At 71.6% G+C, this 55,334-nt stretch carries 58 protein-coding genes (2 of these 58 running past the window's edge); 25 read left to right on the top strand and 33 right to left on the bottom strand.

Translation table 11 applies throughout. The annotated features are described in order from the left end of the window. Both ACQPXB_RS13685 and ACQPXB_RS13680 read left to right on the top strand, forming a co-directional pair. A protein-coding gene (locus ACQPXB_RS13685) for a sigma-70 family RNA polymerase sigma factor (RefSeq protein WP_386956230.1) crosses the window boundary here: on the top strand, positions 1-6 show its 3' portion. The gene continues 1,026 nt to the left of window position 1, outside the view; only the last 6 of its 1,032 coding nucleotides appear in the window; the start codon falls outside the window, past its left edge; its stop codon occupies positions 4-6. A gap of 406 nt (positions 7-412) precedes the next feature. After that, a complete protein-coding gene (locus ACQPXB_RS13680) occupies positions 413-2,071 on the top strand; it encodes a fumarate hydratase (RefSeq protein ID WP_366583374.1) in 1,659 nt (552 codons plus the stop codon). 102 nt (positions 2,072-2,173) lie between these two features. On the opposite strand, the gene ACQPXB_RS13675 is transcribed toward ACQPXB_RS13680, so the two are convergent. From ACQPXB_RS13675 to ACQPXB_RS13640, 8 genes are all read right to left on the bottom strand, one after another. Next, entirely contained in the window at positions 2,174-2,599 is a 426-nt protein-coding gene (locus tag ACQPXB_RS13675; protein ID WP_366583375.1) for a MarR family winged helix-turn-helix transcriptional regulator, read from the bottom strand. A 1-nt stretch (position 2,600) separates the two neighbouring features. Next, positions 2,601-4,037 (bottom strand): MFS transporter, encoded by a 1,437-nt coding sequence (locus ACQPXB_RS13670; protein ID WP_432851932.1) that lies wholly within the window; start codon positions 4,035-4,037, stop codon positions 2,601-2,603. A 105-nt stretch (positions 4,038-4,142) separates the two neighbouring features. Further along, entirely contained in the window at positions 4,143-4,580 is a 438-nt protein-coding gene (locus ACQPXB_RS13665; RefSeq protein ID WP_386956228.1) for an SRPBCC family protein, read from the bottom strand. Positions 4,581-4,758: 178 nt separating this feature from the next. Next, positions 4,759-5,265, bottom strand: coding sequence for a hypothetical protein (locus ACQPXB_RS13660; RefSeq protein ID WP_366583378.1), 507 nt, complete (start codon positions 5,263-5,265; stop codon positions 4,759-4,761). A gap of 41 nt (positions 5,266-5,306) precedes the next feature. Beyond that, positions 5,307-5,720: a hypothetical protein gene (locus ACQPXB_RS13655; RefSeq protein WP_386956227.1), complete on the bottom strand. Its 414-nt coding sequence runs from the start codon at positions 5,718-5,720 to the stop codon at positions 5,307-5,309. A 187-nt stretch (positions 5,721-5,907) separates the two neighbouring features. Continuing rightward, on the bottom strand, positions 5,908-6,576 hold the full coding sequence (locus tag ACQPXB_RS13650) for a phosphonatase-like hydrolase (RefSeq protein WP_366583380.1): 669 nt from the start codon (positions 6,574-6,576) through the stop codon (positions 5,908-5,910). Continuing rightward, positions 6,573-7,691 (bottom strand): TIGR03364 family FAD-dependent oxidoreductase, encoded by a 1,119-nt coding sequence (locus ACQPXB_RS13645; protein ID WP_432851931.1) that lies wholly within the window; start codon positions 7,689-7,691, stop codon positions 6,573-6,575. Before ACQPXB_RS13645 ends, ACQPXB_RS13650 begins: the two co-directional genes overlap by 4 nt. A gap of 124 nt (positions 7,692-7,815) precedes the next feature. Continuing rightward, a complete protein-coding gene (locus tag ACQPXB_RS13640) occupies positions 7,816-8,196 on the bottom strand; it encodes a DoxX family protein (RefSeq protein WP_432851930.1) in 381 nt (126 codons plus the stop codon). Between the two features lie 123 nt (positions 8,197-8,319). On the opposite strand from ACQPXB_RS13640, the gene ACQPXB_RS13635 reads away from it, so the two are divergent. Then, entirely contained in the window at positions 8,320-9,543 is a 1,224-nt protein-coding gene (locus ACQPXB_RS13635; protein ID WP_432851929.1) for an APC family permease, read from the top strand. Between the two features lie 142 nt (positions 9,544-9,685). Then, positions 9,686-10,492, top strand: a complete 807-nt coding sequence (locus tag ACQPXB_RS13630) for a S1 family peptidase (RefSeq protein WP_432851928.1) — start codon at positions 9,686-9,688, stop codon at positions 10,490-10,492. A gap of 68 nt (positions 10,493-10,560) precedes the next feature. Here ACQPXB_RS13630 and ACQPXB_RS13625 read toward each other — a convergent pair whose 3' ends face one another. Both ACQPXB_RS13625 and ACQPXB_RS13620 read right to left on the bottom strand, forming a co-directional pair. Then, positions 10,561-11,667, bottom strand: coding sequence for an NAD(P)H-dependent flavin oxidoreductase (locus ACQPXB_RS13625; protein ID WP_432851926.1), 1,107 nt, complete (start codon positions 11,665-11,667; stop codon positions 10,561-10,563). 8 nt (positions 11,668-11,675) lie between these two features. Beyond that, positions 11,676-13,268, bottom strand: coding sequence for an acyl-CoA synthetase (locus ACQPXB_RS13620; protein WP_432851924.1), 1,593 nt, complete (start codon positions 13,266-13,268; stop codon positions 11,676-11,678). 62 nt (positions 13,269-13,330) lie between these two features. Here ACQPXB_RS13620 and ACQPXB_RS13615 point away from each other — a divergent pair, with 62 nt between their 5' ends. Further along, the gene (locus ACQPXB_RS13615; protein WP_432856604.1) at positions 13,331-14,119 is read left to right on the top strand and encodes a crotonase/enoyl-CoA hydratase family protein; all 789 of its coding nucleotides are present in this window, start codon (positions 13,331-13,333) and stop codon (positions 14,117-14,119) included. 26 nt (positions 14,120-14,145) lie between these two features. Here ACQPXB_RS13615 and ACQPXB_RS13610 read toward each other — a convergent pair whose 3' ends face one another. Beyond that, entirely contained in the window at positions 14,146-15,669 is a 1,524-nt protein-coding gene (locus ACQPXB_RS13610; protein ID WP_432851922.1) for an acyl-CoA synthetase, read from the bottom strand. 80 nt (positions 15,670-15,749) lie between these two features. Between ACQPXB_RS13610 and ACQPXB_RS13605 the strand changes: the two genes are divergently transcribed. The 3 genes from ACQPXB_RS13605 to ACQPXB_RS13595 are packed head-to-tail and all read left to right on the top strand — an operon-like array spanning position 15,750 to position 18,952. Beyond that, positions 15,750-16,727: a Zn-ribbon domain-containing OB-fold protein gene (locus ACQPXB_RS13605; protein ID WP_432851920.1), complete on the top strand. Its 978-nt coding sequence runs from the start codon at positions 15,750-15,752 to the stop codon at positions 16,725-16,727. A 9-nt stretch (positions 16,728-16,736) separates the two neighbouring features. Next, positions 16,737-17,789 (top strand): thiolase domain-containing protein, encoded by a 1,053-nt coding sequence (locus ACQPXB_RS13600; protein WP_432851918.1) that lies wholly within the window; start codon positions 16,737-16,739, stop codon positions 17,787-17,789. Further along, positions 17,786-18,952 carry a thiolase domain-containing protein gene (locus ACQPXB_RS13595; protein WP_432851916.1) on the top strand — a complete coding sequence of 389 codons (1,167 nt, stop codon included), beginning with the start codon at positions 17,786-17,788 and terminating at the stop codon, positions 18,950-18,952. The genes ACQPXB_RS13600 and ACQPXB_RS13595 overlap by 4 nt, the downstream gene beginning before the upstream one ends. Here ACQPXB_RS13595 and ACQPXB_RS13590 read toward each other — a convergent pair. Genes ACQPXB_RS13590 through ACQPXB_RS13580 form a run of 3 tightly spaced genes read right to left on the bottom strand, consistent with a single transcriptional unit; the run spans position 18,947 to position 22,054 of the window. Further along, positions 18,947-19,963 carry a YhjD/YihY/BrkB family envelope integrity protein gene (locus tag ACQPXB_RS13590; RefSeq protein WP_386956294.1) on the bottom strand — a complete coding sequence of 339 codons (1,017 nt, stop codon included), beginning with the start codon at positions 19,961-19,963 and terminating at the stop codon, positions 18,947-18,949. The two genes, ACQPXB_RS13595 and ACQPXB_RS13590, sit on opposite strands and share 6 nt — an antisense overlap. Positions 19,964-20,013: 50 nt before the next feature. Then, positions 20,014-20,790 carry a transglutaminase-like domain-containing protein gene (locus ACQPXB_RS13585; RefSeq protein WP_366583392.1) on the bottom strand — a complete coding sequence of 259 codons (777 nt, stop codon included), beginning with the start codon at positions 20,788-20,790 and terminating at the stop codon, positions 20,014-20,016. 37 nt (positions 20,791-20,827) lie between these two features. Next, the gene (locus ACQPXB_RS13580; RefSeq protein ID WP_432851913.1) at positions 20,828-22,054 is read right to left on the bottom strand and encodes a cytochrome P450; all 1,227 of its coding nucleotides are present in this window, start codon (positions 22,052-22,054) and stop codon (positions 20,828-20,830) included. A gap of 218 nt (positions 22,055-22,272) precedes the next feature. Between ACQPXB_RS13580 and ACQPXB_RS13575 the strand changes: the two genes are divergently transcribed. Together ACQPXB_RS13575 and ACQPXB_RS13570 are read left to right on the top strand one after the other, a co-directional pair. Further along, positions 22,273-23,448, top strand: a complete 1,176-nt coding sequence (locus tag ACQPXB_RS13575; RefSeq protein WP_432851911.1) for a steroid 3-ketoacyl-CoA thiolase — start codon at positions 22,273-22,275, stop codon at positions 23,446-23,448. An 18-nt stretch (positions 23,449-23,466) separates the two neighbouring features. Then, positions 23,467-23,829 (top strand): VOC family protein, encoded by a 363-nt coding sequence (locus ACQPXB_RS13570; RefSeq protein ID WP_432851909.1) that lies wholly within the window; start codon positions 23,467-23,469, stop codon positions 23,827-23,829. A gap of 6 nt (positions 23,830-23,835) precedes the next feature. On the opposite strand, the gene ACQPXB_RS13565 is transcribed toward ACQPXB_RS13570, so the two are convergent. From ACQPXB_RS13565 to ACQPXB_RS13550, 4 genes are all read right to left on the bottom strand, one after another. After that, positions 23,836-24,450 carry a hypothetical protein gene (locus ACQPXB_RS13565; RefSeq protein ID WP_432851907.1) on the bottom strand — a complete coding sequence of 205 codons (615 nt, stop codon included), beginning with the start codon at positions 24,448-24,450 and terminating at the stop codon, positions 23,836-23,838. A gap of 999 nt (positions 24,451-25,449) precedes the next feature. Continuing rightward, a complete protein-coding gene (locus ACQPXB_RS13560) occupies positions 25,450-25,920 on the bottom strand; it encodes a pyridoxamine 5'-phosphate oxidase family protein (protein WP_432851905.1) in 471 nt (156 codons plus the stop codon). Between the two features lie 37 nt (positions 25,921-25,957). Further along, positions 25,958-26,854: an SDR family oxidoreductase gene (locus ACQPXB_RS13555; protein WP_432851903.1), complete on the bottom strand. Its 897-nt coding sequence runs from the start codon at positions 26,852-26,854 to the stop codon at positions 25,958-25,960. Position 26,855: 1 nt separating this feature from the next. Beyond that, positions 26,856-27,584, bottom strand: a complete 729-nt coding sequence (locus tag ACQPXB_RS13550; RefSeq protein WP_432851901.1) for an SDR family oxidoreductase — start codon at positions 27,582-27,584, stop codon at positions 26,856-26,858. 79 nt (positions 27,585-27,663) lie between these two features. Here ACQPXB_RS13550 and ACQPXB_RS13545 point away from each other — a divergent pair, with 79 nt between their 5' ends. From ACQPXB_RS13545 to ACQPXB_RS13525, 5 genes are all read left to right on the top strand, one after another. Next, positions 27,664-28,416 carry an enoyl-CoA hydratase family protein gene (locus ACQPXB_RS13545; protein ID WP_432851899.1) on the top strand — a complete coding sequence of 251 codons (753 nt, stop codon included), beginning with the start codon at positions 27,664-27,666 and terminating at the stop codon, positions 28,414-28,416. Beyond that, complete coding sequence (locus tag ACQPXB_RS13540) at positions 28,413-29,273, top strand: CoA transferase subunit A (protein WP_432851897.1); 861 nt, start codon at positions 28,413-28,415, stop codon at positions 29,271-29,273. The genes ACQPXB_RS13545 and ACQPXB_RS13540 overlap by 4 nt, the downstream gene beginning before the upstream one ends. A 70-nt stretch (positions 29,274-29,343) precedes the next feature. After that, positions 29,344-30,063, top strand: coding sequence for a CoA-transferase (locus tag ACQPXB_RS13535; RefSeq protein WP_432851895.1), 720 nt, complete (start codon positions 29,344-29,346; stop codon positions 30,061-30,063). Beyond that, positions 30,060-31,112: an NAD(P)H-dependent flavin oxidoreductase gene (locus ACQPXB_RS13530; protein ID WP_432851893.1), complete on the top strand. Its 1,053-nt coding sequence runs from the start codon at positions 30,060-30,062 to the stop codon at positions 31,110-31,112. Before ACQPXB_RS13535 ends, ACQPXB_RS13530 begins: the two co-directional genes overlap by 4 nt. 9 nt (positions 31,113-31,121) lie before the next feature. Further along, complete coding sequence (locus ACQPXB_RS13525; protein ID WP_366583404.1) at positions 31,122-31,922, top strand: alpha/beta fold hydrolase; 801 nt, start codon at positions 31,122-31,124, stop codon at positions 31,920-31,922. 4 nt (positions 31,923-31,926) lie between these two features. Here the strand turns inward: ACQPXB_RS13525 and ACQPXB_RS13520 are convergent, their stop codons facing one another. The 3 genes from ACQPXB_RS13520 to ACQPXB_RS13510 form a co-directional block, all read right to left on the bottom strand. Further along, positions 31,927-32,829: a cytochrome P450 gene (locus ACQPXB_RS13520; protein ID WP_432851890.1), complete on the bottom strand. Its 903-nt coding sequence runs from the start codon at positions 32,827-32,829 to the stop codon at positions 31,927-31,929. After that, entirely contained in the window at positions 32,826-33,404 is a 579-nt protein-coding gene (locus tag ACQPXB_RS13515; protein WP_432851888.1) for a VC0807 family protein, read from the bottom strand. Before ACQPXB_RS13515 ends, ACQPXB_RS13520 begins: the two co-directional genes overlap by 4 nt. Before the next feature lie 103 nt (positions 33,405-33,507). After that, on the bottom strand, positions 33,508-34,671 hold the full coding sequence (locus tag ACQPXB_RS13510; RefSeq protein ID WP_432851886.1) for a low temperature requirement protein A: 1,164 nt from the start codon (positions 34,669-34,671) through the stop codon (positions 33,508-33,510). Positions 34,672-34,746: 75 nt separating this feature from the next. Between ACQPXB_RS13510 and ACQPXB_RS13505 the strand changes: the two genes are divergently transcribed. The 4 genes from ACQPXB_RS13505 to ACQPXB_RS13490 all read left to right on the top strand — a co-directional run bounded on the left by ACQPXB_RS13505 (position 34,747) and on the right by ACQPXB_RS13490 (position 38,999). Next, positions 34,747-35,877, top strand: a complete 1,131-nt coding sequence (locus ACQPXB_RS13505) for a sensor histidine kinase (protein ID WP_432851884.1) — start codon at positions 34,747-34,749, stop codon at positions 35,875-35,877. Further along, complete coding sequence (locus ACQPXB_RS13500; protein WP_366583409.1) at positions 35,874-36,521, top strand: response regulator transcription factor; 648 nt, start codon at positions 35,874-35,876, stop codon at positions 36,519-36,521. The genes ACQPXB_RS13505 and ACQPXB_RS13500 overlap by 4 nt, the downstream gene beginning before the upstream one ends. 20 nt (positions 36,522-36,541) lie before the next feature. Then, positions 36,542-37,504: a squalene cyclase gene (locus tag ACQPXB_RS13495; RefSeq protein WP_432851882.1), complete on the top strand. Its 963-nt coding sequence runs from the start codon at positions 36,542-36,544 to the stop codon at positions 37,502-37,504. A gap of 106 nt (positions 37,505-37,610) precedes the next feature. Further along, positions 37,611-38,999, top strand: coding sequence for a hypothetical protein (locus tag ACQPXB_RS13490; protein WP_432851880.1), 1,389 nt, complete (start codon positions 37,611-37,613; stop codon positions 38,997-38,999). Here ACQPXB_RS13490 and ACQPXB_RS13485 read toward each other — a convergent pair. The 5 genes from ACQPXB_RS13485 to ACQPXB_RS13465 form a co-directional block, all read right to left on the bottom strand. After that, the gene (locus ACQPXB_RS13485) at positions 38,996-39,745 is read right to left on the bottom strand and encodes a tyrosine-protein phosphatase (protein ID WP_432851878.1); all 750 of its coding nucleotides are present in this window, start codon (positions 39,743-39,745) and stop codon (positions 38,996-38,998) included. The genes ACQPXB_RS13490 and ACQPXB_RS13485 overlap by 4 nt on opposite strands. 64 nt (positions 39,746-39,809) lie before the next feature. Further along, positions 39,810-41,012: an amidohydrolase family protein gene (locus ACQPXB_RS13480; RefSeq protein ID WP_432851876.1), complete on the bottom strand. Its 1,203-nt coding sequence runs from the start codon at positions 41,010-41,012 to the stop codon at positions 39,810-39,812. After that, positions 41,009-42,442 carry a sodium:solute symporter family protein gene (locus ACQPXB_RS13475; RefSeq protein ID WP_432851874.1) on the bottom strand — a complete coding sequence of 478 codons (1,434 nt, stop codon included), beginning with the start codon at positions 42,440-42,442 and terminating at the stop codon, positions 41,009-41,011. The genes ACQPXB_RS13480 and ACQPXB_RS13475 overlap by 4 nt, the downstream gene beginning before the upstream one ends. Beyond that, positions 42,442-42,642: a hypothetical protein gene (locus ACQPXB_RS13470; protein WP_220238265.1), complete on the bottom strand. Its 201-nt coding sequence runs from the start codon at positions 42,640-42,642 to the stop codon at positions 42,442-42,444. Before ACQPXB_RS13470 ends, ACQPXB_RS13475 begins: the two co-directional genes overlap by 1 nt. A 4-nt stretch (positions 42,643-42,646) precedes the next feature. Continuing rightward, positions 42,647-43,846 (bottom strand): M20 metallopeptidase family protein, encoded by a 1,200-nt coding sequence (locus tag ACQPXB_RS13465; RefSeq protein ID WP_432851872.1) that lies wholly within the window; start codon positions 43,844-43,846, stop codon positions 42,647-42,649. Between the two features lie 121 nt (positions 43,847-43,967). Here ACQPXB_RS13465 and ACQPXB_RS13460 point away from each other — a divergent pair, with 121 nt between their 5' ends. After that, positions 43,968-44,981, top strand: a complete 1,014-nt coding sequence (locus ACQPXB_RS13460; protein ID WP_432851871.1) for an Lrp/AsnC family transcriptional regulator — start codon at positions 43,968-43,970, stop codon at positions 44,979-44,981. A gap of 576 nt (positions 44,982-45,557) precedes the next feature. Here the strand turns inward: ACQPXB_RS13460 and ACQPXB_RS13455 are convergent. The 3 genes from ACQPXB_RS13455 to ACQPXB_RS13445 all read right to left on the bottom strand — a co-directional run bounded on the left by ACQPXB_RS13455 (position 45,558) and on the right by ACQPXB_RS13445 (position 48,480). Beyond that, complete coding sequence (locus tag ACQPXB_RS13455) at positions 45,558-47,039, bottom strand: DUF1996 domain-containing protein (RefSeq protein ID WP_432851869.1); 1,482 nt, start codon at positions 47,037-47,039, stop codon at positions 45,558-45,560. A gap of 240 nt (positions 47,040-47,279) precedes the next feature. Continuing rightward, positions 47,280-48,029, bottom strand: coding sequence for an anti-sigma factor family protein (locus tag ACQPXB_RS13450; protein WP_366583418.1), 750 nt, complete (start codon positions 48,027-48,029; stop codon positions 47,280-47,282). A gap of 7 nt (positions 48,030-48,036) precedes the next feature. Next, a complete protein-coding gene (locus tag ACQPXB_RS13445; RefSeq protein ID WP_285969050.1) occupies positions 48,037-48,480 on the bottom strand; it encodes a sigma-70 family RNA polymerase sigma factor in 444 nt (147 codons plus the stop codon). On the opposite strand from ACQPXB_RS13445, the gene ACQPXB_RS13440 reads away from it, so the two are divergent. Genes ACQPXB_RS13440 through ACQPXB_RS13420 form a run of 5 tightly spaced genes read left to right on the top strand, consistent with a single transcriptional unit; the run spans position 48,451 to position 52,235 of the window. Then, positions 48,451-49,389 carry a hypothetical protein gene (locus ACQPXB_RS13440; protein WP_386956308.1) on the top strand — a complete coding sequence of 313 codons (939 nt, stop codon included), beginning with the start codon at positions 48,451-48,453 and terminating at the stop codon, positions 49,387-49,389. The two genes, ACQPXB_RS13445 and ACQPXB_RS13440, sit on opposite strands and share 30 nt — an antisense overlap. Then, on the top strand, positions 49,373-50,113 hold the full coding sequence (locus tag ACQPXB_RS13435; protein ID WP_432851867.1) for a DUF4142 domain-containing protein: 741 nt from the start codon (positions 49,373-49,375) through the stop codon (positions 50,111-50,113). The genes ACQPXB_RS13440 and ACQPXB_RS13435 overlap by 17 nt, the downstream gene beginning before the upstream one ends. Next, the gene (locus ACQPXB_RS13430; protein ID WP_366583421.1) at positions 50,106-50,714 is read left to right on the top strand and encodes a ferric reductase-like transmembrane domain-containing protein; all 609 of its coding nucleotides are present in this window, start codon (positions 50,106-50,108) and stop codon (positions 50,712-50,714) included. Before ACQPXB_RS13435 ends, ACQPXB_RS13430 begins: the two co-directional genes overlap by 8 nt. Beyond that, positions 50,711-50,935, top strand: a complete 225-nt coding sequence (locus ACQPXB_RS13425) for a ferredoxin (RefSeq protein ID WP_220238256.1) — start codon at positions 50,711-50,713, stop codon at positions 50,933-50,935. The genes ACQPXB_RS13430 and ACQPXB_RS13425 overlap by 4 nt, the downstream gene beginning before the upstream one ends. Beyond that, positions 50,928-52,235 carry an NAD(P)/FAD-dependent oxidoreductase gene (locus tag ACQPXB_RS13420; protein ID WP_366583422.1) on the top strand — a complete coding sequence of 436 codons (1,308 nt, stop codon included), beginning with the start codon at positions 50,928-50,930 and terminating at the stop codon, positions 52,233-52,235. Before ACQPXB_RS13425 ends, ACQPXB_RS13420 begins: the two co-directional genes overlap by 8 nt. Before the next feature lie 87 nt (positions 52,236-52,322). On the opposite strand, the gene ACQPXB_RS13415 is transcribed toward ACQPXB_RS13420, so the two are convergent. The 4 genes in view from ACQPXB_RS13415 to ACQPXB_RS13400 are tightly spaced (at most 10 nt apart) and all read right to left on the bottom strand, a layout consistent with a single transcriptional unit that may run on beyond the window. After that, positions 52,323-53,474: an acetyl-CoA C-acetyltransferase gene (locus tag ACQPXB_RS13415; protein ID WP_432851864.1), complete on the bottom strand. Its 1,152-nt coding sequence runs from the start codon at positions 53,472-53,474 to the stop codon at positions 52,323-52,325. After that, the gene (locus ACQPXB_RS13410) at positions 53,467-54,069 is read right to left on the bottom strand and encodes a TetR/AcrR family transcriptional regulator (protein WP_432851862.1); all 603 of its coding nucleotides are present in this window, start codon (positions 54,067-54,069) and stop codon (positions 53,467-53,469) included. Before ACQPXB_RS13410 ends, ACQPXB_RS13415 begins: the two co-directional genes overlap by 8 nt. Before the next feature lie 10 nt (positions 54,070-54,079). Next, the gene (locus ACQPXB_RS13405) at positions 54,080-54,844 is read right to left on the bottom strand and encodes an SDR family oxidoreductase (RefSeq protein WP_432851860.1); all 765 of its coding nucleotides are present in this window, start codon (positions 54,842-54,844) and stop codon (positions 54,080-54,082) included. Further along, positions 54,841-55,334, bottom strand: partial view of an acyl-CoA dehydrogenase family protein gene (locus tag ACQPXB_RS13400; protein WP_432851858.1) — the end only. The gene runs 622 nt beyond the window's last position; only the last 494 of its 1,116 coding nucleotides appear in the window; its start codon lies off the right edge, out of view; it ends in the stop codon at positions 54,841-54,843. Before ACQPXB_RS13400 ends, ACQPXB_RS13405 begins: the two co-directional genes overlap by 4 nt.

Genomic DNA, 55,334 nt, shown 5'->3' with positions numbered 1-55,334 from the left:
TCCTAAGTCGTTGAAACCCGAAGACCCCGTGGCCCCCGGTCCACGGGGTCTTCGGCGTTCCCGGGCCGTTTTCGGGCCGTTTTCGCAGGCGGGCCGCGGCGAACGATCACGGGCGTTTGAGCCTGTTGGTGAGTGGGTAGCAACCAGTGGGCAACACCCGTTCGGCCGCGTTGACTTATGACCTACGTCACGAGACTGTCGTGCTAGGCGAACGGAACGCCAGGTGTGAGCCACGCGGCGGGTGTACGCATCCGGCCGCTTTCCCCGGGAGGTCGGGTCCGTCGGGGTGGGCCCGGCCTCCCGAACCAAACTCCCGAAGTGCCCTGCAACACAGTCGCCGCGCGGGTGTGCGGGGCGCCGGAGACCGCTGAGTACCGTGGTTGGATCCCGATCAGGGCAAAGGAGCCTGGCTGTGCCGTCCACCACGTTTCAGCACACCGAAGTCCTGCCGCTGGGCAAGGACACCACCACCGAGTACCGGCTGGTCACCGCCGACGGCGTCGAAACCGTCGAAGCGGCCGGCCGGAAGTTCCTCAAGGTCGACCCCGCGGCGCTGACCACGCTCGCGCGCACCGCCATCACGGACATCCAGCACCTGTTGCGTACGTCACACCTGCAGCAGCTGCGGGCGATCGTCGACGACCCCGAGGCGAGCGGCAACGACCGGTTCGTCGCGATGGACCTGCTGCGCAACGCGGCCATCTCGGCCGGCGGCGTGCTGCCGATGTGCCAGGACACCGGCACGGCCATCGTCATCGGCAAGCGGTCCGAGGGCGTGCTGACCGGAGGTGACGACGAGCGGGCCCTGTCGGAGGGCATCTTCGACGCCTACCAGCAGCTGAACCTGCGCTATTCGCAGATGGCGCCCACCAACTTCTGGGAAGAGCGCAACACCGGCACCAACCTGCCGGCGCAGGTCGAGCTGTACCACAAAGACGGTGAAGGCGATCCCTCCTACGAGTTCCTGTTCATGGCCAAGGGCGGCGGGAGCGCGAACAAGACGTTCCTGTACCAGGAGACCAAGGCCGTCCTGAACCCCAAGCGGCTCGCGCGGTTCCTGGACGAGAAGCTGCGCAGCCTCGGCACCGCGGCGTGCCCGCCGTACCACCTGGCGATCGTCGTCGGCGGCATGTCGGCGGAGTTCAACCTGAAGGTCGCGAAGCTGGCTTCGGCGCGCTACCTCGACACCCTCCCGACCGAGGGTTCAGAGCTGGGGCACGCGTTCCGCGACCCGAGCCTCGAGCAGCAGGTGCTGGAGATGACGCGCCAGTTCGGCATCGGCGCGCAGTTCGGCGGCAAGTACTTCTGCCACGACGTGCGCGTGATCCGCCTGCCCCGCCACGGTGCGAGCTGCCCGGTCGGCATCGCGGTCTCGTGCTCGGCCGACCGCCAGGCCAAGGCCAAGATCACCGCCGACGGCGTGTTCATCGAACAGCTCGAGCGCGACCCGGCGCAGTTCCTGCCCGACGTGACCGAGGACGACCTGTCCGACGAGGTCGTGAGCGTGGACCTCAACCGCCCGATGGACGAGATCCGCGCGCAGCTCTCGCAGCTGCCGGTGAAGACGCGGCTGTCGCTGTCCGGGCCGCTGGTCGTCGCGCGCGACATCGCGCACGCGAAGATCGCCGAGCGCCTCGACGCCGGCGAGGAGATGCCGCAGTACCTCAAGGACCACCCGGTGTACTACGCCGGCCCGGCGAAGACGCCCGACGGCTACGCGTCCGGTTCGTTCGGCCCCACCACGGCCGGGCGCATGGACTCCTACGTCGAGCAGTTCCAGGCCGCGGGCGGCTCGATGGTGATGCTCGCGAAGGGCAACCGCTCCAAGCAGGTCACCGCCGCGTGCCAGAACCACGGTGGTTTCTACCTGGGCTCGATCGGCGGCCCGGCCGCGCGGCTGGCCAAGGACTGCATCAAGAAGGTCGACGTGCTCGAGTACGCCGAGCTCGGCATGGAAGCCGTGTGGAAGATCGAGGTCGAGGACTTCCCCGCCTTCATCGTCATCGACGACAAGGGCAACGACTTCTTCGCCGCCACCAGCGAACCGGTGCTGCAGATCAGCTTCCGCTAGCACCGCCCCGATGCACCCCGATGTGGTGTTCGGTGCGCTCAGCGCACCGAACGCCGCATCGGGTGCGCTCAGCGCAACCAACGCCACATGGGGGTGGTCGGGTCAGTCGTCGGTGACCTGGGCGATCAGGCGGTCCAGCTCGGCCAGCTCCGCCGACGACAGCGCGAGCATCGACTTCGGCGGCTCCCCCAGGATGCGCTCGGCCTGGGCCGCGGCCACGGCGCCGGGGGCCGTGACGGTGACGACGCGGCTGCGCCGGTCCTCGGGGTGCGGTTCGCGCAGCACGAGGCCGCGGCGGACGAGCTCGTCCACGACGTGCGTGGTGTAGGGCCGGTCGGTGTTGAGCTGCTCGCTCAGCTCGCTCATCGTCAGCGCCCGGGCCGCGACCCGGCGCAGCGCCTTGATCTTGATGAAGCTCATGCCGAGCGCTTCGCACACTTCACGCTTGCGTTCGTGGCGGTCGAGCACCAGCGCGCGCACGCGGGCCCACACGCGGGTGGCGACCTCGAGGTCGGACTCCGTGCCCATGTCAGGCCCGGACCAGTCCCGAGTCGGCTTCCTCTTCGACGCCCACGCGCCGCGCCGTGGCGTACGCCCAGCGCGTGGTGGTCACCAGCCCCAGCACGAGCACCAGCAACCCGCAGCCGCCGATGATCCACCAGCCGGCGTGGCTGGCTGCCGCGAGGCCGCCGGCGAACGGGCCGTGCACGCGAGCGGTGACGACCGCGCCGATCACCGCCACGCCCAGCGACGTGCCGACCTGGCGGCTCGTCGAGGCGATCGCGGCGGCGACCCCGGCCTGCGAGCGCGGCATGCCGGACACCGCCGCGTAGGTGATCGGGGCGTTGACCAGGCCGAACCCGATGCCGAACACGACGTAGGCGATGATCAGCCGCCACAGCGGTGTGGTCGAGGACAGGTCGAGCATCAGCAGCGCGCCGATCACGGTGCCGATCCCCGCGCCCACCAGCGGCAGCCGCGCGCCGCGGGTGCCCACGAGCCGGCCGGAGATGAGCGCGCAGATCGCGCACATGATGGCCATCGGCAGCGTGAGCAGGCCCGCGTGCAGGGCGCTGAAGCCGCGGGTGTCCTGCAGGTAGAGCGAGTTGAGGAAGAGGAACCCGGCCATCGCCGCGATGCCGGACACCGCCGTGAGCGTGGCGCCGGAGAACGGTGCGCTGCGGAAGAACCGCGGCTCCAGCAGCGGGTCTCGCCGCCTTCGTTCGTACGGCACGAACACGGCCACCGAGACCAGGGCGAGCACGAACGCGACGAGGATCTGCGGCGAGCCGTACCCGGCGTCGCGGCCCTCGATGATGCCGTAGGTCAGCCCGGCGAGGAACACGATCACCAGCAGCTGGCCCACCGGGTCGATCCGGCGCGGCCGCGGCGCGCGCGACTCCGGCACGAACACCGCGGTGAGCACGACCGCCGCGATGACGACCGGCACGTTGATCCAGAAGATCGAGCGCCAGCCGGCCGCGCCCACGAGAAGCCCGCCCAGCACCGGACCCACGGCCATGGACAACCCCATGGTGGCGCCCCACATGCCGATCGCGCGCCCGCGCTCCTTCGGGTCCGTGAACGTGTTGGTGACGATCGACATCGCCACCGGGTTGAGCATCGACCCGCCGATGGCCTGCAGCGCGCGGAACGCGATGAGCAGGCCCACGCTCGGCGCGAGACCGCACAGCAGCGAGCCGACGCCGAAGAGCACGAGGCCCGTCTGGAACGTGCGCCGCCGCCCGAGCCGGTCGGCCGTCGAGCCCGACAGCATGAGCAGGCTCGCGAGCACGAGCGTGTAGGCGTCGATCGTCCACTGCAGGCTCGACACGGACGCGCCGAGATCGTGCTGGATGGAGGGCAGCGCCAGGTTCACGATCGTGTTGTCGAGCCCGACGATGAACAGGCTCATGCAGCAGACCGCCAGCACGATCTGGCGCCGCCGACGGCTGAGCTCCGGCACGGTACCCCTTCACAGAAGGTAGTTGTAGAATCCTAACATTTAGCACACTACAACTAACTGTCCGCGCCTACCGCCGAACGCGGTACAGCTCACGCCGCATTGCGGTCAGCCGGGGAACATCTTCGTAAGCCGGGCGAGGGTCTTCTCGATGCCGTCGGCGTTGCGCTTCGGGAAGCCCATCAGCTCGATCGCCAGCGGCGAGGCCGCGGTGGAGTAGTCGAACGTCTCGGTCACGGTGGTCTTGCCCTCGCCGGCCGGCTCCAGCAGCCAGCGCCAGCGGTGACCCACGAAGTGGCGCCACGCGATGAGCCGGTTCTCCTCGAACTCCACCACGGTGTTGCTGATCCGGTACGGCGCGCCCAGTTTCATGTCCATCCCGAACTTCGCGCCGAGCGAGAGCCGGGAAGGGGCGCCGTCACGGCCGCGGCGGACCGTGCCGGAACCGTCGATCAGCGGGTGGTTGGCGGGATCGGCGAGCAGGTCGAACAGCTGCTCGGGTGACGCGGCGACGACCGCGGTGCGCGAGATCTGGCGGGTGCCCATGCCCGGTGAGCCTAGGGCTCGGCCGGTGCGCCCACGATTCGAACGCGGGGCGGGAAGGTGGAGATCACCCGGGTGCCACGGGTGCGGGTGTGGCACCCGGGTGATCGCCGGTGCCGGTGCCGGTGGCTCGGTCCGGTGCCCCCCGACGAGCCGTGCGGTGCCGACCTCGGCGAAGCCGTCACCGAGGCGGTGACTGCTTCAGAACCACCGTCCGCTCGCCGAGCGGCGCGGCGAGCGCGACGGAGATGTAGGGGTAACGCAGGTCCATCGTGCACATCTGACCGGTCTGCGCCTTGGTCTCGCTCAGGTCCAGCACCACGTGCTGCGCGGTCTGCTCGATCGCCTCGCCGAGGGCGTGGCCGCAGCCGCCCTCTTCGGCGCGGACGTTGATGATCGTGCCGCCGTTGGCGGTGTAGACCTCGTGCGGGAAGCCCGACGGCAGTGCCTTCGCGTCGACCTTGTCCGCGGGCACCGGCGTGCTGCCGGCCGGCACCTCGAGCCGGGACCGGCCCGGCGGGTTGGGCGGCGGCTTCGGCACCGACGACGGCGAGGTCGAGATGCTGCCGCTCGGTGCCGCGGAATCGCCTCCGGACGCGGGGTTCGTGGCCATGGTCGCCTGGGCGCCGCAGGCTGTCACCGTGGCGAGGATCAAGCCCGTGCCGACCAGCTTCGTCAAGTACCTCATGCATCAAGGACGGAACACGGACCGCATCCGGTTGCATCCGCTCACGGACCGGGGCGCAGCACCAGCTTCCGGCCGCCGAGCGGTTCGGCCAGCGGCACGGGCAGCGAGATCTCGCGTACGTGCATGGGGCACATCTGGCCGTGGGGCGCCTTGGTGACCGTGACGATCACGACGGCCTGCTGCGCGGTCTGCTCGCCGGCGGCGGCCGTGATGTGGTCACAGCCGCCCTCTTCGGCGTGGATCACCACGACCTTGCCGCCCTGCGCGAGCGTCACGTCGTGGGGGTAGCCGGCGGGCAGCGCCGACGCGTCGAGCTGGCCGGCGGCGGGTGCCGTGTCACCCGGCGCGGTGCCCTGCGTCGGCCGGCTCTGCGGCGGGCCGGACGGGGACGGCAGCGGCATCGGCGGGGGCAGCGTGGGTGACGACGGCACCGACGGCGTCGTCGGAGACGGCATGGTTGAAGTCGGCGTGGTTGAAGTCGGCGCCGCGCTGGACGGGCCCGGTCCCGCCGGCGCGGCCCCTCCGCCGCCGCACGCCGCGGCCGAAAGCAGCAGAACGCTCACACCCAGGACTTTCACCGTTGTCCGCATACCGTGCGGACGGAATCCGGGCCGGGGTGGTTGCACGGGCGGGGCAGAAACTTCAGTCGAGCACGTCCGGCAGGTCGCGCACGGAGTCCAGCACGTGCGTCGCCCCGGCCTCGGTGAGCTCGGCGCGCGTGCCGGCGCCGGTCAGCACCCCCGCCACCACGCGCGCGCCCGCGGACAACCCGGTGCGCACGTCCGACGGCGTGTCCCCGGCGACGGCGACGTTGCGCACGTCGGTGACGCCCAGGCGCAGCACCGCCGTCAGCACGAGGTCCGGGTACGGGCGCCCGCGCCGGCCCTCGCCCGGGGCGAGGGTGAGGTCGGCGAGGTCGCGCCAGCCCAGCGCCTCGAGGATCGCCTGCTGCGTCACGGCCGCGAAGCCGGTGGTCAGCGCGACTTTCACGCCGCCGTGGCGCAGGCCACGGATCACGTCCTCCGCGCCGGGCACGGGCTTGCACTCCCCCGCCGCGACGAGCTCGGCATAGGCGCGTTCGAACTCCGCATTGGCGCGCTGCGCGAGGTCCTCGGCCGGCAGCAGGGCACGGAAGACGGTGATCTTCGACTGGCCCATGGTGGCGTTCACGTGCGCGAGCATCGCCGGGAACCGATCGTCGGATTCGGGCACTCCGGCGGCACCGATCGCCGCGGTGAAGGCGCGCACCACGAGCCCGTCGTCGACGACGGTGGTGCCGGCGAGGTCGAGCACGACCAGCTCGGTCGTCACAGGCCCAGCTCCCGCGCGGTGTCCTCGGCGATCGCGGACGAGCACGTCATGCCGCGCCCGCCGGGGCCGGTGACGAGGAAAGCGTTGTCCGCCAAGCGTTCCCGGTGCACGATCGCGGCCGGGTCGAGGGCCTGGGCGTACACGCCGGCCCAGCGGCGGCGGATGCGCGGCAGCGGCCGGCCCAGCAGCGCGCCGGCGACCTCGGCGAGGTGCTCGTACGGGTCTTCGGTGACGTCGAAGCCGAAGGGCTGGTCGTACTCGTGCGTGTCGCCGATGGTGAGCGAGCCGTCGAGGCGCTGGACCATGAGCAGCTGCATGGCGTGGGCGGCGGCGACGTCACCCTGGGGCTGGGTGCGGCCGAGCTCGGCCAGCGCGTCGCTGCGGAAGGCCGGGTAGTAGCGGAAGCTGTCGGCGTCGGCGACGCTCGTGGTCAGCGTTTCGCCGAGGGGTTCGGTCTGCGCCATCTGCAGCCGCACGCGGCGCACGGGGATTTCCCCGGCGAGCTCGCGGACGAGTCCGCCGAGCCACGCGCCGGTGCAGAAGATCGTGACGTCGCCTTCGTGGCGGTCACCGTGGTCGTCGGTGACGCCGGTGTCGGTCAGCGTGCGGACTTCGCGGCCGGGCAGCCAGGTGTAGCGGCCGGTCTTCTGCAGCACCGCGCGCAGGGCGGGCTGGGCGGTGCGGGGTTCGACGGCCGCGTCGCGCTCGCACCACAGCGCGGCCGTGAAGTCGCCGCGCAGCGCGGGGTTCAGCCGGCGGGTCTCGGCCGGGGTGAGGAGCTCGAAACCGCGCTCGGCCGCGTCGGCCTTCGTGGTCGCGGCTTCGGCGACGGCGCGCTCGGCTTCGGTGCGCAGGACCGTGAGCGAGCCGTTGGCGCGGAAGCCCAGCGCCGGCGTCTGCTCGGCGATCGTCTGCCACAGCTCGCGGGCGCGCAACGCGGTGGTGAGCTCCGGGCCGTCCGCGCGGCCGCTGACCCAGACGAGACCGAAGTTGCGCACGGACGCGCCGCGCGCTTCGGGCTCGCGTTCGAGGTGGACGACGTCGTGGCCGCGGTGGATCGCCTGCCACGCGTGCATGGTGCCGAGGACGCCGCCACCGACGATGAGGATTCGCACGAGCGCCACGGTCGTTCAGCGGTGGGAATGGGGAGTTTCGCGGTGGGGAACGGAGAGTGAAGACGTGGGGTGGAGTGACTCGGGGTTGTTTGTCCCGGGGTTGTTTGCGTCAGCGTTGTTTCGCTCAGAGGCGTCCGCTGGCGACGAACACCGCGACGGCGAGGATGAGGGCGTTGACGGTGACGTTGCGCCACTCCGCGGCCTTGTGTTGCACGATCGCGAGCCGCGCGTGCATGGCCATCGCCCCGACCATCACCACGACCAGGCCGACGGCGGCCCAGCCCGTGAGGCTCGGCGCGACGCCCGTGAGCTGGGGCAGGATCAATCCGACCACGGCGATGAGCTCGCAGATCGCGGTGAACCGCACCACCGGCAGCGGGTAGGCGGCGGCGCCGGTCTGGCCCGTTTCGAGCATGCGTTCGCGCGACATCGTGGACTTGAGCGAACCGGACAGGGCGAAGAGCAGGGCCAGGACGATCTGCCCGGCCCAGAGTGCGGCGTTCACGGGGTCTCCCTTCGAATGGCGGTCGCGGGGGGAACGGGGGAGAGCCGCGAGGTGTGACACAGGGATTTCGGCGCCACGCTGTGGTTGGCTGTCGCTGCCCGCACCCGGTGAAAGGAACCCACCATGCCGCTCGCCCGCCGGCTGGGGCTGACCGACGCCGTGTTCCTCGGGCTCGGGTCGATGGTCGGCGCGGGGGTGTTCGCGGCGTTCGCGCCGGCGGCCGGCGCCGCGGGGGCCGGGTTGCTGCCCGCGTTGGGGATCGCCGCGGTGGTCGCCTTCTGCAACGCGACGTCGTCGGCGCGGCTGGCGGCGCGGCACCCGGAGTCGGGCGGCACGTACGTGTACGGGCGGGCGCGGCTCGGTGAGTTCTGGGGTTACCTCGCGGGCTGGGGGTTCGTCACCGGCAAGACGGCGAGCTGCGCGGCGATGACGTTGACGGTCGTGGCGTACGCGGCGCCCGGGGTGGGGCAGCCGTGGCGGGCGGTGATCGCGGTCGGGGTCGTGGCGGCCGTGACGGGGGTCAACTGCCTCGGGGTGCACCGGTCGGCGCTGGCGACGCGGGTGATCGTGGTGATCACACTGGTGGTGCTGGCGGTGGCGGTCGGGAGCGCGGCGTCGGGCGGGTTCGTGGCCGAGCCGTTCACGCCGTTCGACGGTGGCGGGGTGCTGACGGCGGCTGGGCTGCTGTTCTTCGCGTTCGCCGGATACGCGCGCCTGGCCACGCTCGGGGAGGAGGTACGGGACCCCGCGCGGACCATTCCGCGGGCCATCCCGCTCGCTCTCGGGCTGACGCTGGTGGTCTACGCCGTGGTCGCCGTCGCGTTGCTGCTCACGCTCGGGCCGCAACGGCTGGCGGCGAGCCCGGACCCGATCGCGGAGGCGGCCGCACCGTGGCTCTCACCGGTCGTGCGGGCCGGCGCGACGCTGGCGTCGCTGGGCTCGTTGCTGGCGCTGGTGCTCGGTGTCTCGCGCACGACGCTGGCGATGGCCCGTGACGGGTACCTGCCGCGCGGGCTCGCCGTGGTACACCCGCGGTTCGAGGTGCCGCAGCGGGCGGAACTGGCGGTCGGCGTGGTGGTGGCCGTGCTCGCGACGACGGTGGATCTCCGTGGGGCGATCGGGTTTTCGTCGTTCGCGGTGCTGGCGTACTACGCGATCGCCAACGCGGCGGCGTTGCGGCTGCGGGCGGACGAGAACCCGGCGCCGCGGTTCGTCGCCGTGCTGGGGCTCGCGGGGTGCGCGGTGCTGGCGTTCAGCCTGCCGTGGCCTTCGGTGGTGGCGGGGTGCGCGGCGCTGGCGCTCGGGGCGCTGGCGTACGCCGTGCGGAGGCGAACTGCCCGGCACTGAACCGGTTCTGTGGCACGAGGGGACCGTTCGCCCGAAAGATCCGAAGAAAGTCGGTTGTCCGGTTGACCGGGGTCTGGTGTAGTCGAGTCATCACTCCCCGTATCCCCGTTCCCTTGTGGACACCGGAAGGACGGATTCCCGCATGACCTTCAAGAGACGGTTCACCCTGCTCGGAAAAGCTCTCGTCGGCGTCACGGCGCTGGCCGCCGCGGTCGGACTCGCGACCCCCGCCGTGGCCGGCCCGCCGCCGTCGGCGAACGGCACCCAGGTGGTGGGCGGCAGCCGGGCAGCGCAAGGCGAGTTCCCTTGGATGGTAAGGCTTTCCATGGGCTGCGGCGGCGCGCTGTACACGCCGCAGATCGTGCTCACCGCCGCCCACTGCGTCACGCGCACCGGCTCGAACTCCTCGATCACGGCGACGCTCGGCGTGGTCGACTTGCAGAGCTCCAGCGCGAAGAAGGTGCGCTCCAGCTATGTCTACCGCTCAACCACGTACGACACGACCGGCGGTGACTGGGCGCTGATCAAGCTCGCGAGCCCCGTCTCCGGCGCCCCGACGCTGCCGCTCGCGTCCAGCGCTTCCCTGAACACCGGCACGTTCACCATCGCGGGATGGGGCGCCGCGACCGAGGGCGGCGCGCAACAGCGTTACCTGCTGAAGGCCCAGGTGCCCTTCGTGAGCGACTCGACGTGCAAAGCCCAGGGCGGCGACTACTCCGGCCTCATCGCCAACGCGGAAATCTGCGCGGGCAACGTCTCCGCCGGCGGCGTCGACACCTGCCAAGGCGACTCCGGCGGCCCCCTGTTCCGCCGCGACACCGCCGGCGACTGGGTCCAGGTCGGCATCACGAGCTGGGGCACCGGCTGCGCCCGCGCCCACGCACCCGGCGTGTACACCGAGGTGACCACCTTCGCCAGCGCAATCTCCTCGGCGGCTTCGAAGATCTGACTCGCCTGACGGAGACGGCGTGCCGCCGAGGCGGTGCGCCGTTCTCCGGCGCTTCGAGACAGACCGCTTCAGCGCGTCTTATCCAGTCGTGCCAACGTTTCCTCGTAGCCGTTCACCAGGTCGGCCATCACGTCGGCCACCGGGCGGACGCGGTCCATGCGGCCGACGATCTGGCCGACCGGCATCGAGACCACGGTCGGGTCGTCCGCGGCGTGGATGCGGTTGTGGGCGTGGGAGACCAGGAGGTTCTGCAGGGGCATCGGCAGGGGCTCGGGCGCGTCGGGGGCGGTCCAGGCGTCCGTCCAGCGGGTTTTGAGCAGGCGGGCGGGTTTGCCGGTGTAGATGCGGGTGCGGACGGTGTCGGCGGACGTCGCGTTGACCAGTGCGGTCTGCATGGCGCCGGAGGCCGGCATGGTGCGGCGGTACTCCTCGGTGGCGAGCCAGACCGAGCCCATCCACACGCCCGACGCGCCGAGCGCCAGCGCGGCCGCGACCTGGCGGCCGGAGCCGATGCCGCCGGCCGCGAGCACGGGCGCCCGCGCGCCGACGGCGTCGACGATCTCCGGCACCAGCACCATCGACGCGATCTCGCCGGTGTGCCCGCCGGCCTCGTATCCTTGCGCCACTACGAGATCCACGCCGCGCGCGACGTGGCGGGCCGCGTGCTCACCCTTGCCCGCGAGCGCCGCCACGGGCACGCCGGCGGCGTGCGCGCGCTCGATCACGTCTTCGGGCGGCGAGCCCAGCGCGTTGGCGATGAGGCTGATGCGGTGCTTGAGCGCAACGTCCACATGGGACCGCGCCACCGAGTGGAGCCAGCCGAGCACGCCGGCGCGTTCGTCGGTGTCGTCGGGCAGCGGGGGCACGGCGAGATCGCGCAGCACTTTGTCGACAAAGGACCGATGCGCGTCGGGGATGAGCTTGGTGAGGTCGACCTGGGTGCCCTCGGCGGGGACCTTCGCGGGCATCACGATGTCGACACCGTACGGCTTTCCGCCGGTGTTCTCGTCCATCCAGGACAACACGGCGTCGAGCTCGGCGGCGTCGTTGAACCGCACGCAGCCGAGCACGCCGAGGCCGCCCGCGCGGCTGATCGCGGCGGCGACGTGCTCCGACGGCGTGAAGCCGACGATCGGCAACTCGATGCCGAACCGGTCGCAGAGGGAAGTCCGCATGCGCACTCCTAGGCGGGTTCGTGTTCGGCGGCGTAGCGCTGGGCCCACGGGTAGTCGGGTTTGCCGCTGGGCGAGCGGCCGATCTCGTCGGCGAGCCAGACCGTGCGCGGCACCTTGTAGCCCGCGATCTCGGTGCGCACGTGCGCCTCGATCGCCGCGAGGTCGGGCGCCACGCCGGGCCGCGGCTGCAGAACCGCGGCCACGCGCTGGCCGAGGCGCTCGTCGGGGACGCCGATCACGAGCGCGTCGAACACGTCGGGGTGGGATTTCAGCGCGCCCTCGACCTCTTCGGGGTACACCTTCTCGCCGCCGGTGTTCACGCACTGCGAGCCGCGGCCCAGGAGAGTCACCGTGCCGTCGTCCTCGTAGCGGGCCCAGTCGCCGGGCACGACGTAACGCACGCCGTCGACGTCGGCGAAGATCGTGCGGCTCTTCTCGGGGTCGTTGTAGTAGCCGAGCGGCACGTGGCCGCGACGGCCGATGAGCCCGACCGCGCCGGGCACGCGCTCGACGACCGCGCCGTCCTCGTCGAGCAGGATCGCGTCCTTGCCGAACATCACGCGCGGTCCGGCGCTGTGGTCGGAGTCCCTGCCCACCATGCCGATCCCGGTGAAACCGCTTTCCGACGAGCCGATCGCGTCGGTGAGCACGACGCCGGGCAGCAGGTCGAGCAGCTCCTGCTTCACCGACTGCGAGAACAGCGCGGCGTGGCTGGACACGGCGACGAGCGAGGAAGCGTCGTAGTCGCCCTCCCGGTAGGCCTCCACCAGCGGGCGCGCCATGGCGTCGCCGACGATGGTCATCACCTGAACCTTGTTCTCCTGCACGGCTTTCCACACGTCGCGCGCGTCGAACTGCGGCACGAACACCACCGGGCTGCCGGTGAACAACGCGCCGAACGCGGCCCACTGCGCGGCGCCGTGGATGAGCGGCGCGGCCGGCAACCGGGTGAGGCTGCCGGCTTTGCCCTGCTCGGCGAGCGTCCACTCGTCGGGCACGTACTCGCCGGTGACGAAGTTGATGCCGCCGCCGAGCGCGCGCCAGATGTCCTCGTGACGCCAGAGCACGCCCTTCGGGTAACCGGTGGTGCCGCCGGTGTAGAGGATGTAGAGGTCGTCGGCGCTGCGCTCGGGGAAGTCGCGGCACGGGTCGTGCCGCGCGAGCGCTTCCTCGTAGGCGACGCCTTCGAAGGCCGCGTCCGACCCGTCTTCGACGACGACAACGTGTTTCAGTTTCGGCGTCTCGGGGAGGACTTTCGCCACCTTGCCGGCGAAGCGGCGCTCGTGCACGAGGGCGACCAGATCGGCGTTGGCGAACAGGTACCTCAGCTCGCCGTGGACGTAGCGGTAGTTCACGTTCACGGCCACCGCGCGGAGCTTGTACGCGGCGAACATCGTTTCCAGGGCCTCGATGGAGTTGCGGGAATAGACACCGACGTGGGACCCGCGTCCCACGCCGTGGGCGGCGAGGTGGTGCGCCAGGCGGTTCGCGCGGGCCTCCAGCTCGGCGAACGTCACCTGCCTCGCTCCGCACACGACCGCGACACGCTCCGGCACGGCGTCGACGGCGTGCTCGAGCAGATCCGCGATGTTGAGTGCCACGCCCTTCAAAGTAGAACATGTTATCGTTCTGGGCAATGCCCCGCGTTCTCCGGGAGGTTTCCTTGGCCGCGCCCCACGCCCTCGTATCTCTGGAAGGCCAGACCCTCGTGGTGACGATGAACCGCCCCGAGGCCCGCAACGCGCTCACCGGCGAGATGCTCGCGATCATGACCTCGGCGTGGGACCGCGCGGACACCGATCCGCAGGTGCGCTCCTGCATCCTCACGGGCGCGGGCGGCGCCTTCTGCGCGGGCGCCGACCTGAAGTCGATGTCCCGCAACGCCCCCTCCGATGCCTTCGACTCCGGCGCCTTCGACCCGAGCCGCATCGACGGCCTCCTGAAAGGCCGCCGCCTTTCGAAACCCCTACTCGCGGCCATCGAGGGCCCCGCCATCGCCGGCGGCACCGAAATCCTCCAGGCGACCGACATCCGCGTCGCCGGCGAATCCGCGCGCTTCGGCGTCTCCGAGGCCCGCTGGGGCCTGTTCCCCCTGGGCGGCTCCGCCGTGCGGCTGGCGCGCCAGATCCCCTACGCCCTCGCCGCCGACCTCCTCCTCACCGGCCGCCACCTCTCGGCCCCCGAGGCCCTCGCCTGCGGCCTCATCGGCCACGTCGTCCCCGACGGCACCGCCCTCTCCCGCGCCCTGGAACTGGCGTCACTCATCAACGCCAACGGCCCCGTCGCGGTCCGCGCCATCCTCCGCACCCTGCGCGACACAGAGGGCCTGCCGGAGAACGAGGCCTTCAAACTGGACGCCAAGTACGGCATGGAGGTCTTCGCGTCGGCCGACGCGAAGGAGGGACCGCGCGCGTTCGCGGAGAAGAGGAAGCCACGGTTCGAGGGTCGTTGAGATCGCGAAGGGGCCGGCCTCTTCACTCAAGACACGTACCGCTCCCTCAGCCTCCTCTTGTACAGCTTCCCGTTCGGGTCCCTCGGCAGCTCGTCCAGATAGTCCACCGACCGGGGCAGCTTGAACCGCGCCAAGCGGGTCGCCGCGAAAGCCAGGAGTTCCGAAGTCAAGGCAGCAGAGGGAGAAACGCCAGGAGCCGGCTGCACCACCGCCTTGATCTCCTCGCCCCAGTCGTCGTGGGGGATGCCGAAGACGGCGATGTCGGCGATTTTCGGGTGCATCACCAGTTCGCCCTCGATTTCGGCCGGGTAGATGTTCACACCGCCCGAGATAATGAGGTCGGCGGCGCGGTCGTGGAGGTAGAGGTAGCCGTCGGTGTCGAGGTGGCCGATGTCGCCCAGGGTGAAGAGCGAGCCGACGCGGGAGCGTTGGGTTTTCAAGCGGTCGCCGTGGTATTCGAAGGACGAGTCGCCCATCTTCAGGTACACCGTGCCGACCTCGCCGGGAGGGACCTCGACGCCGGCGGAGTCCAGGACGCGCACGGTCGAGCCCGGCCAGGGCAGGCCGACGGAGCCCGGCTTGCGCAGCCACTCCTCGCCCGTGATGACGGTGCCGCCGCCTTCCGTGGCGGCGTAGTACTCCGTGACGACCGGGCCCCACCAGCCGAGCATGCGGCGCTTGACCTCGGGCGGGCACGGGGCGGCGCCGTGGATCATCACACGCAGCGAGGACAGGTCGAAGCCCGACCGGACGTCGGCGGGCAGCGCGAGGAGGCGGCGGAACTGCGTGGGCACCATGTGGCTGTGCGTCACGCGATGCCGCTCGATCAGGCGCAGCATGTCGGCCGCGTCCCAGCGGTCCATGAGCACCGCGGTGTGGCCCAGCTGCACGGAAATCGCCACGAAGTTCAGCACGGCCGTGTGGTAGAGCGGCGAGCCGCACAGGTGCACGTGCCCGTCGAAGGGCGCCAGGCCGAAGATCCCGAAGAACCACGTCGACGCCGCCGGCACCTCGTCCGGGTCGGCGCCCGTCAGCGGCCGCCGGACGCCCTTGGGCCGGCCCGTGGTGCCCGACGTGTAGAGCATCGGCGAACCCGCGGTCCTGGAACCGGGCCGCCCCTCCCCCAGACCCGCGCCCAGCTCCTCCATCCGCCGGAAGCCCGGCACCTCCCCCACGGCGAACCGCGCCCTGATCCCGGCCTCGTCCGCGGCCGCCACGGCGACGTCCGCGAACCGTTCGTGCGCCAGGAAAGCCTTCGCCCCGCTGTCGGCCAGGATGTACGCGACCTCCGGCGCGACGAGATGCCAGTTGACCACCACCACGTACAGCCCCGACTGGATCGCGGCGAAGTACGCGGCCAGCAGCTCGTCGCCGTTGGGCTGCAGCAGCACGATCGCGTCGCCGGCCTCGAGGCCGAGCTCGCGCAGGCCCAGCGCGTAGCGGTTGGCTTTCGCCGCCAGCTCGCCGTAGCCGACCTCGCGGCCGTCGGGGTCCACCAGTGCCACGCGGTCCGGCTCGGCCGCGGCGATCGTCCACAGTCCCAGGTCCATGGCTCCAAATCTAGAACGCGTTACACCCACACACAACAGCCATCTTGCCTGTAATTCGAGAACGTGTTTCACTCAGGAACGTGACGGACACCCCGCTCTCGGCGCCGCTCGACGTCGGATTCGACTACACCCGCTCGACCGGGCCGGTGCTCGGCCGGTTCGTGAACGCCCTGCGCGAGCGCCGGATCGAAGGCGTCCGCGGCAGCGACGGGCGCGTCCACGTGCCGCCGCCCGAGTACGACCCCGTGACCGCCGAAGCGCTCGGCGAGTTCGTGCCGGTGCGCGCCGAGGGCACCGTCGTCTCCTGGACGTGGTGTGCGAAGCCGCTGGAAGGCCAGCCGTTGTCGCGCCCGTTCGCGTGGGTCCTGGTCAAGCTCGACGGCGCCGACACCACCCTCCTGCACGCCCTCGACGCCGGCGATCCCGAAGGAGTCCACACCGGACAGCGCGTCAAAGTCCGGTGGGCGACCGAAACCGTCGGTCACATCCGCGACATCGCGTATTTCCTGCCCGCGGACGCACCCGAAACCGAACCCACCGAACCTCCACCCCCGGTGGCGAAACGCGAAGACGGCGCCCCCGTCGAGGTCGTCATCACCCCGGTCCACCTGCACTACCGCCACTCCGCGTCCCCCGAGGAAAGCCGCTACCTGCGCGCGCTCGCCGAAGGCCGGCTGATCGGCCAGCGCTGCCCCGCCTGCGCGAAGGTGTACATCCCGCCGCGCGGCGCCTGCCCCACCGACGGCGTGCCGACCACCGACGAGGTCGAGCTGCCCGACACCGGCATCGTCACCACGTTCTGCATCGTCAACGTCCCCTTCCTCGGCCAGCGCATCAAACCGCCCTACGTCGCGGCCTACGTGCTCCTCGACGGCGCCGACATCGCCTTCCTGCACCTCGTGCTCGGCTGCGCCGCCGAAGAAGTGCGGATGGGCATGCGCGTGCGCGCGGCGTGGCGGCCGCGCGACGAGTGGTGGACGTCGCTGGAGAACATCAGCCACTTCGAACCGACCGGCGAGCCTGACGCGCCGTACGAATCCTTCGCCCACCACCTGTGAGGGGGACGCATGCCCGAAGTCGCCGTCGCCGGGTTCGCGCAGGCACCGAACGTCCGCGAGACCGCCGGCACCACCAACGGCGTCGAGATGCTCGTGCCGATCCTGGCCGAGGTGTTCGCCGCCACCGGATTGTCCAAACAGGACATCGGGTTCTGGTGCTCCGGCTCGTCGGACTACCTGGCCGGCCGGGCGTTCTCCTTCATCGCGGCCGTCGACGCCATCGGTGCCTTCCCGCCGATCCACGAGTCGCACGTGGAGATGGACGCCGCGTGGGCGTTGTACGAGGCCTGGCTGAAGATCCGCATGGGCGAGGTCGACACCGCGCTCGTCTACGGCTTCGGCAAGGCCAGCGCCGGGCAGCTGCGCCGGGTGATCGCGCTGCAGCTCGATCCGTACGTGCTCGCTCCCCTCTGGCCCGATTCCCTCGCCATCGCCGGGCTGCAGGCCAGGCTGGGCCTCGACGCCGGGCTCTGGTCCGAAAAGGACCTCGCCGAGGTCGCCGCCCGCAGCCGCGCCGACGCGGCCGGCAACCCCGCCGCGCAGCTGTCGGGTGAGGTCGACGTCGCCACCCTGCTCGACACTCCGTACGTCGCGGATCCCTTGCGCGCCCACGACATCGCGCCGGTCACCGACGGCGCGGCCGTGCTCGTGCTGGCCGGCGCCGAGCGGGCGAAGGACCTCGTCGACCGGCCCGCCGTCCTCACCGGCGTCGAGCACCGCGTCGACTCCCCCGTCCTCGGCGCCCGCGACCTGACTCGGTCGCCGTCCACCGAAGCCGCCGCCCGCAACCTCGACCTCGACGGAGTCGAGCTGGCCGAGCTGCACACACCGTTCACGCACCAGGAACTCATCGTCCGCACCGCGCTCGGGCTCCGCGACGGCGTGCGGATCACGCCGTCCGGCGGCGCGCTCACCGGCAACCCGATGTTCTCCGCCGGCCTCGCCCGCATCGGCGAGGCGGCCGCACGCATCCACCGCGGCGAGGCGGGCAAAGCCCTCGCCCACGCGACGAGCGGCGCGGCTCTGCAACAGAACCTCCTCGCCGTGCTGGAGGCGCGATGACCAAGCAGCTCGCGGCCGTGCTCGGCACCGGCCAGACCCACCACCGCGCGAAGCGCACCGACGTGTCCATGCCCGGCCTGCTGCGCGAGGCCATCGACCGCGCGATGGCCGACGCCCAGGTCGGCTGGGACGACATCGAGGCCGTGGTGCTCGGCAAGGCCCCCGACCTGTTCGAGGGCGTGATGATGCCCGAGCTGTTCCTGGCCGACTCGCTGGGCGCGACCGGGAAACCGTTGCTGCGCGTGCACACCGCGGGTTCGGTCGGCGGCTCGACGGCGCTGGTCGCCGCGTCGCTCATCCAGGCCGGGGTGCACCGGCGCGTGCTGACGGTGGCGTTCGAGAAGCAGTCGGAGTCCAACGCGATGTGGGGGCTCTCGATCCTGCCGCCGTTCCAGATGCCGGTGGGCGCCGGCGCGGGCGGGTACTTCGCGCCGCACGTGCGCTCCTACATCCGCCGCTCGGGCGCGCCCGCGCACGTCGGGGCGATCGTCGCCGCGAAGGACCGGCGCAACGGCGCGCTCAACCCGTATGCGCACCTCCGGCAGGCCGACATCACCGTGGAATCCGTGCAGGCGTCGCAGATGCTGTGGGACCCGATCCGCTACGACGAGACGTGCCCTTCCTCCGACGGCGCCTGCGCCATGGTGCTCGGCGACGAAGCCGCGGGCGACGCGGTGCCGGGCGGGGCCGCGTGGATCCACGCGACAGCGATGCGCACGGAGCCCACCACGTTCGCCGGCCGCGACCAGGTGAACCCGCGGGCCGGGCGCGATGCGGCGAAAGCGTTGTGGCACGAGGCCGGGATCACCGACCCGCTGTCCGAAGTGGACGTCGCCGAGATCTACGTGCCGTTCTCGTGGTTCGAGCCGATGTGGCTGGAGAATCTGGGGTTCGTGCCGGAGGGCCAGGGCTGGAAAGTCACCGAGGCCGGCGACACGGCGCTGGGCGGCCGGCTGCCGGTGAACCCGTCGGGCGGGGTGCTGTCGTCGAACCCGATCGGCGCGTCGGGGATGCTGCGGTTCTCCGAGGCGGCCAAGCAGGTGATGGGCCGTGCGGGCGACTACCAGGTCGAGGGCGCGCGCGTGGCGCTCGGCCACGCGTACGGCGGCGGCTCGCAGTACTTCAGCATGTGGGTGGTGGGCTCGGCCAAACCCGGCTCATGACCGGCGCCGGCCGCGCAGCGCGAACAGCGTGCCGAGCGCCCCGAGCACCGCGCCGAGGGCGAGCGGACCGGCCGTGTGCTGGCGCGGCGCGATGACCGGCCGCAGCTCCGTGGGCGACGGCGGCGGGACCGGTTTCTGCGGTGCGTCCCGAGCCGTGGCCGTCCAGGCTGTGATGTAGATGAGCATGCGCGCGATCAGGGAGATGAAGAACAGCAGACCGATCACGGACCCGAACGCGACGCCCGAGGGCGACGCGCTGATCAAGTTCAGGTAGATGCCACCCGCCTGCTTGAGCAGCTCGAACCCCAGCGCCGCCGCGACCGCGCCCCGCATCGCGCTGCGCCAGCCGACGCGTTCGCGCGGCAGCCGTGTGAGCACCCAGAGGAACACCAGCCAGTCGGCCAGCAGCGCGAGGGGCACCGACGTCGCCGAGAGCACGGAGTGGCCCCAGCTGGTGTCGTCGACGCCGACGAGTTTCAGCAGGTAACGGCCCATGGCCGTGCCCGACACGGTGATGCCGAACGACACGATCAGCGCGGCGGCGAGCCCCAGCAGCGCGAGCACGTCCATGAGGATCGTGCGCAGCAGCGGCCCGTCGGAGCGGTTCTGCCCGTACATCGCCGTGAGCGCGTCGCGCAGGGAGTTCATCCAGTTCCACCCGGAGTACAGCCCGACGACCAGACCCGCGACGCCGACGCTGGTGCGCTGCTCCACGAACCCGGTGAGCAGGTCCGACGCCTTCTCACCGAGCGCGCCGGGCAGCGTGCCGGAGATGGCGTGCAGCATCTGATCGAGCAGCTGCGGCTGCGTGGCCAGCACGAACCCCGCGGCCGACGACGCCAGCATCAGGATCGGCACCAGCGAGAGCAGGCTGAAGTACGTGATCGAGGCGACGTAGTGGTAGCCCCCGTAGTCGAGGTACCGGTTGGTGGCCAGCGCGAGGTGGTCGAGCCAGCGGTACCGGGCCCGCGCGCGGGCCCACCGGCTCGGCCCCGGCAGTTGAGGGTTCACGGTCACTGTCTACCCAGCCGGGGCCGGGTTTGTCGCACCGGACCCGCCTTTCACCCCAGGACGACGAGTTTGTCGTGATCGTCGGGCGGCGGCGCGCTGTCGGTGGTCGCGAAGACGGTGGCGCCGAGGAACTCGAGCTCGCAGCCGAGCGGGGTGAGGAACCCGGTGTCGGCGGCGTCGCGACCGGTGGCGATGCGGAGCATCACGGAGCGCGGGGCGAGGCGGGTCGCGTCGAACACGAGCCAGCGCCCGCCGACGCCGGCCTCGAACACGGCGTGGAAGTCCATGGGTTTGAGGCCCGGGGCATACACGGTGGTGAAGCGGGCGGGGATGCCCGCGGCCCGGCAGAGGGCGACGCAAGCGTGGGCGAAGTCGCGGCAGGCGCCTTCGCCGGATCTCAGGGCGGTGGCGGCGTCTCGGCCCCAGGGGGTGGCGGCGACGTAGTTCAGCCGGTCGTGGACGTGGTCGGCGATGGCGCGGACGCGGGTGCGGTCGTCGCCCTCGCCGGGTTTCAGGGCGGCCATGCGGTCGGACGGGCAGAAGCGGCTTGGGCGGGTGTAGCGCGCGAGGTCGGCGAGCGTGACGGGCTCGGCGGCGGTGCGGCAGAGCGTGCGTTCGCCGTGGTAGGTCACGCGGTGCTCGCCGGCGGGGAGGTCGTACACCTCGGCGCGCGTGCCGTGGTCGAGCTCGGCGATGCGGGGAGCGCCGGCGGCGGAGACGGTGAGCTCGTCGGTGTCGGCCTGGACGGCGGCGACCGAGATCGCGGCGAGACCGGGCTTCGTCACCCGGACGCCGAACTCGACGTCGACCGTCACGCGTTGCGCCACCAGGCCATCATGCCGGTTTCGGGCGGATCGGGCCTGGTCAGGCGTAGCGGACCGGGTAGTGCTTGATGCCGTTGAGCCAGCTGGAGCGCAGGCGCTGCGGGGGCGCGGCCTCGGTGATGCCCGGCATGACGTCGGCGATCGCGGAGAAGATGAGGTCGATCTCGAGGCGGGCGAGGTTGGCGCCGAGGCAGTAGTGCGAGCCGGTGCCGCCGAAGCCGACGTGGGGGTTGTCCTCGCGGAAGACGTCGAAGCGCTCGGGCTTGTCGAACACGTCGGGGTCGAAGTTGGCGGAGCTGTAGAACATGCCGACGCGGTCGCCGCGGCGGATGTGCGCGCCGCCGAGCTCGGTGTCGCGTGTGGCGGTGCGCTGGAACGCGACCACCGGCGTGGCCCAGCGGACGATCTCGTCGGGCGCGGTCTTGGGTTTTTCCTCGCGGTAGCGCGCCCACTGGCCGGGGTGGTCGAGGAAGGCCTTCATGCCGTGGGTGATGGCGTTGCGCGTGGTCTCGTTGCCGGCGACGGCCAGCAGGATCACGAAGAAGCCGAACTCGTCAGAGCCGAGCGCTTCGCCGTCGACGTCGGCCTGCACGAGCTTGGTGACGATGTCGTCGACCGGGCAGCGGCGGCGTTCCTCGGCCATGTTCCAGGCGTAACCGACGAGCTCGGCGCTCGCGGTGAGGGGTTCGAGCTCGTACTCGGGATCGTCGTAGGCCACCATCTGGTTGGACCAGTCGAAGATCTTCATCCGGTCCTCCTGCGGCACGCCGATGAGCTCGGCGATGGCCTGCAGGGGCAGCTCGCACGCGACGTCGGTGACGAAGTCGCCTTCACCCTTGCTGCGCGCTTCGGCCACGATGCGCTCGGCGCGTTCGCGCAGGGTGTCTTCGAGCTTGGCGATGGACTTCGGCGTGAAGCCCTTCGCGACGATGCGGCGCAGCTTCGTGTGCTGCGGGGCGTCCATGTTGAGCAGCACGAGGCGGTTGGCGTCGAGGTTCTCCGACGTCATCTGGTCGTCGAAGCGGATGATGGCGGTTTTTTCCCACGACGAGTACAGCTCGCTGTCGCGGGAGACCGCCTTGACGTCGGCGTGCCGCGTGACGACCCAGTAGCCGTCGTCCCCGAAACCGGCGGTGTTGCGGCGCTGCGGGTTCCACCACACCGGCGCCGTGCGGCGAAGCTCGGCGAACTCCTCCAGCGGCAGGCGGTTGGCGTAGAGGTCCGGGTCCGTGAAGTCGAAACCGGCGGGCAAAAGCGGAGCGGCCACGGCTGCCTCCTGCACGGGATCGGCGGTGATTCGCGCACTGCAACACGTTCTATGGGTTATTGGAGCATACGGTGTTAACTTACGGAACCCCGTTTGGTGATACCCGTTTACTTGACCGATTCTGTGCAGGTGAACGAGCGCTCAGTTGGTGGAGATCAAAATCAGCGGGCAGCTGGGAGTTCTTGCGTCAAATGGAAACGTGTTCTAGTTTTGGGCGGGTGAACACTGTTAGCTCTCCTCGCGAGCCCGTGCTCGTCGCGGCGGTGCGCGCGCCGATCGGCAAACGCGGCGGCCGGCTCTCGGGCCTGCATCCGGCCGAACTGCTCGGCGCGGCGCACCTCGCGGTCCTCGACCGCAGCGGCATCGATCCCACCCTGGTCGACCAGGTCATCGGCGGCGCCGTCACGCAGGCCGGCGAACAGGCCGGCAACGTCACCCGCACGGCCTGGCTCCACGCCGGCCTGCCCCCCGCCACCGGCGCCACCACCATCGACGCCCAGTGCGGCTCGGCCCAACAGGCGGCCCACCTGATCGCGGGCTTGATCGCGGCGGGCGCGATTTCGGCCGGGGTGGCGTGCGGGGTGGAGTCGATGAGCCGGGTGCCGTTGGCCCGATCGGACAGCCGCTCCGGTGCTGCCACCGGATCGCCGCGGCCGGAGTCGTGGTCGATCGACCTGCCGGACCAGTACCGGGCGGCCGAGCGGATCGCCGTGCGGCGCGGGCTGACGCGCGCGGACGTCGACGAGTTCGGGGCCGCTTCGCAGCACAAGGCCGCGGCCGCGTGGGCGGACGGACGGTTCGACCGGGAGGTCGTCCCGGTGAAGGCGCCCGACCCGGTCTCCGGGGAACCGCGGCTGATCGCCCGGGACCAGGGGCTCCGGGAGACCACTGTGGACGGTCTGGCCGCGTTGAAACCTGTGCTGCCCGACGGCATCCACACGGCCGGCACGTCGTCCCAGATCTCCGACGGCGCCGCCGCGCTGCTGCTGATGGACGCCGCGCTCGCCCGCTCCCTCGGGCTGCGCCCCCGCGCGCGGATCCTCGCCCAGGCCCTGGTGGGCGCCGAGCCGTACTACCACCTCGACGGGCCCGTCCAGGCCACCGACCGCGTGCTGGCGCAGGCCGGCATGACCATCGACGACCCGGACGTGTTCGAAGTCAACGAAGCATTCGCCTCGGTCGTCCTTTCCTGGCAACGCGTGCACTCCCCCGACCCGGCCCGGGTGAACGTCAACGGCGGCGCCATCGCGCTCGGCCACCCCGTCGGCAGCACCGGCGCGCGTCTCCTCACCACGGCGTTGCACGAACTCGAACGCCGCGACGCCGCGACCGCCCTCGTCACCATGTGCGCAGGCGGCGCGATGTCCACGGCGACAATCATCGAACGGCTCTGAGCGGCCTACGCTGGGGCGATGAAACTGACGGCGACCGTCCTCGGCGCGCCCGACCCGCGCGCGCTGGCGAAGTTCTACCAAGCGCTGCTGGGCTGGCCCCTCGGCGCGGACGAGCCGGACTGGGTCACGCTGCGGCCGCCCGAGGGTGGGCCCGGGCTGTCGTTCCAGCTGGAACGAGAGCTGGTTCCCCCGAAGTGGCCGCAGAAGCCCGGCTACCAGCAGATGATGCTGCACCTGGACATCGAAGTCGACGACCTGGCGAAGGCCGGCGCGAAAGCCGTCGCGGCTGGGGCGCGGCTCGCCCCGTTCCAGCCGCAGAAGCACGTCCGCGTGTACCTCGATCCGGCCGGGCACCCGTTCTGCCTGTGGGCCAACCCCTGACCCGGCTCACGACAACGGCACGGCGACAACCCCGGGCGGCATCCGCTCCGGCTCACGCCGCCACGCCGCGGCGAAGGCGTGGGCGAGCCGCTTCGGAACCTCGACCTGCGCGCCGCCCCCGTGGAAGTCGATGGTCACCAACGTCGCCTCGACCTCCCACGGCACGCGGCGCAGCAGCTTCGCGTAGTCCGCGCTCGACGACACGAACCCGAGCACCCGCCGCGCACCGAGCCGATCCACCTCGTACCGGATCGCGTCCTCCAGCGTGCCGGGCGGCCAGTCGCGCAGGCGAAGTTTCCGGTCGTAGTAGGCGATCGGCTCCTCCGCCCTGGCGACGCCGTAGCCACCGCTGAGGATGAGCAACCGCCCGGACGCCGCCGCGTCGGGCAGCGCGTCGCCGACGTTCCGGTAGAAATGCCCGCCGTACCGCTGCCACGCCGGCAGCCACGCCCGCTCGTCGACCGCCGACCGCGGCAGGATCTCCTCACGACCGCGGAGCAACCCCTCGGGCCAATCCGCCCGCCCCACCGGGCGCGAACTGCCACCGACAACCTTGGCCTTCGACGGCCCGATGATCAGCAACGTGCCGGGCTCGTCGACCAGGCCCTCCACCAGACGCATGCCCGCATTCAACCACCCGGCCCAACGCCTCCACGGCACACGTGATCGACCATCCGGGCGGGTCGAAACCGGCGTTGCCCCGAGTCCGCCGGACACTCGGACCGACGCGGCCGCAAGCCGATCACGCCGAGCGCACGCTGACACCGCCACGAACACTCGACCCCGCAGCGGAAACGCCGATCGAACTCGCCCGCCGAACCACCGAGAGCCGCTCGGCCGCGCATTGCCCACGCCCGACAGAGTGGAAAACGCCCCGACCCCGCCCGCCCCGGCTCGCGGCAACTCTCGCACCAACCGACGACACTCAGCCAATCACCGTGCGCACCACCAGTCGTAGGTTCAGCCGAACGAAACGCATCCGCGGCAGGCCGTCCCAGCCCGCAGTAGCGCCGATCCTCATCACCCCAACACTCAACCGCACCGTGCCCCGCCTAGCCGTCGTCCGGCCGAGCGAAACGCCCCCTGGCACGACCCGGCCCGCCGAAGCCCTCGCACAACGCCGCAACACTCAACTGAACACCGAGCCCCACCAGGCCATTGCCTGGCCGTGCGAAAACGCATCCGCCGCAGGCCGTCCCAGCCCGCAGCCGCGCAACACTCAACTGAGCACCGTGCGCCCCGCCGGGGAGTATCCGGCCGGGGGAAACCCCCGGCACCGCCCGGCCCGGCTCGTGGCAGCCCTCGCAACAACTCGACTGAACACTGCACGCCCCGCTAGGCCGTTGCCCGGCCGTGCGAAACGCACCTTGGCACCGCCCGCCTCAGCCCACGGCTACGCCGGTCCCCGAAACCCCGTAGCGCTGAACCGCACCGTGCGCCCCGGCAGACCGTCGTCCAGGCGACCGAAACGCATCCGCCGCAGGCGGTCCCTGCCCGCAGCAGCGCCGATCCTCGGGCCCCAACGCTCAACCGCACCGCGCGCCCGGCAGGGCGTTGTCAGGCCGTGCGAAACCCCCGGCATCGTCCGGCTCGCGGCCGTGCCAGCCGACCCAGCAACCCTCAACCCAGCACCGTGCGCTCCGCCGGTCCGTTGTCCGGCCGGGCGAACCGCACCCAAGCGCCCCCGTCATGCCAGGACTCCACAAAAAGCGTGTTGTCCCCGACCCACGTGTACACCGCCTCGTGGATGTCCAGTTCGAAGAGGTGGCTGTCGGCGTCGGCGCGGGCGTCCGTGATTTCGCGGGCGACGCCGGCGAGTTTGGCGTCGCCGGGGCCGTTTTCTTCGATGCCCGGGTAGGCGTGGAGGGCGAAGCGGCCGTCGTGTTGGAGGTCGCGGGCTTTGCGGGCGGCGAGCATGGAGCCGATGTAGAGGGAGCCGTCGTCGCGGAAGGAGACTTCGGAGCCGCTCACGCGGGGGGAGCCGTCGCGGCGCAGGGTGGCCAGGACGTGGGACTCGCCGCTGAGGAAGCGTTCGTGGATGCGCTCGGCCAGGGAGGGGGCGGCCGCCGCGAAGGTCTGCCAGGTGGTCATGCGAGAGAGTCAAGCACGCGCCACCGACAAAACCGGCTCAAGCGCCGTACACCGGTTCAGGTGAAGGCGCCGAGGCCAGCAACGAAGCCACCACCGGGCCCAGCTCGGCCGGCTCCCAGCGCGCGCCCTTGTCGCGCGACGGGCCGTGGCGCCAGCCGTCCGCCACCGACACGCGGCCACCGTCCACTTCGAACACCCGGCCCGTGACCCCCGAAGACTCGACGGAACCCAGCCACACCACCAAAGGCGACACGTTCTCCGGCGCCATCGCGTCGAACCCCACCGCCGGCGCCGCCATGTCGAACGTCCCCTCCGTCATCCGCGTCCGTGCGGCCGGCGCGATCGCGTTGACGAGCACGCCGTAGCGCGCGAGCTCGGCCGCGGCAACCGACGCCAGCCCCAGGATCCCCGCCTTCGCCGCCGAATAGTTGCCCTGCCCGACACTCCCCAGCAGCCCCGCGCCCGAGCTCGTCAGCACCACCCGCGCCTCCCGCGCGCGCCCCGCCTTCGCCTCCGCGCGCCAGTACGCGGCCGCGTGCCGCAACGGCGCGAAGTGCCCCTTCAGATGCACCCGCACGACGGCGTCCCACTCGTCCTCCGACAGGTTCACCAGCATCCGGTCCCGCAGGAACCCGGCGTTGGCCACGAGCACATCGAGCCCACCGAACGCCTCCACCGCCGCCGACACCAGCCGCGCCGCGCCGGACCACTCGGCGACGTCGTCGGTGTTCGCCACCGCTTCCCCGCCCAGAGCACGAATCTCCGAAACCACCGAACCCGCCGGGCCCGCCGCACCCCCGCTGCCGTCCAGCGAAGCCCCGACGTCGTTCACCACCACCCGCGCCCCCTCGGCCGCGAACGCCAGCGCGTGCGCCCGCCCGATCCCGCGCCCCGCACCGGTGACCACCACGACCCGACCGTCGACCAGCCCCACGTCACACCCCTTCCGAACCGGCCCGCAGGTACGCCGGCGCCTCACCACCGCCGTGCACTGCCAGCCGCGCGCCACTCACGTACGAAGCCAACGGAGAAGCCAGAAACACCGCACACGCCCCCACTTCCGCGGGCGTCGCCAGCCGCCCCAGCGGCACGGTCGCGGCAACCGCGGGGTCGTAAAGCGAAGGCGCGGTCCCCACCATCCCCACGTCGAGCGCGTTCACCCGCACCTTCGGCGCCCACTCCACCGCCAACGTCGCCGTCAGGTTGTCGAGCCCCGCCTTCGCCGCCCCGTACGCCGCTGTCCGCGGCGAAGGCCGCGTCGCGCTGACGCTGCTCACGTTCACGATCACGCCGCCGGTTTCCTGCTGCTGCATCACGGCGTTCGCCGCCTGCGCCACCCCCAGCGGCGCCAGGAGGTTCAGCGCGACCACCTTCTCGTGGAATCGCGCCGACGCCGTCGAAGTGTCCGCGAACGGCGCGCCCCCGGCGTTGTTCACCAGCACGTCGAGCCGCCCGTACTCCGTCACCACGAAGGAAACCAGCCGCGTCACCTCGGCCGGCTCTCGCACGTCGCACCGCACGAAATCCACCCCGCCACCGCTTCTCGCGCACACGACGACCCGCGCGCCCGCCTCGCGGAACACCTCGGCGATCCCGGCGCCGACCCCCCGCGTCCCGCCGGTGACCAGCACGACGGCACCATCGAGGCGAAGATCCAGTGCCACCCGAGACCTCCCGCCGCGTCGTCGTTGCCGTGCTAACCTACCAAGCAAGTGCTAGGTTTGTAACCCGTCAGAGGTGACCATGACCGTGTCCACGCACTCCCCGGAGCCCGGCGTCGCCGTGGTGACGGTGGCGGCCCCGCCGGTCAACGCACTCACCGCGGGCGGCTGGTTCGCCCTCGCCGAAGCCGTCACGAACGCGGGCCGCGATCCCGGAACCCACGTCGTGGTGCTGCGCGCCGAGGGCCGCGGCTTCAACGCCGGCGTCGACATCAAGGAGATCCAGCGCGACCCCGGCCACACGGCGCTCATCGGCGCGAACGAGGGCTGTGCCGCCGCCTTCTCCGCCGTCTACGACTGCGCGGTGCCCGTGATCGCCGCTGTGCAAGGGTTCTGCCTCGGCGGCGGAGTCGGGCTGGCAGGCAATGCCGACGTCGTCGTGGCCAGCGAAGACGCCGAGTTCGGCCTGCCGGAGGTCGACCGTGGCGCGCTCGGCGCCGCCACGCACCTCGCACGGCTCGTCCCGCAGCACCTCATGCGCGCGCTGTACTACACAGCCGAAACGATCTCCGCGAAACAGCTTCACCACCACGGTTCCGTGTACGCCGTCGTACCCCGCGAAGACCTCGACGCAACCGCCCTGGCCCTCGCCCGGCGGATCGCCGCGAAGGACACCCGCGTGATCCGCGCGGCGAAGCAGGCCATCAACGGCATCGACGTGCAGCCGGTGCACCGCAGCTACCGCTTCGAGCAGGGATTCACCTTCCAGCTCAACCTCGCCGGCGTCTCCGGCGCCGCCCGGCAGCAGTTCCTCGACGGAGAGGGAAAGCCTTGAGCGACAAGCGGATGACAGCCGACGAGGTCGTCGCCGAGCTGCGCGACGGCATGACGGTCGGCGTCGGCGGCTGGGGCTCGCGGCGCAAGCCGATGGCGCTCGTGCGCGCGATCCTGCGCTCGCCGCTGAAGGACCTCACCGTAGTCTCCTACGGCGGCCCGGACGTCGGCCTCCTCGCCGCCGCGGGCAAGATCCGCCGGCTGGTCTTCGGGTTCGTCACGCTCGACTCGATCCCGTACGACCCGTGGTTCACCCGCGCCCGCGAAGCCGGCGCGTTCGAGGTCACCGAGTACGACGAGGGGGTGCTCGGCACCGGCCTTTCCGCCGCGGCACAACGCCTTCCGTTCCTCCCCACCCGCGCCGGCCTCGGCTCCGACGTCGTGACGCTGAACCCGCATCTGCGCACGATCCGCTCCCCCTACGCCGACGGCGAAGAGCTCCTGGCCGTCCCCGCGCTCAAGCTCGACGCCGCACTCGTCCACCTCAACCGCGCCGACGCCCGCGGCAACGCCCAGTACCTCGGCCCCGACCCGTACTTCGACGAGCTGTTCGCTCTCGCCGCCGACCGCTGTTACGTCTCCGCCGAACGCGTCGTCCCCACTGCGGAACTGTCCGCCGCGCCGTTGCAGAGCCTGCTGCTGAACCGCGCGAGCGTGCACGGCGTCGTCGAAACCCCGCGCGGCGCGCACTTCACCAGCGCCGCGCCCGACTACGGCCGCGACGAGAACTTCCAACGCCACTACGCGAGCGCAGCCAAGGACCCGGAGCGGTGGCCGCGGTTCGCCGACCGGTTCCTCTCCGGCGACGAAGCCCAGTACCAGCGCGAAGTCGCCCGCTTCGCCGAGGAGGCGGCATGAGCTCACGATCGCGCCGGCCCGCTCGTGCCGCCGGCCGGGTGCGGGTGTCCCGCAAGACGCAGGAGGCGGCATGACCGACGTGACGCGCGCCGAGTACGCCGTGATCGCGTGCGCGGAGCTCTTCCACGGCGACGGCGAGATCCTTATCAGCCCCATGGGTTTCATCCCGAGTCTGGGCGCGAAGCTCGCGCGGCTGACGTTCGAACCCGACCTGCTGCTCACCGACGGCGAAGCCGCCCTCGTCACCGCGGACGGCGTCGTCGAAGGCTGGCAGCCGTTCCGGAAGATGCTCGACACCGTGGTGCCGCACGGAAAACGGCACGTCGTGATGGGCGCGAACCAGCTCGACCGCGAGGGCAACCAGAACATCTCCGCCATCGGCCCACACGCGAAGCCTGCGAAGCAGCTTCTCGGCGTACGCGGCGGGCCCGGCAACACCGTGAACCACCGTACGAGCTACTGGGTGCCGCGCCACAGCCGGCGGGTGTTCGTCGACCGCGTGGACGTGGTGTCGGGCGTCGGCTACGCGCGGGCGGATTCCCTGCCGTACCACGACGTGTACCGCGTGGTGACCAATCTGGGCGTGCTCGACTTCGGCGGCACCGGCCACGCGCCGCGGCTGCTTTCGGTGCACCCCGGGGTTTCCGTCGAGGACGTCACCGCGGCGACATCGTTCCCGCTCGACATCTCCGCCACCGAACAAACCCGCGAACCCGGTGACGAAGAGCTGCACCTCATCAGAGAAGTCCTCGACCCGAAGTCCGTGCGCGACAAGGAAGTTCCGTCGTGAGGACGGCGCTGACCGATCTCGTCGGCGTCCGCCACCCCGTCGTCCAGACCGGCATGGGCTGGGTCGCCGGCCCCCGCCTCGTCTCCGCGACGGCCGAAGCCGGCGGCCTCGGCATCCTCGCCTCGGCCACCATGACCTACGACGAGCTGGCCACCGCGATCAAGGAAACCCGGGCCCGCACCGAGAACCCGTTCGGCGTCAACCTCCGCGCCGACGCCGAAGACGCCACCCGGCGCGTCGACCTGCTCATCACCGAAGGCGTGAAAGTCGCGTCCTTCGCGCTCGCGCCGAACCGCGAATTGATCACCAAGCTCAAGGACCACGGCGTGGTCGTCCTGCCGTCGGTCGGCGCGGCCCGGCACGCGGAGAAGGTCGCCGACTGGGGCGCCGACGCCGTCGTCGTGCAGGGCGGCGAAGGCGGCGGGCACACCGGCGGCGTCGCCACGACGCTGCTGCTGCCCGCCGTGCTCGACGCCGTCGACATCCCCGTGGTCGCCGCGGGCGGCTTCTTCGACGGCCGGGGCTTGGCGGCCGCGCTCGCGTACGGTGCGGCCGGGATCGCGATGGGCACCCGGTTCCTGCTCACGCGCGAAAGCACCGTGCCCGACGCCGTGAAGCAGCTGTACCTGGACCACGACCTCACCGGCACCGTCGTCACGCGCAAGGTCGACGGCCTGCCGCACCGTGTCCTGCGCACCGGCCTCGTCGACGCGCTGGAGAAGTCCGGCCCGCTCGCCGGGTTCGCGCGTGCCGCGGCGAACGCCGCCCGGTTCCGCCGGTCGAGCGGGCTTTCGTGGGCCGCGCTCGTGCGCGAGGGCCTGCGGCTGCGCACCAGCGGGCGGACGCGGGCGCAGGTGCTGATGGCCGCCAACACGCCGATGCTGCTGCGCGCAGGCCTCGTCGACGGTGACTCGGCGGCCGGGGTGCTGGCGTCCGGGCAGGTCGTCGGGCTGCTGCGCGACCTGCCCTCGGTGGCGGACCTGATCGAGGGGATCGTGGCCGACGCGGAGGCGATCCTGCGCCGCCTCGGCGACGGCCGTTGTGCTTGACTTCAAGGCATGATCTCGGAAAGCCGCTGCCCGGTCGCGGAGGGCGAGCTCGCCGTCCGCACCGGTGGCGAGGGCCCGATGCTGCTGCTCATCCCCGGGGGCACCGGCGGCGCGGACTCGCTGCGCGCGCTCGTCAAGCAACTGCAGACGGACCACACCGTGGTCACCTACGACCGGCGCGGCCACTTCGCCAGCACCGACTCCACCACGGGTCCGGTGCCGGTTTCCCGGCAGGCGGACGACGCGCTCGCCGTGCTCGACCACATCGGCGCCGGCCCGATCCCCGTGTTCGGCACCAGTGCCGGCGCGCAGATCGGCCTCGACCTCGTGGCCCGCCACCCCGACCGGGTGTCGGTGCTCGTCGCGCACGAACCGCCCGCGGTCCAGCTGATGCCGGACGCCACGGGCTGGCTCGAGGCCGCGAACGACCAGATCCGGCTGGCCCGTTCGGGTGACCTGATGGGCGCCGTCACGCGCTTCGCCGACGGCATCGCGGGCGCGGCGCTGCCCGATCTGCCCAACTTGCGCCTGCCGAACGAGGCCGACTGGCTGCGCTTGTTCGACCGCGAGCTCGCCGAGTTCTTCGACTACCTGCCGGACCTGCGCGCCCTGCGTCGCGCGAGCACCGAGATCGTGCCCGTCGCCGGCGAAGCCAGCCGCGGCCGTTACCACTACCAGCCGGCGAAGATCCTGGCGCTCGAGTTGGGCCTGCCGTTCGTCGAGGTTCCCGGCGCGCACCTGGCGCCGCAGCGCAACGCGCCGAAGTTCGCGGCCGCGCTGCGCGAACTGCTCGCGTCGGCGCAGGCCTGAGCGCTCACCACGTCACGGGCAGCTCGGCGAACGCCGTGTGCCCGACGTCGGCGCGCAACCGCAGCTCTCCGGCCGGCACGGCGAGGTGGAGATCCGGCAGGAGCCGCGGCAGGGCCGTGAAGACCGCCTGCAGCTCCAGCCGGGCCAGCGGGGCGCCGAGGCAGTAGTACGGGCCGTGGCCGAACGCGAGGTGGCCGGTGGCGTCGCGGTGGACGTCGAACTCGTGCGCGCCCGGGAACTCCGTCTCGTCGAGGTTCGCCGCGACCGCGCTCAGCAAGACGACGTCGCCCGCTTCGACACGGTGGTCACCGAGGTCGAACCCGGCCGTGGCCCGGCGAGGACGGCCACCGTTCGGCGGGTGCAGGGGAAACCGGAGGATCTCCTCGACGGCGCCGGGCACCAGCGAGGGATCGGCCCAGACAGCCGCCCGGTGCGCGGGGTGGCGGTCGAGCAGCACGACACCCTTGTCGATCGCGGTTGTGGTGGTGACGTGGCCCGCGTAGAGCAGCAGCGTCGCGTACCGGGCGGCTTCGGCGGGCGGGACTTCGCGGACGAGCTCGGACAGCAGATCGTCCGCCGGGTGGCCGAGCTTGAAGCGAGCGACGTCGGCCAGATCTTCCCCGGGTGGGGCGCCGAGCAGCCGGCGGATCACCAGCTCGGGGAACGGGTCCGAGAACGCCGCGTGGAAATCGACAGGCGGGCTGCTCAGTTCCGCGAGCAGCCGCTCGGCCAGCGCGTCGACGTCCCCACGCAGCACAGCCAGACGCCGGGCTGCGAAGGCACCGCTGAGCAGGCGGCGCATCCGCCGGTGCTCGGCCGGGTCGCGGGCGGGCAGCGGCTCGAGCCGCGGGTCGGCGAAGAGCCGCTTGACCTCCGCGTGCCCGCGCACGACCCACGGCTCGCTCACGCCGCCCGCACGCGGTTGCGGTAGACGAACACCGCCAGCAGCCCGGCGCCGATCACGGCGTAACCGACGGGCTTGCCCACGGCCAGGAACGTCGTGGTCGGCAGCGAGATCGCCAGCACCAGCAGCACGGCCGCGTGCACGGCCAGAACGCCGCCGAGCAGAGCGGTCATCACGGTGATCCCCCGGCGCTGGGCCGGCGCGGGCGCGGGACGGCCGGTGAACCGGAAGACCAGCAGCAGCAACGGCTTCCCGATCACCGCCGAGCCGACCAGCACGATCCCCACCGGCCCGGTGAGCACGGCGTCCTGCAGCTTCACCACGAGCTCGTTGCCGCCCGTGAGCCCGAGGACCACGAGCATCACCACGAACCCGGCGATCGCCACCACCCCGATCGGGTCCAGCCGGCGGCGGACGGCGAACTGCCCGACCGTGACGAGCAGCGGGATGGCCGCGGAGATCGCCAGCGCCACCACCTCGCTCCCCACGACGGGCTTCAGCAGCAGGTACACGACCAGCGGTAGCGCGATGTTCAGCACGAGGCTCGGCAGCAGCCGGCGCAGCAGTTCGGGTTTCACGAGCAGGTCCTCCCCTTCGGCGACTAGGACCTGCTCAGCGTGGCTTCCGGCGCCCCCTCACCGCGTCGGCGCCAGGGTGGGAAATCCTTCTCCACCCACGGGTCTACGCGGCCGCCGGCGCCGCCGAACGACGCCGCAGCAACCCGGCGCCCGCGGCCACGACCAGCAGCCACAGGAACGCCGCCGGCGCCATCGTCTCGCCCGCCAGACCCAGCGCCAGCGGGATCGCCAGGCCCGGGATCGCCGTCACGATCGCCCACCGGACACCGCGGCCCACAGCGGAACCCGCCAGCGAACCGATCACCGCGAACGCCGCGATGCAGCCGCACAGGAGCCAGCGCGTGGACGGTTCGAGATGGCCCTCGGCGACGGACTCGACCGCATCGCCCAGCGCCCCCGCAAACGCGGCCAGCAGACCGGCGACCAGGCAGTGCAGGGGCAGCAGCAGGCGCGGCCCGAGGGCGTCGGCGGCCAGGTAGGGAATGCCGCCGAAGCCCTGGTTGAGCGACGTGCCCCAGAGAGTCGCGAGCAGGGCCAGCGCGGCGATCACCGTGAAGAACAGGCGGGCGCTCCACTCGGGGGTCGAGGCCATCGCGTCGGTGACGGTGAGGACGCCTTCGCCGAGCACGATGATCGTGAACAGGCCCAGCCGTTCGCCGAAGTGGACGGTGTCGAGGCGGGCCAGGGTCGGGTGCTGGACGGGGCCCTCGCGGTGCGCGAGCTTCGCGGTGATGCTGGCGACCAGCCGGTCGCCCGAGACGGTGAACGTGATCACCAGGTCGAGCGCCAGCCCCAGCGCCCACAGCCCGTAGCGCCACGGCGAGTCGACCCAGAGCGACACCACCCACGGCACCACGCCGAACCCCAGCTGCGCCACCGGCCAGTCGACGATCACGCGCACGCCGCCGCGGCGGCTCTCCCACACGCGGTCGGCCAGGGCGCGCACGGCGATGTAGGCGACGGCGAACACCTTCGCGTGGCTGCCGTGGATGTCCGACACCGACGCGGCCATGAACGCGAGGCCGGCCATCGCCAGCAGCACGGGCATCGTGTGGGCGGCGCCCTTCGCGACATTCCCGTAGACCGTGAAGCACATCCACGCCGTCCAGAAAGCCAGGAAGCACACCACGTACAGCCCGACGTCGCCCCAGGACGTGCTGCCGTGCACCAGGTGCGCCAGCTGCGCGACCCCCGCCACGGCCACCAGGTCGAAGAACAGCTCGAGCCAGGACGCGTGCCGTTCCTCGCTCTTCTCGGTCGTGGTCATGGCGGACAGTATGGCCGCGGGATCTACACCCGAGGGTTGAAGACTCCCGCGCGTCCCGCCGATATCGTCGGCCGGGTGTCCGACGCACCCCTGAACAGCGCCGACCACCGCGTCCGGCGGGTGGTCTCGGTGCTCGTCCTGGTGCTGCTCACGGTGCTCGCGGCGAAGTCCGAACCGCAGCCCGCGCTGCACGGCCAAGGCCTCGGGGTGCTGCTCGGCCTGCTCGGCGTGCTGCTCGGCGGGGCGATGCTGATGTACGGCGTGCAGCAGTGGCGGTTGCCGGTGCCGGTCGAGATCGGCTCGTTCCTGCTCGTGCTGGCCAGCTCCGTGACGCTGGTGTGGCTCGAACCCAACGGCACAGGGTTCTTCGGCGGTTTCCTGCTGGCGGCCACGGCGTCGGCGCGGCTGGACCAGCGCAAGGGCACGATCGTCGCCGGCCTGAGCGCGGCCGCGCTCGTGGCGGCGAGCCTGTTCGGGGCGCGCCACGAGGCCGTGCCGACGCTGCTGAGCGCGCTCGGCATGCTGGCGTTCTACCGGCTGGGGGTCTACACGCGGAAGCTGCGCGAACGCACCGAAGAGCTGGAGCAGACCCGCGCGGCCCAGGTCCGCGCGGCGGCGCTCGCCGAACGGCAGCGGCTCGCGCGCGAGATGCACGACGTGCTCGCCCACTCGCTGTCCGGTCTGCTGCTGCACCTCGAAGGAGCGCGGCTGCTGTCCGTCCACAGTGGAGCGGACCCGCGGCTCACCGACACCGTGGAACGCGCCCACCAGCTCGCGCAGAGCGGGCTCGCCGAGGCGCGCCAGGCGATCGGCGCGCTGCGCGGCGAGGACTTGCCGGGGCCGGAGCGGCTGCCGGTGCTGGCGGCGGAGTTCGAACGCGACACCGGGATCCCGTGCGAGGTCACCGTGAGCGGTCAGGTGCCGGAGCTGGCCGCGCAGACGCGGCTGACGTTGTACCGGGTTGCGCAGGAGGCGCTGACCAACGTCCGCAAACACGCCGACGCCGAGCGCGTCGACCTGCGGCTGAGCTACGAACCGAGCGGCACGCTGCTGACCGTCGAGGACCTCGGCCGCCCGGGTGCGGCGCCCGGCGACCACGGCTACGGCGTGAGCGGCATGCGCGAACGCGCCGAGCTGCTGGGCGGGCAGCTCGACGCCGCACCGACCGGCACGGGGTTCCGGGTGAGCCTGTGGGCGCCGGCGTGATCCGCGTATTGGTGGCCGACGACCAGCGCGTGGTGCGCGACGGCCTGTCGATGCTGCTCGGGCTGCTGCCCGGTGTCGAGGTCGTCGGCACCGCGGCCGACGGCGATCAGGCGGCCGAGCTGGCCGGGCGGCTGAAGCCGGACGTCGTGCTGATGGACCTGCGCATGCCGCGCTGCGACGGGATCGAGGCCACGCGCCGTATCCGCGGCCGCGACCACGACGTGCAGGTCGTCGCGCTCACCACGTACGCCGACGACAAGTCCGTGCTCGACGCGTTGCAGGCCGGCGCCCGCGGCTACCTCACGAAAGACGCCGGCGCCGACGACATCCGCCGCGCGCTGAGCCAGGTGACGCAGGGTGCCGCCGTGATCGACCCCGCGGTGCAGCACCACCTCGTGGACGCGCTCACGTCCGGCGCGCCCCGGACGCCGTCCGCCTCGGTGCCTGACGGCCTGACACCCCGCGAGGTGGACGTGCTGACGTTGATCGCCGACGGCCTGTCCAACACCGAGATCGCGCACCGGCTCTTCGTCGCCGAGGCCACGGTGAAGAGCCACATCAACCGCATCCTCGGCAAGATCGGCGCGCGCGACCGGGCGCAGGCCGTCGGGTACGCCTATCGTCACGGGCTGACTTCGGGGTGAGGCGGCCGTAGAGTCGGCCCATGGCTGAGGTGCTCGCGTGGCTGCTCGACTCCGACCCGGCGCTGCGCTGGCAGGTCGAACGCGACCTGGCGGGCTCACCGCCGGAGGTCTGGGAGGCGACGCGCGCCCGCGTCGCCACGGAGGGTTTCGGCGCGCGGCTGCTCGCCCTGCAGGACCCGGACGGCCAGTGGGCCGGCGGCGCGTTCTTCCCCGCCGAGTTCAAGGGCTCGCCCGAGGACGGCCAGCCGTGGACCGCGACCACGTGGTCGCTCAACGCCCTGCGCGACTGGGGCCTCGACGCGTCGGTGCTCGACGGCACGGCCGAGCTGCTGGCGCGCAACAGCCGGTGGGAGTACGAGAACCTGCCGTACTGGGACGGTGAGGTCGACGTCTGCATCAACTCGTGGACGCTGTCCAACGGCCTGTGGCTCGGCGCCGACGTCGACGGCATCGCGCGGTGGTTCGTCGAGCACCGTTTGCCCGACGGTGGCTGGAACTGCCTGTGGGTGGAGGGGGCCGAGCGGTCATCCGTGCACTCGACCCTCAACGCGCTGAAAGCCTTGCTGGACCACGAGAAAGCCGGCGGCTCCGTGGACTCCACCGGCTGTGTTGCCGACGCTCGCCGCGCCGGCGAGGAATACCTGTTGTCCCGCAGCCTGTTCCGGCGGCTGTCCACGGGCGAGCCGATCGCGCCCTGGGTCCGGTCCTTCGGCTACCCGTTCCGCTGGTTCTACAACGTCCTCAACGCGGCCGACTACTTCCGCGCCGCCGCCCTGTTCGACGGCACCGCCCCGGACCCGCGGATGGCCGAAGCCGTCGACCTCATCCGCGCCGCGCGCCAACCCGACGGCACCTGGCTGCAGGCCCGCCGCCACCCCGGCGAGGTCTGGTTCGAGATCGACGCCCCGGCCGGCGAACCGTCGAAGTGGCTCACCTTCCACGCAACGCGGGTCCTCGACTGGTGGGACTCTCGCACACGCTGACAACCAGGTGATCGTTCACTCGTGCGGGTGCGAGGACCCGTCCGCCCCTGCCGGGGGTGGCTCGGCGGTGTAGGCCTGAGGGGGTCGCCGCCGAGGGGAGTTGGGCATGAAGCTGGGTCGGGCGCTCGTGCTGGCCGTGGTCGTCGCTGTTCCGCTCGCCGCGCCGGCCGTGGCGACGCCGCCGGACGCGGCCACGGCCGAGGTCGCGCAGGCCGTCCGGGCGGGCACGCTCGGCCAGGACCACGGGGTCGCCGACTCGTGCACCGGGGTCGTGCAGGGGCATCAGGTGGACCTCGGCTGCCTGACGAACGTCGTCACGCGCGACAAGGCGTCGGCCGATCCGCTCACCACCCCCGCGCCGGCCGGGTTCTCGCCCGCGGACCTGGCGCGGGCGTACCACCTGCCGGACGCGAAGACCGGCGAACGCGGCACGGTGACGATCGTCGGCATCGGCGCGTACCCGACGCTGGAGGCCGACCTCACGACCTACCGCAGCCAGTTCGGCCTCCCCGAGTGCACGACCGCCGACGGCTGCCTCAAGATCACCGACTACCACGGCGGTCCGCCGCTCAAGCCCGTCGACGGGCTCGGCGAGATCGAGGAGGCCTACGCCACCGAGACCGCGCTCGACGTCGACCTCGCCTCCGCCGCGTGCCCGATGTGCCGCATCACGATGGTCCAGATCCCGATGGACGTCGGGCGCCTGCTCAACGCCGTGCTGCTGCAGCTGCCCGGCCAGCTCGCGGACGACTTCGGCACGGCGGTGAGCTACGCGGCCAGCCTCCATTCGAGCGCCGTCAGCATGAGCTACGGCGTGCCCACCGGCCTGCAGGGCGACTACCTCGGCACAGGCGCGCCCGCCGTGGCGCTGCACCACCCGGGCATGGCCGTGGTCGCCGCGTCGGGTGACAAGGGCTATCTCGGCGGGCCGCAGCTGTGGCCGCAGGAACTGCCGTGGGTCACGTCGGTCGGCGGCACGTCGCTGAGCGGTTCCGGCGGCTCGTTCGTGCAGAAGGCGTGGGGCAGCCTCTTCACCCCGCACGGCGAACAGCAGCGCTGGGTCGGCGCCGGCAGCGGCTGCGCGCTCGACCTCGGACCCGCGCAAGGCCAGCCCGCCGCCATCGCCGCCAACTGCTCCGGCCACCGCGCGGGCTCCGACGTCTCCGCGGTCGCCGACCCGCTCACCGGCGTCGCCGTCTACCGCTCGTACGCGCCGAACAACGGCAAAGCCGGCTGGCTCGTCGTCGGCGGCACCAGCGCCGCCTCGCCCTTCATCGCCGGCCTCTACGCCCGCGGCGGCCGGCTGTCCGGTGTGGACGGTCCGAACACCTTGTACAGCGCCCCTCCCGGCACTCTCGCCGACGTCTCCGCCGGCTCCAACGCCCAGCACGGCCCCGCCGACTGCGCGCAGTTCAAGCCCGTCGTCTGCTCCGCCGGCCCGGGCTGGGACGGCCCGACGGGCCTGGGCGTGCCGGTGGGGCTCGGCGCGTTCTAGCCGGCCAGCTTCGCGCGGATCACCGCCAGGTCAGCCCCGCTGACGCCGGCGTCGAAGAGGTAGCGCTCGGCGTCGAAGCCGTCGAGCACGGCCAAGAGCGCGCCTTGCGTTGTCGTACCGCGGTTCGCGAGGAAGGTCTCGATGAGCGGGCCCTGGTCCTCCCGGCCCAGCGCGGCGAACAGCGGCTTCACGGCCGCGGTGGACAGGTCGTAGTCCGCGGCGATCGCTGCGGGTTCCACGTCGGCGAGAGCCAGCAGCAGAAGGGCGACGAGACCGGTCCGATCGCGGCCCGCACCGCAGTGGAACACGACCCCGCCGGGCCCGGATCGGGCGAGCGCGGTGACGACGGCGGCGCAGCGTTCGGCCTTGCGTTCGAGGAAGGGGCGGTAGTAGAGCGGGCTGCCGTCGAGCTGCTCTTCGTCGACGTACGCCCAGAACTCCACGTCGGCGACGTCGTCGAGCGGCACCTCGACGCGGTCAAGGCCGGCCGGCGTGGCGACGTCCGCGCCGGCGAACTGCGCCGAACCCGCCCGAGATCCCGCGATCTCGTCGACGTTGCGCAGGTCGAGCACGGTCCGCAAGCCGTCCTCGTGCGCCCGGGCCCAGCCCTCGGCCGTGACGAACCGGAGGTCGCCCGAGCGGAAGAACGCGCCGTGGCGGGTCGTGCGGCCCGACGTGGTCGGCAGGCCGCCGAGATCCCGCGTGTTGTGAAACCCCTCCCAATCCGGAACTCTGCTCGTAGTCATCAGCCGATCATGGCAGGCCTGGGGGCTCCGGCTCCCGGAAACAGCCGGAGCACCAAGGAAAGCGTCACACCGCCCGCACGCCGTCCTGCCAGACTTCCCGGACGTTGGCCGCCAGGTTCGCGAAGTCGTACGGATCCCCCGCCACCACCACGACGTCCGCGCGCTGCCCCGGCGCGAGCAGGCCCAGCTCGCCGTCCATCCCGAGCAGGCGGGCGGCCGACGACGTCGTCGCCACGAGCACGTCGGCCGGGCTCATGCCGCACGAGCGCATCAGCTCCAGCTCCTCCAGGTTCGTCCCGTGCGGACCCACGCCGCTGTCCGTCCCCATCGCGATCCGCACCCCCGCGGCGACCGCGCGGCGCACCGAATCGGCGTGGACCTCCGCGACCTCCTTCGCCTTCTGCACCACGGCGTCCGGCAGCGAAGCACCCGCCGCGGCCGCGCGGATGACGTTGACCGGCGCCACCAGCGTCGGCACGAGCCAGGTGCCGCGGGCCAGCATGAGCTCGATGGCCTCGTCGTCGAGGTAGATGCCGTGCTCGATGGAGCGGATGCCGGCACGCACGGCGTTCTTGATGCCCTCCGCGCCCTGGGCGTGGGCCATCACCGCGCGGCCCTGCATCTGGGCCTCGGTGACGAGGACGTCGAGCTCCTCCAAGGTGAACTGCGAGTGCCGCGGATCGTCGCGCGGCGACAGGACGCCGCCGGTGGTGCAGACCTTCAGCACGTCCGCGCCGGCGCGCAAGAGCGTCCGGGCCACGCGGCGCATCTCGTCCGGGCCGTCGGCCGTCGCGTCGGGGCGGCCGGGGTGCGGCAGCGACAGCGGAACGCAGTGGCCCGAAGGCATCCAGCCGTCGCCGTGGCCGCCGGTGGGGCTGATCAGGCCGATGGCGATCTGCAGCCGCGGCCCGGGGATCAGCCCGTCGGCCACGGCCTGCTTGATGCCGAGGTCGGCGCCGGCCGCGTCGCGCACGGTCGTGATGCCGAGCTTGAGCGTGGTCCAGAGGTTCCGGGCGGCCTCGTAGAACTGGTAGGAGAACGGCTTCTGCACACGCGGCAGCAGCCCCAGGTCGGACACCGTCACGTGCACGTGGCAGTCGAACAGGCCGGGCAGCAGCGTCGCGCCGGTGCAGTCGACGGACCGGTCGCCGTCGAGACCGGTGCCGACCTCGACGATCCGGCCGTCCTCCACCACCACGTCGGCCGGGGCGGGGGCGCTGCCGGTGCCGTCGAACACCGAGCTGCCGCTGAACACCGTGCGGGTCATACCGGTTCTCCTTGCTTCACGGGAACACCGGGCCGCGTCACGGCCCGTTCGACGCCGGCGGCCACGGCGAGCACGACGACGTTGGCCGCGAGCCCGATCAAGCCGACGTTCACGGTGCCGGCGAACTTAGTGTCGAAGAACGTCAGCCAGATGACCACGATCTCGCCGGCGATCAGCCCGGCGAGCACCGGGCCCTTGCCGACCGGCACCTTCTTGAGGAAGCCCAGCAGGTTGGCCGGCGCGAGCTGCACCGAGCCGGAGTACGTGAGCAGCAGCAGGTTCGCGAGCAGATCGGGCCGGAAAATGCCGAGCACCAACGCGAGCGCGCTCGCGAGCACGACCGTGCCGTGGTTGATCCAGAACTGCTTGCGTTCCCCGCGCACCCGCGCGATGTTGCGGGCCACCAGCGAGGAGATCCCGATGAGGATGCCGGCGGCGGGCACCATGGCCGTGGCGGTGGCCGCCACGACGACCAGCCCCGTGACCCAGCCCGGCAGCGCGTCCTTGCTCAAGGTCAGGAGCACGCCGTTGGGGTCGCTGGTCTTGTCCACCACCAGGATCGCGGCGAACCCGATGATCATCGGCAGCAGCAGGCACAGCTCGTAGATCGGCATCCACGTGTAGTTGCGCCGCAGCACCTTCGGGTCGCGCGCGGCCATCAGCGCGGGCCACGAGTGCGGCAGTGTCATGAGGCCGACGCCGATCGCGCTCACGATCATGCTGGTGATGAACCACGTGTGGTCGTTGGTGCCGGCGTGGATGAACAGCTTCTCCGGGTGCAGCTGCTCGATCTTGTGGAACACGCCCGACACGCCGCCGGCGAAGTGCGCGGGCACCGCGATGATCAGCACCACGAGGACCACGAGCATGATCGCGTCCTTGAAGTACGACGTCGCGGCCACACCCCGCAGCCCGGCCCACAGCACGAACGCGACGATGAGCACGCTGCCCAGGACCATGCTCAGGTTGCCCGACGCCGCGTCGCCGGTCACCAGCCGCACGATCAGGCCGAGGCCGGTGATCTGCAGCTGCAGGTAGGGCAGCACGAAGATCACGCCGAGCACGGCCGAGAGCGTGCCGAGGAACTTGCTGGAGAAGCGGTCCTCGAGGAAATCGCCCTGGGTGAGGTACCCGCGTTCCTTGCCCATCCGCCACAGGCGTTTCGCCAGGAAGAACAGGACCACGTAGGCGATCGGCACGTAGGGCAGCGCGTACATCGCCGCGACGCCGCCGGAGAACGCGAGCCCCGCCATGCCGAGGAAGGTGAAGGTGGTGAACACCTCGCCGGCCTGCAGGAACCACATCGTGAGCGCGCCGAACTTGCGGCCGCCGACGGTCCACTCGCTCAGATCCGCCGCGGGCTTGCGCCGCCCGACGAAGCCGAGCACGCCGATGAGGACGATGCCGACGATCGTGAAGGCCAGGATCATCAGTCGTCACCCGCCCCCGCGCGCGCCATCATGCGCTCGCTCAGCAGCAGGGCCGGGGTGAACATGAGGCACCAGAAAGCGCCCCACACCAGCATCTTCGGCAGGCCGAGCCACAGCCCGGTGGAGTTGACGAACGGCAGGAACGGCATGAGGACCAGCGCGATCACCGGGATGATCGGCGGGAGGTGGTAGCTGCGCATGTGATCACGCTGCCAGTACCGCGAGCTGCCGGCACGCCAGCTCGGCCAGCAGGGTCGCGCCGTCGGCGAGCACCGAGTCGTCGAACGCGGCGCGCGGCGAGTGGTTGTTGGGCGCGCCGACCGGATCGTCCGAGCGTGACGCGCCGAGGAACACGAACGCGCCCGGCACCTTCCCGAGCACCCGGGAGAAGTCCTCCGAGCCCGTCATCGGGTCTTCCAGCAGCTCGAACCGTTCCTCGCCGAAGACCTCGCGCACGGTGCCCGCGATGAAGTCATGGCCGGCGTCGTGGTTGACCAGCACGGGGTACTCGGCGTCGTAGGTGATCTCGACGTCCAGGCCGTGCGCGGCGGCGATGCCCTCGCACACGCGCACGACCTGCGCGCGGATGCGCTCGCGCACCTCCGGGTCGAACGAGCGCACGGTGGCCTCGAACACCGCGTCGTCCGGGATCACGTTGCGGCGCGTGCCGGCGTGGAAGCTGCCGACGGTGAGCACGACCGGCTCGAACGCGCCGAACGCCCGGGTCATGCGGGTCTGGAGCGCGGTGACCATCTCGCACGCGGCCGGGATGGGGTCACGCGAAGCCTCGGGCGCCGAACCGTGGCCTCCGGCGCCGACCACGCGCACCTTCACCGCGTCGGACGCGGCCATGAGCGGTCCGGGGCGGCAGGTGAACAGGCCCCGCGCGTGGCGGGAAGCCGAAACGTGCAGCCCGTAGGCGGCGTCGACCTGGCGGCCGGAAGCGGTGAGCACACCCTCGTCGATCATGTAGCCCGCGCCGTCGCAGCCTTCTTCGCCGGGCTGGAACATGAACACGACGTCGCCGGCCAGCCGGTCGCGGCGGCAGACGAGCAGCTGCGCGGCGCCGACGAGCCCGGCCGTGTGCAGGTCGTGTCCGCAGGCGTGCATGGCGCCGTCGATCTGGGAGGAGAACTCCTCGCCGGACGCTTCCGTCACAGGCAGCGCGTCCATGTCGCCGCGCAGCAGCACCGTGCCGCCGGATCCGCCACCGCCGCGCAGGACGGCGGTCACCGAGGACAGGTCGCGGCCGAGGCTGATCTCGAGGCCGAGGCCGTCGAGGGCCTGCAGCACTTTTTCCTGGGTGCGGGGCAGGTCGAGGCCGATCTCGGGGGTGCGGTGCAGCGATCGGCGGAGCGCGACGAGGTCGGGGCGCAGGGCTGCGGCGTCGGAGCGCAAGGACATGGGTCTCCCTCGCTGGAACATCGACATATGCTGGCCCGACGATGATGCGAGTGTCGAACGCTCCTGCCGGCCGGATCGCGGGAATCCGCCAAATCGGCGCCGTGCGGACGAAGGATCGGCCATGTTGAGCGAGAGCGACCTCAAACTCCTCGACGCGCTGCAAACCCGGCCGCGCGCCACGTGGGCCGTGCTGGGCCAGGCGCTGGGCATCGGCGCCGTGACGGCCGCACGCCGGTGGGAGACGTTGGTGTCGCGCGGGCAGGCCTGGCTGACCGCGTACCCGGGCGGCGAGCTGGTGGCGCAGCTGGCGCTGGCGTTCGTGGAGATCGACTGCGCACCGGGCGCGGCGTTGGCTGTGGCGCGGCGCCTCTCGGCCGACCCGCACGTGGCGACGGTGGAGTTCCTGGCCGGGCACTGCGACCTGCACATCCACCTCGTGGCGCCGTCGCTGCGCGCGATCTCCGACTACGTGCTGCACCGGTTGTCGGCGCTGCCGGGTGTCACGGCGACGCGCACGGTGGTGTCGCCGCGGCTGTTCACCGAGGGCAGCCGGTGGCGAGTTCGTGCGATCTCGCCGGGCGAGCGGGAAGCTCTGGTGTCGCCGTCGGCGCGATCGTCCGGACCTTTGCGCTTCGGCGAGCTCGACCAGGCGCTGATCCTGGCTCTCGGCGAGGACGCCCGCGCGTCGGCCGCTTCGCTGGCGGTGCAGCTGGGCGTGGGCGCGAGCACCGTCCGGCGCCGCCTCGACGCCCTGCTGGCCCGCGGCGCCGTCCGCCTGCGCTGCGAGATCGCGCGGCCCCTGTCCCCCGCACCCGTCACGGCGATGCTGTGGCTGCGCGTGCCGCCCGACAAGCTCGAGACGACCGCGCGGTCGCTCGCGATGCTGCCGGAGGTGCGCATGTGCGCCGCCCTCAGCGGGGCGGCGAACCTGATGCTGGTGGTGTGGCTGGGTTCCCAGCACGACCTGCTGCCGCTGGAGGGGTCACTGGCGGCCAAGCTGCCGTGGCTGGAGATCGTCGACCGCGCCGTGACGCTGCGCGGGATCAAGCTCATGGGCCACCTGCTCGACGACGAAGGCCTCGCCGCCGGCCACCTCCCCTTGGACTTCTGGTCCCCGGTGACGAAAAACCCTTGACCGGTCCGGCGGGTGCGGGGGGATGTGGGAGGGAAGCGCCCGCCGGACCGGCAAGGAACCCGACCCGGCGAGTGGGGGGTGGGTGAAGGAGAGGGAACCTCGCCGAATCGGAGCTTTTTCGGGGTGGGGTCAGCCGGTTTCCGAAGCGGACACCGGCGGCACCGGCAGCACACCGGAGAACCGCCCGGAACCGGCCGCCCTGCCACCTCCGTCACACCACGACAGGTCGGCAGCGGTGTCGCGCGCCGGATCCTCACGACCGTCGCGGTCGAAATCCTCTGTGTGGTAAGGGAAATTCATCACTGCTCCTGGGTCTTTCCGTGCTCCGGCGAGGTGAGGTGAGCCCGCGCAGCTCCCGCGCGAGGCACCGCACCGCGCCGGCGTTCCGGTCGCCCGAAGCGCAACACCCGGGTACCCACCCGACGCCGGCGGGCCGTGAACTCCGCGCGGCTCGGGGAAAACCGCATCTCGACTCCTCCGGTCATCCGGCCGAATCCCGACCGGGGCGGGGTGGGGGCGGCCCGGGTCCCAGCGGTGTCCGAGCGAGACACCGCCCCGAGCCGCCCTCTCCCCTGGTCATTCCTTGCAGCGCTTGCCCGTGTTGATGCAGGAGACCACGCGGTTCATCTGCGACTGCGTCATGACGTTGGCGAAGTCGTCGTGGTCCGAACGGGGGTTGTGCTTCTCCTCGGGGAACGCGTCCACTTTGTACTGGCCCTTGACCTGCACGTCGTGCGGGATGTTGTAGACCAGGGTGATCTTCAGCTGCGGCACGGCCTTGAAGCCGCGCTTGCAGTTGCCGTTCGTGTCGGAGAAGACGATGTGCGTGCGGTGGTTGGCGCTGTCGATGTTCTTGCCGTCCCAGCAGTTCGGGAAGGCGTGGATGCGCTCGACCTTGCTGCCGGTGGGGCAGATCGGGTAGTGGTCGGTCAGGCGGTCTTCGAAGCCCGAGCACGTCCAGCTGGCGCGGGCGTTGGCGGGACCGTTGGCGCCTTCCTTCGCGTCACCGTAGAGCACACGCAGGAACCGCGGCATCGCCACGACCTTGCGCGCACCACCGCTGCCGAAGGACAGCGTCGCGGACACCACGCGCTGGATCTCGCCGTCGTTGCCGGCGACCTCGTTCGCGTCGTTCACGCCCGGGAGCTCGGCGGCCGCGCCGTTGTCCTGCTTCTGCTTCTGCTCCGTGGCGCTCTCGCCGGCGGCCGGATCGCTGTTGGCGCCGCCGTTGTCGAGGCCCGTGCTGTCGGAGTCCTGCACGGCGCAGCCCGCGAGCGCGGCCGGGTCCTCCGGCTTCACACCCTGCTCGGTCATCTTGTCCGAGATCTTCTTCAGCGACGCGGACCGCTTGCTCTTCAACGAGTTCAGCACCGCGGCCGAATCCTGCCCGGCCTCGACCTGCTTGTCGGCCTGGTCGACCTGCGCGTCCATCGCGTCGAGCTCGGTGTTCACCGCGTCCATGGCCGCGTCGGGCACGTCGGGCAGCTCGCTCACCACGTCGGGGCACTCGACCTGCGGCGCGGCGGCGTCCTTGGCCGCGCCGGCGCGGTCGGCGGCCACGTCGTCAGCCGGCGGGGCGGCTTCCGAAGACGCCGGGGCTTCTTCCTCGTCGCCGGTGTCGATGCGGACCACCGGCCAGTAGTAGGTGGACTTGTCGCCGTTCTTGCACGTGGTGCCGGCCTTGGCGAGGCTGCGGTTGGTCGAGTCGGCGTTGGTGGAGAGGTTGCCGACGTAGTCGTGCAGGTGCTGGGCGCCGTTGCGCACACCCGGCTGCGCGATGAAGTTGTCGGGGTTGAAGTGGCCGTTCTCGTTGCGTCCACAGTCGACGGTGAACGTGCCGCGCGCGCCGCGGTTCTGCGCCCGGCTCACGTTCGAGCCCTTCGGGACTTTGTTGATGTCCAGGAAGAACGACTTGTCGGCCGGGTCGGCGCCGGCGCGGTCGGGCTCGCCGGACGTGGCGTTCACGGCCAGCGCGCCGACCGCGAGGGCGAGGCCGAGCGCACCGGTGGCGATCGTGACGCGCTTCGCCGACCGGTGCCGGGGATGGTTCCTGGTCATGGTGCTGTGCTCACCTCGTTCGATCCTCCGGGCGCGCCGAACTACGGCTGCGGCCCGGGTGTGAACTACTTGGAGTCGAGATGCTCGGCAGCTCGGATGCGGGGGAATCCGGTGCCGGCACTGGGGAATACGGACGGGAAGGCGAAGTGGTTCAAAAAGAAATCGCCGCGTTATCCGCACGTGATCGGGAAGCCAGTCGTACGGTCCACAAAGGACAGAGCATTTCCCCAGCGGGGAGGCTCAGCGGTCGACGACCACGAGCAGCGTGCCGTCGTCGGCCCGGACCTCGAACCGCGTGATCTCGTCGGCGGGCAGCGACGTGCCACCGGTCACGTGCAGCGGGTCGGGCGAGCCCGGGATCCCGTAGCCCTTCGCGGGCACGGACCAGCCCGTGACCGTGCGGATGTCGCCGGAGGAGGAGATGGCGAGCAGCTGGCAGTTCATCGGTCCCGCGACGCCGCTCAGGTCGAGGTCCACGGAGCTGCCCCACTCGCGCGGGGTCACGGTCACCCGCGCGGTCACGGCCGAAGCGCCCTGACCCGACGACGTGCCGCCACCGGGCGCGGACAGCGAGGAGGACGGCGCCGGCGGAACCGACGTCGGCGCGGCCAGGCTCACGGAGGGGCCGGCGGCGTCGGCCGGGCGCACCGCGAGCGTCACGAGCGGACCCGCCACGACGAGCGCGGCCGCGGCCGCCGCGGCGACGAGCCCGATGCGCCGGCGCCGCTTGCGCTTCACCGTCGCCTCGGCCATCAGCGCCCGCAGCACGCGCGGACCGGGCGCCAGCGTGCGCCCGGGCGTGACCGGTACCGGCGGCTCCGGCCAGTTCTTCTTCACGAGGTCGAGCACGTCGGGCAGCTGGTGCAGCTCGACGAGGTCGAGCTGGCAGTGCGGGCAGTCGAGCAGGTGTTCCTCGAACCGCGTGTTGTCGGCCTCACTGAGCACGCCGAGCACGTACGCGGCGAGGTCGGTGTGCGGGGACCCGGCCACCGTCACCTCACCCCCGCTCGCGCATGGCCTTCCGCAGGGCGCGGACGGCGTGGTGGATTCGCGACTTGACGGTGCCGGGCGGCACCCCGAGGGTGGCGGCGACCTCGTTCACGGTCCGGTCGGCCAGGTACGTCTGCTGCACGGCCTCCCGGTGCTCGGGCGAAAGCCCTTGCAGCGCCTCGTAGAGGATCATGGCCGCCACGGTCTTGTCCGACTCGTCGGACACGAACACGGCGTCGGACTCGATCTCCTCGAGCTCCTGCGGACGGACACTGCGGCTGCGCCAGCCGTCGATGACGATGCGCCGAGCGACGGTGAACAGCCACGCGCGCAGCATCGCCGGCCTCCGGTCGAGCTTGTCGGCATTGCGCCACGCCTTGATCAACGTCTCCTGCACCACGTCCTCCGCCCACTGCCGGTCGTGACCGGTCAGGCGCAGCGCGAAACCCATCAAGGCTCCGCCGAACTCTTGGTACAACGCTTTGGCCAGGTCGTCATGAACTCCGGGGTTTTCGGTTTCATGATCGTCCGTCGGGCTCAGCGTTCGATTGTGCCGTCCCACGCGGGCCATCTTTGTGGCAACGGCACCATTTCGTCCAGTACCAAAATCACGGGCTTTGGTCACGAAAGTTTTTTGAACCGTGTCGAACCCGTGTCCGTATCCACCGTCGAAGACCCCGACAAAGCGTCGTTCCCCCGCGACGCGCCGCATTCACCCTGGGCTTACTGTCCACAGTGGATCAACTGCGCCCTTTTCCCGTCGTTCCCCCGCGACGGTGCGCAGTTCCGCCCCCTGGAGGAAGCCGTGAACCGCTTGTTCCGCACAGCGGCACCGCCCGCTGTGTGCCTGGCCGCATTCACAGTGTTGACCGCATGTCAGTCCGGAACCGCTCCCGGTGGCTATTCCGCGAGCGCAGGCTCGATGACCATGCCGATGGAGATGCCGGCCGACCAGACCGACCCGGCGAAAGCCGCCTTGCGTGCCGCGCGCGCGTTCGACCTCGGCCCGGTGGTCGTGGACGGAAGCGGTTTCGCCGTCTACCGCTACGACCGCGACAGCGCCAAGCCGTCTCGTTCCCGCTGCGACGACGAGTGCGCGCAGAAGTGGCTGCCCGTCCGCGCGAGTGGTGACGTGAAGCTCACCGGCATCGACCGTGACCTTGTGGGAAGCGTCACGCGCTCCGACGGCACGGACCAGGTCACCCTCGCCGGCTGGCCGCTCTACCGCTTCACCGGCGACGAAATGCCGGGTCAGACCGCCGGGCAGGGCGCCGACCGCGCGTGGTTCCCGCTGTCGCCCGACGGCCGCAAGATCGAGACCACCACCGACACCTGGCGGACCGATGCGTTCCGGATCTGAGCTCGCCCGAAGGTTCGTCCGCGTCGTTGTCGTGCTGCTCGCCGCCCTCGTGGTGCTGCAGCCGGCCCCCGCGTCCGCCCAGACCGGCACCGACGCCGGCGACCACCTGCTGCTCGTGAAGGTGCGCCAGGCCGGTCTGTGGGAGATGCCCGCCGGGACCTGGGCCGAAACCCGCGGCGCGAGCCCGAAGGTGCGGGAGGTCGGCGCCGCGATCATGGTCGACCACGGCCGGCTCGACGTGATGACGCGCCAGCTCGCCGCGAAGCTCAACGTCGCGCTGCCCGCCGAGCCGTCGGCCGAGCAGATGGGCTGGCTCAACGAACTGCAGAACGCCCCCACCCCGCAGGACTTCGACCGCATCTTCGCCAACCGGCTGCGCGCGGCCCACGGCCAAGTGTTCGCCGTCATCGCACAGGTCCGCGCCGGTACGCGCAACCCCGAGATCCGCGCATACGCGACCGTCGCGAACCAGGCCGTGCTGCGGCACATGACACTGCTGGAGAGCACCGGTTTCGTGGACTTCACCGCGTTGCCGCAGGCCAACGTGGCCAGTTCCGCGGCGCCCGCGGGCGCCGCCCTCGACCTGCGGACCGGCGACATCCTCACCGGCGCCCTGCTGATCCTGCTGGTCGGCGGCGCGACGCTGCTCGGGATCCGTTACCTCAAGTCCGGCCGCCTGCGCGGCGGCCGGCTCCGCCCGAACTCAGGAGAAACCCATGGTTGACACCGTCCACGAGGCGGTGACCACCCTCGCTCAGCAGTCCACCGACCCGGCCGCCCGCGGCATCGCGGCGCTCTCGGCGAGGCTGTCGTACGCGTTCATGTGCCTCACGCTGTGCTGGGGCGTGCTCACCGCCACGGGCTGGGTGCGCTCGGTCACCGGCCGCAAGGCCCTGCGCAGCGGCCACCTCACCCTGGCGACGCTCACGCTCTCGTTCGGCTGCCTGCACGCGCTGGGGTTCCTCTACCTCACCGTGAACCCGTTCTCGCTGGCCTACATCACGATCCCGTTCATGCCGGGCACGCTCGCCCGGCACACGTTCGGCATCGTCGGGCTGGAGCTGATGCTGGCCATCGCGCTCACCACGTGCGTGCAGCGCTGGACGTCGTACCGGCGCTGGCTGTGGCTGCACCGGCTGGCCTACCCGGCCGTCGCGCTGACCGCGTTGCACGCGTTCTTCGGCGCGATCGCCAACGGTCACCTCGCGACGTTGTGGCTCGTCGGCATCACGCTGCTCGTCCCCCCGGTCACGCTGTCGCTGCTGCGGTTCCTGCCGCCGCGGACGCTTGAGCGGATCGGCCTCGTCGAGGAGCAGGTGGCGTGAAACTCCCCGGCAGCGGGCCGCGCGTGAGCGTCGACAACGACCGGTGCGAGCTCTACGGAATCTGTGCGATGGAGGCCCCCGGCCTCTTCGACCTCGGCCGGGACGGGCGCCTGCGCTTCCGCAAGCGCCTGCTCGAGCCCGAAGACATGACCCAAGCGATCGCCGCGGCACGCGTGTGCCCGATGCAGGCGGTCGTGCTGAGAGGGGAACTCGATGGCTGACGGCGACCGGATCGTCATCGTCGGCGCAGGTGTCGCCGGCCTGCGCGCGGCGGAACGACTGCGTGAGCTGGGCTTCGACGGCGAGATCGTGATGGTGGGCGACGAGGCCCGCCGCCCGTACCACCGGCCGATGATCTCCAAGCAGCTCGTGATGGGAGCGGCGCGGCCACCCGACACCACGCTGCGGGCCTACGGCGACCTCGACGTCCACTGGCGGCTCGGCACGCGGGCGACGCACCTCGACACCGTCGAGCGCGTCGTGCACCTGCCCGGCGGCGAATCGCTCTGGTACGACGGGCTCGTGCTGGCCACCGGCGTCGTGCCGCGGCACCTGCCCGGCTCGCCGCGCCACGACCCGCGCGTGCGGGTGCTGCGCACGATCGACGACGCGCTGGCCGTGCGGCACTGCCTGCACGCGAGCAACAAACCGGCCGTGGTGATCGGCGGTGGCCTGATCGGCAACGAGTTCGCCGCGAGCATGCGCCACCTCGGCCGCGACGTCACGCTCGTCGGCCACGCAAAGGCGCCGCTGCACCGCTTCGGCAGCCGGATCTCCGACGCGGTGGTGAAGCTCCACAAGGAACACCGGACGAAGCTGGCGATGGGTTCGGAGGTGCGGCACTGGATCAGCACCGACGACACCGTCGGGCTGCACCTGACGAACAACAAGCTGCTCGTGGCGAGCTGCGTCGTGCTCGCGATCGGCAGCGTCCCGGCGGTCGACTACCTGCGCGGCTCGGGTCTCGACGTCGAGGACGGCGTGCTGTGCGAGCCGACGCTGTTCGCCGAGGGCGCCGACGACGTCGTGGTGGCCGGTGACCTCGCGCGCTGGCCCAACCTGCGCTTCGACGAGGTGCCGCGCCGCGTCGAGCACTGGATCAACGCCGTGGAGTCGGCGCGGGCGGCCGCGGAGAACCTGATCGCGGGCCGGTCGGCGGCCACTCCGTTCGCGCCGCTGCCGCGGGCGTGGTCGACGCTGTATGACGTGCGGCTGCAGATGGCGGGCCTGCCGGCGCTGGGCGAGGACACCGTCTCGCTCGCCGACGGCATCACCGGGTTCATCCGCGCGGGACAGCTCGTGGGCATCACGGCGTGGGACAAGCCGCGCGCGATGCTCGACTGGACGGCCGAGCTCGACCGGCGGCTGCCGGTGCCGCAGTACACACCGGCGGCCGCCCCCGAGCCGGTCGAGACCTGGCCCGACGACGAACAGTTCGACACCGACGAGCGGTTCGACACGCAGGAGTTCTACGCGGAGTTCGCCGACGAGCTCGGCACGGTCCAGGACTACGCGCGGTGAGAGCCGGGGGTGGCCGCGCGCGGCGGCTGCCCCCTCCTGCCGGTCACCACGCCGTCCCTGCGGCTGGACGGTGTGGTGGCCGGCCCTTCAGAGCCGTTCGACGATGGTGACATTGGCGGTGCCGCCGCCTTCGCACATCGTCTGCAGGCCGAACCGCGCGTCGCGGCGTTCGAGCTCGTGCAGGAGCGTGGCGAACAGCTTCGTGCCCGACGCGCCGATCGGGTGGCCGAGCGCGATGGCGCCGCCGTTGACGTTCACGCGGTCCGGGTCGGCGCCGGTCTCGTCGAGCCACGCGAGCACGACACTGGCGAACGCCTCGTTGACCTCGAACAGGTCGATGTCCCGGATCGTCAGGCCGGTCTTGCGCAGCGCGTGCGCGGTCGCCGGGATCGGGCCGGTGAGCATCCACACCGGATCCGCGGCCCGCACCGACAGGTGGTGGATGCGCGCCTTGGGCTTCAGCTTGTGCTCCCGCACGAACGCTTCCGAGGCGAGCAGGGTCGCGCTCGCGCCGTCGGAAAGCTGGCTGGAGACCGCGGCGGTGATGCAGGAGCCTTCGGAAAGCGGCTTCAGCGCGGCCATCTTGGCGAGGCTGGTGTCGCGACGGGGACCTTCGTCCACGCGGAAGTCACCGTAGGCCACGAGTTCGGCGTCGAAGCGCCCTTCGTCGATGGCGGCGGCCGCGTGTTCGTGGCTGCGCAGCGCGAACTCCTCCAGCTGCGCGCGCGAGAGGTCCCAGTGGCGCGCGATGAGATCGGCGCTGCGGAACTGCGAGACCTCCTCGGCGCCGTAGCACTCCTGCCAGCCCTTCGAGCCCGAGAACGGGTCGGGGAACCCCAGCTCACGCCCGGCGAGCATCGCCGAACCGATCGGCACGGCCGACATGTTCTGCACCCCGCCCGCGAGCACGAGCTCGGCCGTGCCGCTGAGCACCGCCTGCGCGGCGAAGTGCACGGCCTGCTGGCTCGAACCGCACTGGCGGTCGACGGTCACGCCCGGCACGTGGTCGGGGAACCCGGCGGCGAGCCACGCGGTGCGCGCGAGGTTGCCGGCCTGCGGGCCGAGCGTGTCGACGCAGCCGAGGATCACGTCGTCGACCAGTGCCGGGTCGATTTGCGCCCGGTGCATCAGCGCCCGGATCACGTGCGCGCCGAGGTCCGCGGGGTGCACCGCCGAGAGCGCGCCGCCGCGCCGGCCGACGGGCGTGCGCACGGCGTCGAGCACGTAGGCCTCAGCCACGGCGCCTCCTGCGGGTCGCGATGCCGTCGAGCAGGATGCCGAGGTACTGGTCGGCGACGTCGTGGGCGCTCAGCGCGCCTTCGGGGTTGTACCAGCGCACGGCGACCCAGACCGTGTCGCGGATGAAGCGGTAGACGAGCTCCACGTCGAGGTCCGGGCGGAAGACGCCGGCCTCGACGCCGTCGGCGAGGATGCCGTTCCAGAGCTTGCGGAACTCGGCGTTGCGGTCGTTGAGGTAGGCGAAGCGCGGCAGCTGCATGAGGTGCTGGGCTTCGTTCTGGTAGATCGCGACCTCGGCGGGGCGGCGGTGGATCGAGTCGAACGACGCGACGACCACGGCTTCCAACGTCTCGCGCGGGCCTTTGCGCTCCGCGACGATCTCGGCGTAGGCCCCGAAGAGCTCGTCGAGGAAGCCGGACAGGATCTCGTCGGCCATCGACTCCTTCGAGTCGAAGTGGTGGTAGAGGCTGCCGGACAGGATGCCCGCGGCGTCGGCGATGTCGCGGACCGTGGTGGACACGTACCCGCGCTCGGCGAACAGCTTCGCGGCGAGCGCGAGCAGCTCGGCTCGCCGGGATCCGGGGGCGTTCTTCACTCGTTCCACCTCACGCGTGCTGGGCACTGACCGACACCACCTCGCCGGTGAGGTACGAGGCGTACTCACTGGCCAGGAACACCATCACATTCGCCACCTCCCACGGCTGCGCCGCCCTCCCCGAGACCTCGCGCGCGGTGAGCTCGGCGAGCAGCTCGTCGCTGGTCACCTTCGCGAGGTTGGCGTGCATCGCGAGGCTGGGCGCGACGGCGTTCACGCGCACGTCGTAGGGCGCGGCGTCCACGGCGGCGCAGCGGGTCAGGGCCATCACGCCGGCCTTCGCGGCGGCGTAGTGGGCCTGGCCCTCCTGCGCGCGCCAGCCGAGCACACTCGCGTTGTTCACGATGGCGCCGCCGGATTTCTGCACCGCGAACCGGCGCAGGGCCGCGCGCGTGGCCCGGAAGGTGCCGGTGAGCGTCACGTCGAGCACGCGCGACCACTCGTCGTCGGACATGTCGAGCAGGGAGCAGGTGCCGCCGAGACCGGCGTTGTTCACGAGCACGTCGAGGCGGCCGTAGTGCTCGACGGCGGTGTCGATGAGGTGCTGCACGTCTTCTTCGTGCGTGACGTCGCAGGGCACGCCGGGCACGCCCAGTTCGGTCGCGGTCTCCTTGAGACGGCGTTCGTGGCGGTCGCTGATGAGGAGGTTCGCGCCTTCTTCCAGACAGCGTTTCGCGGCGGCGCAGCCGATGCCGGTGCCCGCTGCCGCGGTGACCACGACGACCTTGTCCTTGAGCAAGTTGTTGCCACGCGGGTACTTCGGGACGGTGATCACGGGCGGGCCTCCCGGGGCAGGCCGAGCACGCGCTCGGCGATCACGGTGCGCTGGATCTCGTCGGAGCCGCCGTAGATGGTGTCGGCGCGGGAGAAGAGGAACAGGCGTTGCCAGCGGTCTTCGGTCGCGATCAGGCCCGCGGCGCCGCGCACGAGCATGGCCAGTTCGCCCAGCTTGCGGTGCCAGCCGGCCCAGACCAGCTTCGCGACGGACGCGGCGCCGGGCCCGTCGGGTGCGCGCAGGGCGTGCGCGTGCATGACTTCGAGGCCGACCCACGCCCGGGCGATGGCTTCGGCGATATGCGGATCCGTTGCCACGCCGGACGTTTCGGCCAGCTCCGTGATCGCCTCCAGCTCCCGGCGGAACCCGACCTGCTGCCCGAGCGTCGCGACGCCGCGTTCGAACCCGAGCAGCCCCATCGCAACCCGCCAGCCGTCACCGGGCGCGCCGACCACGAGGTCCTTGGCGGTGCGCGCTTCGGTGAAGAAGA

The organism is Amycolatopsis sp. CA-161197 (assembly GCF_050942255.1).
In the GTDB taxonomy this organism is placed as follows: domain Bacteria; phylum Actinomycetota; class Actinomycetes; order Mycobacteriales; family Pseudonocardiaceae; genus Amycolatopsis.
The sequence above is the reverse complement of the archived record's forward strand: the minus strand, read 5'-3'. Positions and strand labels throughout refer to the sequence as shown.

Coding starts and splice junctions, on each gene's coding strand:
- ACQPXB_RS13675 (WP_366583375.1), bottom strand. CDS start 2,599: ATGGGCACGGAGTCCGACCTCGAGGTCGCCACCCGCGTGTGGGCCCGC.
- ACQPXB_RS13480 (WP_432851876.1), bottom strand. CDS start 41,012: ATGACCCGCACGGTGTTCAGCGGCAGCTCGGTGTTCGACGGCACCGGC.
- ACQPXB_RS13570 (WP_432851909.1), top strand. CDS start 23,467: ATGAAACTGACGGCGACCGTCCTCGGCGCGCCCGACCCGCGCGCGCTG.
- ACQPXB_RS13625 (WP_432851926.1), bottom strand. CDS start 11,667: ATGCGGACTTCCCTCTGCGACCGGTTCGGCATCGAGTTGCCGATCGTC.
- ACQPXB_RS13635 (WP_432851929.1), top strand. CDS start 8,320: ATGCCGCTCGCCCGCCGGCTGGGGCTGACCGACGCCGTGTTCCTCGGG.
- ACQPXB_RS13545 (WP_432851899.1), top strand. CDS start 27,664: ATGACCGTGTCCACGCACTCCCCGGAGCCCGGCGTCGCCGTGGTGACG.
- ACQPXB_RS13535 (WP_432851895.1), top strand. CDS start 29,344: ATGACCGACGTGACGCGCGCCGAGTACGCCGTGATCGCGTGCGCGGAG.
- ACQPXB_RS13465 (WP_432851872.1), bottom strand. CDS start 43,846: ATGTCCTTGCGCTCCGACGCCGCAGCCCTGCGCCCCGACCTCGTCGCG.
- ACQPXB_RS13665 (WP_386956228.1), bottom strand. CDS start 4,580: ATGGGCACCCGCCAGATCTCGCGCACCGCGGTCGTCGCCGCGTCACCC.
- ACQPXB_RS13430 (WP_366583421.1), top strand. CDS start 50,106: ATGGTTGACACCGTCCACGAGGCGGTGACCACCCTCGCTCAGCAGTCC.
- ACQPXB_RS13485 (WP_432851878.1), bottom strand. CDS start 39,745: ATGACTACGAGCAGAGTTCCGGATTGGGAGGGGTTTCACAACACGCGG.
- ACQPXB_RS13445 (WP_285969050.1), bottom strand. CDS start 48,480: ATGGGTTTCGCGCTGCGCCTGACCGGTCACGACCGGCAGTGGGCGGAG.
- ACQPXB_RS13495 (WP_432851882.1), top strand. CDS start 36,542: ATGGCTGAGGTGCTCGCGTGGCTGCTCGACTCCGACCCGGCGCTGCGC.
- ACQPXB_RS13475 (WP_432851874.1), bottom strand. CDS start 42,442: ATGATCCTGGCCTTCACGATCGTCGGCATCGTCCTCATCGGCGTGCTC.
- ACQPXB_RS13660 (WP_366583378.1), bottom strand. CDS start 5,265: ATGAGGTACTTGACGAAGCTGGTCGGCACGGGCTTGATCCTCGCCACG.
- ACQPXB_RS13470 (WP_220238265.1), bottom strand. CDS start 42,642: ATGCGCAGCTACCACCTCCCGCCGATCATCCCGGTGATCGCGCTGGTC.
- ACQPXB_RS13655 (WP_386956227.1), bottom strand. CDS start 5,720: ATGCCGTCTCCGACGACGCCGTCGGTGCCGTCGTCACCCACGCTGCCC.
- ACQPXB_RS13560 (WP_432851905.1), bottom strand. CDS start 25,920: ATGACCACCTGGCAGACCTTCGCGGCGGCCGCCCCCTCCCTGGCCGAG.
- ACQPXB_RS13490 (WP_432851880.1), top strand. CDS start 37,611: ATGAAGCTGGGTCGGGCGCTCGTGCTGGCCGTGGTCGTCGCTGTTCCG.
- ACQPXB_RS13595 (WP_432851916.1), top strand. CDS start 17,786: ATGACCAAGCAGCTCGCGGCCGTGCTCGGCACCGGCCAGACCCACCAC.
- ACQPXB_RS13510 (WP_432851886.1), bottom strand. CDS start 34,671: ATGACCACGACCGAGAAGAGCGAGGAACGGCACGCGTCCTGGCTCGAG.
- ACQPXB_RS13610 (WP_432851922.1), bottom strand. CDS start 15,669: ATGGACCTGGGACTGTGGACGATCGCCGCGGCCGAGCCGGACCGCGTG.
- ACQPXB_RS13525 (WP_366583404.1), top strand. CDS start 31,122: ATGATCTCGGAAAGCCGCTGCCCGGTCGCGGAGGGCGAGCTCGCCGTC.
- ACQPXB_RS13455 (WP_432851869.1), bottom strand. CDS start 47,039: ATGACCAGGAACCATCCCCGGCACCGGTCGGCGAAGCGCGTCACGATC.
- ACQPXB_RS13420 (WP_366583422.1), top strand. CDS start 50,928: ATGGCTGACGGCGACCGGATCGTCATCGTCGGCGCAGGTGTCGCCGGC.
- ACQPXB_RS13600 (WP_432851918.1), top strand. CDS start 16,737: ATGCCCGAAGTCGCCGTCGCCGGGTTCGCGCAGGCACCGAACGTCCGC.
- ACQPXB_RS13565 (WP_432851907.1), bottom strand. CDS start 24,450: ATGCGTCTGGTGGAGGGCCTGGTCGACGAGCCCGGCACGTTGCTGATC.
- ACQPXB_RS13630 (WP_432851928.1), top strand. CDS start 9,686: ATGACCTTCAAGAGACGGTTCACCCTGCTCGGAAAAGCTCTCGTCGGC.
- ACQPXB_RS13435 (WP_432851867.1), top strand. CDS start 49,373: ATGCGTTCCGGATCTGAGCTCGCCCGAAGGTTCGTCCGCGTCGTTGTC.
- ACQPXB_RS13460 (WP_432851871.1), top strand. CDS start 43,968: ATGTTGAGCGAGAGCGACCTCAAACTCCTCGACGCGCTGCAAACCCGG.